Source organism: Shewanella sp. SM101 (assembly GCF_025654465.1).
Taxonomy (GTDB): Bacteria; Pseudomonadota; Gammaproteobacteria; order Enterobacterales; family Shewanellaceae; genus Shewanella; species Shewanella oncorhynchi.
Genome location: NZ_JAKKRH010000007.1, coordinates 1 through 57,671, shown reverse-complemented (window position 1 = coordinate 57,671; position 57,671 = coordinate 1). Strand labels below are relative to the sequence as shown.

The window sequence follows — 57,671 nt, the reverse complement described above, 5'->3', positions numbered from 1 at the left end:
GTGACTCTTGAACTTTGCGCGCTAAAGGGCTCCAATCACTGCGCACTTGCTCCATACCTTTAAAGGTAAGCTCAAGTTCATCGCTCGCATTACGCCACGCGCCAACATAACGTTTTTTACTGCCTTCTAACGACCCTCTTAAGGTCGGCATAAAAAACTGCTCATAGTGGCGTTCAAACTGTAACTCGAGAAAACTCTCAACTTGATGATCTTCACCGATCTTAGCCTGCCACTTAGCATTAATTTCCCGCGCCAGAGTGTTACCTAAGGCGTTAATGTCTGAGAGATCAGGCTCGCTGCCAAGCCAGACAAAGGTCGAATCCGTATCGCCGTAAATCACTTGATAGCCCATCTCTTCTATCCATGCGCGGGTTTGTTTCATGATTTGATGGCCGCGCATAGTGATCGAACTTGCTAACTTAGCATCATGGAAAACACAACCTTGAGAACCTAAAACCCCATACAACGAGTTCATGATAATTTTTATCGCTTGGGATAAAGGCGCATTGTGCTCACGTTTGGCCTTTTCGCGCTGCTCAGATAATGTTTGGATAAGCTTAGGTAAAATGGGCTGTTGCCGACTGAAACGGCCACCGAGAAACCCCGCAACACAGTCAGACTCGGGCAATTGCAAACCTTCAATTAATCCCTTAGGGTCAATCAAAAAGGTACGAATAATGGAGGGATATAGACTTTTAAAATCGAACACTAAAATATGCTTATAAAGTCCCGGCACAGAATCCATCACATAGCCACCGGGGCTTTCGATCCCATCACTCGCAGGAGCATCGGGTGCGACGTAACCTGCTCGATGTAAATGTGGTAAATACAAATGATTAAATGCCGCCACCGAAGCCCCTACCCGCCCCAGTTCTAAACCTGTCAGTTCGGCACGCGCGAGGGCAAAATCCCACAATTGAGTGTGAGTAAAAATATCCCACACTAGGCGGCTATCGGTAAGATTGTAATGCGCTAAGGCTTGTTTATCGGTCTTAAACAGCTGATCAATTTCTTCAACGCGATTATCCACGTTATGAATGGCCTTGCCTTCACCCAATAATTTCCGTGACACAAATTCTAACGAGAACCGCTCAAAATGATAGAAAGCGGCTTTGAGCCAATCAATACCATCAAGCACCACTCGGCCCGGTAAAACTAAGGTTTCTGGCCGAAATTTATTGTCAACTTTCCACTCAAGCTTTGCCCCTCCGCGGCCAATGGTGAGCGGAATACGGTGTAATAATGCCCGGCGTGACAAGAGTGCGAGGTCAAAACTCACCACTGACCAACCTATGACAAAGTCAGGATCAAACTCATGGAACCACGCGATTAATCGATGAATGAGTGCAGCCTCATCGGCCACCCATTCAATATATTCGGGAGAGTTTGATTCAGCCTCACCCACCATAATCACTTTTTCATAAGTCTGCTTGAGACTGTCTTGCTCTTCGTCTCGGCCACTGTATTGACCATATAGTGCAACTGAATAGAGTAAACCTTCAAAGCTGCATTCAAAATCCAGTGAAATACAGCGCAAATGTACAGCCGTTAAAGGGGCAATACTCTTAGCCCGCTCGGCGATAAACACGGGCAGCGAGTTAGCCTCAAGACTGTCGCTAGTCGGCGCGTGTATGTTACTCGTCGCAGAGAAATGCCCTAAAAATGCCACATCCAGCGCCACAAACCGCTCGATTAAATAACGCTGTTCGGGGCGAATGTCGGCTTCAAATAAAGGGATGTCGGCATCTTTAGCGATGCGCTGTAAGGTACGTAAACTATTGCTAGATTTAGCATAAACACCACTAACCGCACCGCCTTTAAAGCTTTTGAGTGCTAACGGTACAAACCGCAATGCTTGACCCGGCGTTTGCAACTGCAAAGCCGTGACATCAGTTTGATGACAAAAACAAATGTGTTCAGTGCCTTGCACTTCCACCAGCACAGGGCCTTGGGCGGTAGCCAGATAATACTGCAACACTAAACTCCCATGACGATGAATCGCATGGCGTGTTAAGACTCGACCTTGTACACTAACGGCCGCGGTAGCCTCTGACTTCATCGCATGGGTTCCCAAATCGCATAGCTAGTCAATTTAGATGGTTCCTCAATTTAAATGCCGCCAAATGGCAGAAAAGTTTCTTAGGCTATGCAATCACTGTTATTATGTACAGCATTAATTCGATAAAGTAGTGACGCATGTTACCTGACAATGTAAAAACCCAGATCCGCGCCATCTATAAGGATATTGCTACCGCCTTGCCTAATTTTAGACCGCGCCGCGAACAAAACTATATGGTGGCGGAAATCTCTAAGACCCTCGCCGGCGACTATGATAAAGATAGGCGCATCATAGTGGTCGAAGCAGGCACTGGGATCGGTAAATCATTGTCTTATATCCTCGGTACCATTCCACTGGCATTAGCGAGCAAGAAAAAGGTCTGCATCGCTACCGCAACCGTCGCTTTGCAGGAGCAATTACTGCATAAAGACTTGCCCTTCTTCCTTGAGCAATCCGGCTTAAATTTCCGCTTTGGCTTAGTTAAAGGTCGACAACGTTATGTGTGTCTATCGAAACTGGCGATGCTCATCGGTGACGACAACAGTACACAAATGGCCATGTGGCAAACTAAACCAGACAATAGCCAAGTGGCTATGATGCACGGCCTATTAAAAGACTATAACGAAGGTCGCTGGAACGGCGAAATCGACACCTTAGCCGTGCCGCTGCCCGATCACCTGTGGCAACAAATCGCCTGCGACAAACACAGCTGTCATCGCCAAGTCGCCAGCCACAGAAATTGCCCGTTCCATAAAGCCCGCGAAGATGTCGATACTTGGGACGTGCTCATAGCCAACCACAGCTTGTTATTCGCCGATTTAGAATTAGGCGGCGGCGTGATTTTGCCCGATCCCGAAGACGTGTTTTATGTTATCGATGAGGCACATCACTTACCGATTGTGGCGCGGGATTTCTCCAGTGCACAGGCCACGCTGAGGGGCGCCTGCGACTGGCTCGAAAAAATTGGTAAAACCTGCGCTAAGTTACAAAACCAAATAAAGAGCAACAATATCATTGCCCCCGCGCAGGCGATGCAAGATCATTTAGGCGATCTTATCAGCCAGCTCAATCAAGTGGCCCACTACTGCGATACCCAGACCAAACACTTTGCCAATCCTGAAAACCGTCTGCGTTTTGAGCACGGCAAACTGCCGGACTCATTACTCATTCTCGCCGAAAACCTCGCTGTTACCTCTAATCTAGCCCTCAAACAGTTTAATAAAATGCTGTCACTGCTGGCCGAGGCGATTAAAGATGGCGATATTCCTAAACATCAATCCGAAGCGCTATTGGCCGAAACCGGATTTATGCTGCAAAGGCTCGAAAACCTGCAGAAATTGTGGAGGATGATGGCCAAGGAAGATAAACATAAAGGTGCACCTATGGCGCGCTGGGTTGAGCTCATCACAGGTAAACAAGTGGATTATCTGTTTAGCGCCTCACCTATCGAAGTCGGCTTTATGCTGGAATCCATGCTGTGGCAAAAGGCCGCAGGCGTAGTCTTATGTAGCGCCACGCTGCGCGCACTCAATAACTTCGACCATTTCGTACATCAGGTGGGGTTATCACTCAACGATGGCAGTCGTTATTTAGCCTTACAATCGCCCTTCGATTACCCCAATAATGCGACTCTTTATTTACCCAAAATGCGCACTGAGCCGACGGATGATGCCTATACGGCTGAACTTGCCGAACAAATCATCACCCTTATTGAAGGCGAAATGGCAACCTTAGTGCTATTCGCCTCCTACTGGCAGATGGAAAAAGTGGTTGAATTACTTGAAGGTAAACTCACCACTGAACTACTTATTCAAGGCAATGCGCCACGGCAACAATTATTAGAAAATCATAAAGCTAAATGCGATAAGGGCGAACCAAGCATCTTGTTTGGCACCGGCAGTTTTTCTGAAGGTCTCGACTTGCCCGGCGATTATCTGACTAACTTGATCGTCACTAAACTGCCCTTTGCCGTACCAACCTCGCCCGTTGAGCAAGCGCATGCAGAATATGTCAAAGTCAAAGGCGGTAATCCCTTCTTACAACTAACGATTCCAGATGCTTCACGTAAGCTTATTCAAAGTTGTGGTAGATTACTGCGTAAAGAGCAAGATTATGGCCGAGTGACCATTTTAGATAGGCGGTTAGTTACTAAACGCTATGGCAAGTCCTTACTGGACGCCTTACCGCCCTTTAGACGTGTTATAGAGTAGGATTAAAATTTGGAGTTGTTACTCGAGCCCAGTCATTGGGCCCTGTTGGCAGTCATAGGTCTTATCGCTGGATTCATTGATGCCGTCGTGGGTGGCGGTGGCCTATTGTCAATCCCCGCACTGTTAACCTTAGGCATTGCGCCGCATACCGTATTAGGCACCAATAAGTTAGCCGCAAGCTTTGGCTCTTTTATGGCGGCTTGGACCTATTATCGCAAGCACCTCTTTAAACCCTCGTTTTGGTACATGGCTTTTATCGCCACCTTTATCGGCGCGGTATTGGGCAGTTTCTTAGTCTATTTAGTCGATACTCAATGGCTCGAAAAGGTCCTACCCTTGCTGATCATTGGCATCGCCATTTACAGTTTAGTCAGCCCCAATGCGATGTCAGACGTTAACTGCCAAGCACCAACCAGCAAGCCGCCAGCCAAGCAACAATGGCTACAGGGACTGGCTTTAGGCACTTATGATGGTTTTGCAGGCCCAGGCATTGGTGCATTTTGGACCGTCACATCAGGCTCTTTGTATAAACTGCCTTTACTGCACAGTTGTGGCCTTGCCCGTGCGATGACTTTTACCAGCAACTTGACCGCATTGACTATCTTTGGCTGGCTTGGGCAGGTAGAGTGGCAAATAGGTTTGTGGATGGGATTGTGCATGATGTTAGGCTCATTTATCGGCGCCCGCTGTGCGATTAAATTTGGCATGCCCTTTATCCGCCCACTGTTTATTTTGATCGTGCTAATGATTGCAGCGAATTTGGCATGGAGCGCATGGTTGTGAACACCCAACAATTAATGGTGATGCTGAAGAATCAGCTTAAAGCCTTAGAACAAGAAGTGCTGCAACACGATAATCGACTCGCGCCGCCGCAGCGCAAACTCCTGCAAGAAACGGAGCGTTTTAATCACTCGCTGTTTGTCCAACACGGCGCCCAACTCGGCCCCTGTATTGAACAAATTCGTAGCAGTATTATGCAGCTCGAAAAACAAATTAAGCTTAAACTCGCCCCCCAGACCATTGCCCTGAGCTGTGAGCGGATCCAAGATAGATTTACCGCAGTCAAACGAGCCTTGCTGACCACTTCTATCGACATTAAGTCTAAAACTCAGCAGCGCGCCAGTAGCCGTGCCCGTTTTGCACAGCGCCAGAATCAGTCTCACCAAGCCAGTGGTTTCGATTGGATCGCCAATAACGTGATGCAAAATAGTCATGAGATCTACGAAGAATTGAACAAACATCTTAATTGGGCGAAAAAATTTGAACAAAAAATTGAAGAAATGGAATCAAAACTTGAAAACTGTCATAGTGCTGACAAAATAAAATTGCAAAATGACATCCTTTTGATGCATCGTCGTCTAGGGAAATGCAGGCAAGCTATTAGTTATATAGAAGATCGCATTCAAATATTCGAACGCCCGTATCAGAGTAATAACCGTTAAGGAGTAACAATGAAATCACTTTTGCCAATTAGCAGCCTGCTAGTATTACTCGGATCTGCCTCAGCCTTCGCTGCAGATCTGAACATTCCTATGTCATTTGAGTACCTTGCTCTTGATGGTAGAAAAGTCGAGTCAAGCGTATTCAACCATAAAAGCAGCTTAGAATTGGCCCCCGGCACTCACAAAATCGCCATTCGTTATCATGAAATGGTAGAGGATGATTTTAGTGACAGCCAAACCTTTGTTAAGTCAGCACCTTTCATCGTTACTTTAGATGTTGATGGCGACCATCAATATTACCTGCAAGCGGCCGAAGGTGAAGTCGTTAAAAAGCCTAAAGTTTACGCGCAAAACCCACAAATCAAATTAACCCGTAGTGACAAAGGCAGCGTCAATTACCAAGTGGTGAATACCAATTTAGAAGAAGAAAGCTTCGTCTCTCGCCTTTTCAGTGGTAATCAAGCCGTTGACGTATCCGGTACTGCCGCAGCAGCAACCGGTGCCGCAGGTGCAGTAGTAGCCGTTGCACCAGCACCCGTGGCAACAACATCGGCGACCGTTAGCGCGACGTCACTCACTGCCCCCGTAGACACCTCTAAAGCGACAGCCGCTAATCCACAACAAATGTTGCAATACTGGTGGCTACAAGCGGATGAGAAAACACGTAAAGAATTTATGAGCTGGGCAATTTCACAGCTGTAACGACTTGAGATAACGAGGTTTAGTCAATATTGACTCTGATCCCACTGGTTTATCACGCCAGCTATTCCAAGCTGGCGCTTCCTCCCCATCACAGATTTCCCACCACTAAATACGCACATTTACGGCAGTACTTACTCGATAACCACATTGCCACGACTGCACAATTCCACGCACCAACGGCCATGAATGCAGAAGATGTAATACAAGTGCATCAACGCGAATATGTAGAGCAATTTATCGCGGGAACCTTGCCAACAGCGGCGCTAAGACGGATTGGTTTCCCGTGGAGTGAAGCCTTAGTTGAGCGTACCTTGCATTCTGTAGCAGGCACCACACTCACAGCTTCATTAGCCATAAATCAGGGTATTGCCCTGCATCTCACGGGTGGCTACCATCACGCCCATTACAATTTTGGCAGCGGCTATTGTATTTTCAACGACCTTATCCTCGCGGCCAGAAATGCCATCGCGAGCCAGCAAGTACACAAGGTACTGATTTTTGATTGCGATGTGCATCAAGGTGACGGCAGTGCAACCCTTAGCCACCAACATCAAGGGATCATCAGTTGCTCGATTCACTGCAAAGAGAATTTCCCGAGTCGTAAGCAGTATTCCCACCATGATATTGAACTAACCAAAGGCAGCGATGACAATCTGTATCTCGAAACCGTGGAGCAGACACTCGCCCTCCTTATCCGAATCCATCAACCAGATCTGATTCTTTATGATGCTGGGGTCGATATTCATCAAAATGACGATCTTGGCTTGCTCAATATCAGTCAAGAAGGACTGTTCAGACGGGATTTAACTGTGTTATCAATGGCACAATCGGAAAATATTCCAATTGCAGCCGTGATAGGCGGCGGCTACAGCAGAGACGCACTACAATTAAGCCAAAGACACAGCCAACTTTTTATTGCGGCAAATCATTTGTGGTAGCAAACTCAATGAAAACCGTCATGGAGCATAACAATGCAACTCGAAATCCGTAATTACTACGAAGTTCTTTTAATGGAAATATTGTCAGATGAAGGACTTATGGACGAGCTTCCTGAAGACTATCTCGCCGACTTATGTTGCGTGACCTTAAATCAACTGCCAGTCCGCTACATACGCCACCTTGTCGATACTTACTTCTTTGAAGACTATAACGAGCTGCAGGAATTAAAGCGTGAGATCCAAACCGCACTCGAAAAGTCCCGCGCCTTTCTTAAACAAAATCTGCAAAAAAGATTACAGGAAGAAGCCGAAGCAAATCGCTAATCTTGCTAAGAGTTACTATTGAGAGCATTTTTAGCCGTTGCAGTGGCAAGAACAGAGGCAGGTAATGGATTATCTCATTGTGCAGAAATATTAATGCTATAAATGATTAACGGCAGAAAACGGAAATAGCCTGTAAGCTAATATATTGAATAATATAAATTGAGTAGATATAGAGAAGTACAACGGAAATAAACAGAGGGAAAGTTGAATTGGAGGTTCCCCTAGAGCCGACACCCCGGCACACGAGTCGCTTGCTGCGGTTGCTCCCTTCCGGGCCTGGCCGAGTTCACAAGTTATCATTGCGGGGGGACCCTAGGGTCACCATAACTTCGAGCATTGCTTTGAAAGATATAAACCAAAGTGCTTGCTTGAACGCCGAGGATTATCCCCCATGCCTCCTATGGGATCAAGCGCTAATCGACAAGATCTCTTAATATCCCGCCTAACTGCACAATCTATAAGCAAGTGAAGTGATTGAAATGATAAAAGCCTGCAAATGCAGACTTTTATATATGTTTTATTGGATCTCTTATCATAAAAATCAGCAGGCTACAGCGCAATCATCGCCAAAGGTGGTTACAACTTGATCAAATGGCGATTTTGCTCAATTATCTTAGCCCCAACACCAGAGACATTGGCTAAGTCATCTATAGCATTGAACTTACCATTTTTAGTGCGATAGTCGACAATCGCTTGAGCCTTTGCGGCACCAATCCCTTTGAGCACGAGTAACTGCTCGGCTGAAGCGGTATTGATGTTGACTTGAGCGGCATCTGGCATAGCTTTCTTCACATCCGATGCCATTTCACCTGCTTCAGTTTTAGCCTGTACTTTCACGGCGGCCTTGGTTGGGGTTTCTGTTGCGATTGCTAGGCTTGCCAAAAAAGCCGTTAATGCTATAGCACTCATAAAAGCAGGTATACGATTTGTGGTTTTCATAACAATTCCTCTATTCCATGATTTGCGGCCTTTCGTCCTACTTCCGTGGCCTCAAATCAAAAATAGTCTAAGCTGTCCCGAAATACCAAATCGGCGTCATAAATATTCACTATCGCTAAACTTCTGTCTTCAGCTCAATGAGCCAGTGCTTGACTATGATAAAAAGATGCAAAAAGCATCCTTTTATCATTCAAATAGCTAACGGTCTTTAAAATAACAACATTCATTAAGCTAATCGAGCTAGCGCTTGGTTCAAGTCGGCGATGATGTCGTCACAATCTTCTAAACCAATAGAGATCCGCAGCAAATTATCACCAATCCCAGCGGCAGCCCTTGCCTCTGGCGTATAAGGTGAATGCGTCATCGATGCAGGATGTTGAATCAGGGATTCAGCATCACCTAGACTCACCGCAATTGAGAACAACTTTAGATATCCGACAAAGGCCATGGCTTCTTCTAAATTTGCCGCCAGTTCAAACGCGATCACCCCGCCGGCACGTTTCATCTGCTGACCAATAAATTTATGCCCTGGGTGAGAGGCAAGTCCGGGATAATACACCCGGTTAATACTGGGATGTTCGGCCAAAAACTCGGCCACTCGCTGGGCACTATCGCAATGGCGCTGTAAACGTACATCTAAGGTTTTAAGGCCGCGCAAGATCAGCCAAGCATCATGTGGCGATATCACAGCGCCAATATCTTTTAAGATTTCATACTTCACTTTATGGAGCTGTTCTTCGCTGCCACACACTATCCCCGCAATCACATCGCCATGACCATTCAGATATTTAGTCGCACTGTGGATCACCAAATCGATACCAAAATCCAGCGGTCTCTGCAGTAATGGCGTCATAAAAGTGTTATCGATAATACTGACCAACTGATGACGTTTGGCAATAGTCGCAATTGCTGCCAAATCAAACACCTGTAAATGGGGATTCACTGGGGTTTCACAGAAAATGACCTTAGTATTGGATTTAATCGCCGCTTCTATTTCTGCTACCGATGAAAAGTCCACTAGGGACACTTCAATACCAAAGCGAGCGAACTGAGTCGTCATTAGCGCATAAGTACAACCGTATACGGCATTGGATGCCACTAAGTGATCGCCCATCTGCAAGTTAGCCAGTAATGCGGCGGATACTGCGCCCATACCAGATGCGGTTGCAGCGGCGGCCTCTGCACCTTCTAAAATCGCCATTTTACGTTCAAGCTCGGCGGTTGTCGGATTACCTAAGCGCGTGTAAATATACCCCGGCTCATTACCCGCAAATCGCTCACCACCTTGCTGTGCGGACTCAAACACAAAAGTCGCACTTTGATATAGCGGCGTCACTAAGGCGCCAAAGGCCTCACGCTCATGGCCGCCATGAATAACCTGTGTTGCCGCTTTCCACATCTTGCCTGACTCATCTTGCATACCTAGCTCCTTGTAATTGGCATTGAACTGATCCCTTCTTGATTGATTGTTCGTTTGGGATGCTCAATACCTGCGTTATGGACTATTCAATGGATAACACTAGCCCTATCGAATAAGCCCTACCATAACGCGGCCAAGCACTTAAGCCAGTAGTGTGGCGAAAATAGCAGCGCGCAAAGTGTAATTAACTTGTTACATAGCACTTTTCAGCCGCACTTGGTCATACTCGGTACCTGCAAAAAATCATAAAAAAATGCGCTAAGGAACAAGTCCATTAGCGCATCTACTTTCGCCCGATTTAAATCGGTTAATTGTTTGATATTAAATAATATCTACTCTTTAGATTTATCTTTAGCTGACAGAGGTACTTTGTCATCAACATCGGCGAACTGGCCTTTTAATGCGTCGCGGCCTTCCTTGGTAAACAGCTTGCCTGAAAACTGCTTCAGTTCGATCAACAATTCCTGATGCACTTTAGACAATTTAGGCCTTTGCTCTTCCCTAAACACAATCGGCCGACACAGCGCCATGGCTTGATATCCAAGGCGCGCCGTTAACATGCCGCCCCCTAAACCTTGCGCCAAACGAGCAGACAATTTACCTGTCATTTCAACCGATAACAGCTGTGTTCCTAAATCGGTAACTAACTCACTGGTACCCGCATAAATAATATTGATGATGATACTGCGGATAAGTTTAATTCGGCTCCAGTAACCCAGTTCTATGCCATAACAGCGGGCGACATCACGCAACATACGTTGATTACGCCAGAGGATAATCGCCATATCGAGCACTGCTAACGGACTCGCCGCCAGTAGCACTGCCGACTCAGCCGCATAGCGTCGCACGACTTTTTTGGCCAGTTCATCTCGCTCCGTCAGCACTAAGTCCTCGAATAACAAGACTTTCTCGGCATCATTATGTTCATCTTTTAATGAGCTGCGAAGTTGCTGCAAACCTTGGCTGTCTTCATAGTGGCAAACGATATTATCGATAAAGCTGTCTGCTTCACCCATTTGCATGCTCTGCGCTAGCCTTGCACCTGTTTCTTGAGTATCGGCGACCTGTTTGAGTCGCTTGAGCTTACGGTATTCACTGACTGCGCCCGCCAATGCCCACGCACTGACCACCCCAAGCACAACACCATAAAAACTAAACAACCAAGGGTTCTCAAGCCAAGCATCCCTCAATCCTAATCCCGTTTGAACTACCACGAGCAGCAATAAACTCACAGCTGCTAGACGAGCGAGCCAAGACCAACGGCGTGATTTTACAAGTTGAGGCGATACCGATTTAGCATCGATCATTTTTGGATGGGATGACAGCGTTTCATCCATCAATTCCTCAATATCAGCAGCCACTTCTTGCACTGGCGTATGCGGATCAAAGGCTTTCGCCCCTTTGAGCTCCTCTTTGCTGGGTTTGAGCTCCACGACTTCTGGGTCAAACAGCTGCTGCTTTTTCAGCGCCTTATGCTCAAAGGAGTGTACAGAGGAATTAGAGGCCTGCTCATTTGGATTATCAGATAGCTTTAACGTCATTCCAACTTATCTCCCAGTAAGTACTGCAGCAGATGATCGAGACGAATATGGTCAAAATGCACTTGAGAAGGGTCAACATTAACATTGCTCGGCGGCGCGAACCCAACAAAATTAAACCCTTGTTCACGCCAAAAATGCGCGTCAGGTAAGCGAGTGGGCACTTCGCCGGGAAACAAGGTCAGGGCTTTACCATTGAGTCCCATCCCCTGCACGACTTCGACCTCACCGTCTTGAGTTGTCACCATGCCATGGCGAGTCGCCTTGATGGCGCTAATCGCCATCGTCTCCACTTTACAACCATCGAAACTGGCAAAATGCTGGCTGTGTTTCAACATATCGGTCAGCAGGGACAAAACATGGCTCTGCTGATCGCGAGTCACATGGTCAACCTTGCTCGCGGCAAACAACAAACGGTCGATGCGGGGGGCAAATAAACGCCGTAAATAACTCGATTGGCCAAACTGAAAGCTTTCCATAATGGCATTGAGCGCCGCGCCCATATCCTCAAATTGCTTTTTACCGCGATTCAACGCACTAAAACAGTCAACGAGTACTAACTGCCGATCAAAACCGGCAAAGTGGTTTTTATAGAAAGGCTTAACCACTTTAGCCACGTATTCTTGATAACGTTTTTCAAGTACATGGAATCCACTGTGTTTATCGCTTTGCGAAAGCTCAGCAAACTTTTCATCATTAACCAATAACAGGGGGAAAAAAGCCAATAAGGGAGCACCCTGCCATTCACCTGGCAATAACATACGCCCAGGTTGCGCTTGGTAATAACCTTGCACGTGCACTAAATCATTGAGTAATAGCTGATATTGATCGGCAATCTGCTTTAATTGCTGCTCATCGGCGCTGGCGGCTAAATCCAATAAAATCAAAGATTGTTCAAACTCAGCATACAAGGGTGAGCTTTTAAGATTCTCGATGCGAACTTGTTGAGCGCGACACCAGGTTACAAAGTCTTGGCGCAACATAGGTAAATCGAGTAACCATTCGCCAGGATAATCGACTATGTCTAAATACAAGGTGGCGGTATCAGAAAACTTTGCCAGTAAGCCCTTCTTAGGTTGGTATTTAATCGCCAATCGTAACTCAGAAATAGTACGAGTGGAGGCAGGCCAGGTCGCAGGTTCGGAAGTGAGCGCTAACATGGCGCCTTGATAATCAAAACTGGCGATTTCAAGATCCGGCTGCATGGCACGCTTAACACCGAGTAAACGCTGATCGCGGCTCACCTGCCACAGTGGCAAAGCACTGTTGTTGCGGGCATGGGGTAACGTTGAGACAGGTCCAGAATTGAGTAACTGATTGACTAACCCCGTAATAAACGCTGTTTTTCCTGCACCAGAAAGCCCAGTCACGGCCAAACGTAAATGCCGGTCCGCGGTGCGATGTAACAGGGATTGGCCCTTTTGGGTTAATTTATGGAGCGAGGCATCAAGCATTCCCATAGAGACTTCCCTTATGTCGAATGATGTTAACTTATGTCAAGTGATGTTGACTATACACTGGAATGGAGCAGAGATTAAGCAACAAGGGCGGACATGGCCGCCCTTTAAAAGGGTTACAAACTATTGATTTGTCTTTTTAAATCAAAGTTGTCAGAGGTGACATGGCGTTCTAAATTTTGTAGCCTGACTTCCAGACTTCGAAATTGACGACTCACGTCGCTTAGCGCTTGCTTTGCGGGTTCTCCCGACTGCCACGGCTTCTTCTTCACCTCGATATCGTCTCTATCGTAATGCTTTTGCGGCTTGATGTCTAAAATCACCCACAAAGCGACATAGATGATAAATACCACACCTGAGCCGCCGAGTAAGAAGATAGACACAGTCAGCACTCGCACTAACCAAGTTTCAATCGCAAAGTACTCGGCAATCCCTGCACATACACCTGCTATTTTGCCTGACTGGGGAATGCGGTACAAAGAACGGCCATTAGATCCTCTCATGTTTCCCCCTCCATTCGGGCGATTCTGTATCCAGAATGGCCTCTAAGGTCTCGATACGCGCCGCCATTTTATCGGCCTTGGATATCAAATCATTGAGTTGTGAAAACTCTTCCTCAGTGAGTCCCTGGCTCACTTGTCGCTTACTGCGATAATGAAGAACTAACCATATTGGCGCGACTATCACCATGAAAATAATAATCGGCGCCATTAGCACGTCCATATCCATAACTCACCTCTGAATTGTTATTCTTTTGACTTAGTTGGCGCTTTACCTTTTACCTTGGCTTTGAGCGCTGCCAGTTCTGCATTCACAGAATCTTCCGCTTCTAGCGCCGCAAACTCATCGGCTAAGGTCTTCTTGCTGCCAAGATCGTAAGATTCAACTTGGGCTTCTAAGCCTTCGACACGGCGCTCATATTGCTCAAACTTGAGCATAGCATTGTCGATCTTGCTTGAATCTAGCTGCTTTTTCACTTCTAAGCGTGATGACGCTGTTTGAGTGCGCAAAATAATGGTCTTTTGACGCGCTTTTGCATCGAGCAGCTTTTCTTGCAACATGCCCACTTCATCTTTCAAGCGTGCGATATGTTCATCGATGACGGCTAACTCTTGATTCAGCGTATCTGCTAAACCGGTCGCTTTTTGTTTTTCAACTAAAGCGGCTTTCGCTAAGTCTTCACGGTCTTTCGACAGTGCCAGTTCAGCCTTATCTTGCCAATCTTGCACTTGCTCTAACACGCGGTTGATACGACGTTGCAGCTCTTTCTTTTCAGCTAACACTTTAGCTGAGGTAGAACGCACTTCAACGAGTGTGTCTTCCATTTCTTGGATAATCAGTCGAACCATTTTTTCTGGGTCTTCGGCTTTATCCAGCAATGCGCTGATATTAGAGTTAATGATATCGGCGAAACGAGAGAAAATTCCCATAATCCTATCCTCAAATTGATGTTGGTCTCGTACAAGGTAATACACTAACCGTGCCAACTTTTACTTCTTATTTAAATACAGCAACTTAAACAAAATATTAACTTTTACTTCCTTTTACGCTTCAAGCCACTTATTATCATTTTCACCAAATTTTAGCGCGAAAGACTAAAAAATATCGTGGATAATAAATTTCAGCAAGACAACCTTATCGGTCAATCTAACGCCCTACTCGAAGTGTTAGAACATGTGTCGCAAATAGCGCCTCTGTCTAAACCCGTACTGATTATTGGTGAACGTGGCACTGGTAAAGAGCTTATTGCCGAACGCTTACATTATCTGTCTAAGCGCTGGGATCAAAGTTTTATTAAGCTAAACTGTTCATCTTTGAGTGAAAATTTACTCGAGAGTGAGTTATTTGGCCATGAGTCAGGAGCCTTTACTGGCGCCAAAGGCAAACACGAAGGCCGCTTTGAGCGCGCCGACGGCGGCACCTTATTCCTCGACGAATTAGCCAACACCTCAGGACTTATCCAAGAAAAGCTTCTGCGTGTCATTGAATATGGCGAATTTGAGCGGGTCGGCGGCAGCAAAACGGTGCAGGCTGATGTTCGTTTAATCTGCGCCGCCAACGAAGATTTACCATCACTTGCTGACGCAGGCGAATTTCGTGCCGACTTGCTCGATAGACTCGCCTTCGATGTAATTACTCTGCCACCACTGCGTTGCCGCCCAGAAGACATAATGACGCTGGCGGAATATTTCGCCGTTGGCATGGCGCGCCAATTAAAGCTGCAGCTATTCAGCGGTTTCAGCGCCCATGCGGTCGAGCAATTAATGACCCACGACTGGCCGGGTAATATCCGTGAACTTAAAAACGTAGTCGAGCGCAGCGTTTACCGTAATGGTGGTGAAAATAGACCCATCGATCATATTACCCTCGATCCCTTTGCTTCACCGTATCGGCCCCAAACGCGGATCAAGACTCGCGAACGCCAAATCACCTCAGTCGCGCCAACAACTGTTGCCAGTACGTCACAATCTGCGCCGATACTTGAGGCTGAAGTACAAGTCAATACTGAGTATTCAACGAATTGCTTTAATTTTCCGCTGGATTTTAAAGAGCAAACTGAGAAGTACGAAATGGATCTGATCCAGCAGGCACTTTCAAACAGCCAATATAACCAAAAGAAAACCGCCGACATGCTCGGATTAAGCTACCACCAACTGCGTGGCATCCTTAAAAAGTACAATTTACTTGATAAAGCATAAGCAGATTGCCCACGGGGGAGATGCACTGCTAAAATAGCCGTTCATAGTCGATAAAATAATGATTTATAAATGAGTGTGCTAATTAGACGCCTGTGCCTAACAACTGCAGTTTCTTGCATGAGTTGGTTGTTGGTCGCGTGTGGCCCCCAACGACTCCCTTCTGGTTTGGTGTATTGCTCCGAAGGGAACCCTGAGTCTTTTAATCCACAATTGGTGACATCTGGCACGACAATCGATGCCACCTCACATCAAATTTATAGTCGCCTAGTGGATTATGACACCCAGTCAGGCAAGCTTGTCCCTGCCTTGGCGACGAGTTGGGCCATGTCTGATGATGGCTTAAGCTATCGCTTCACTCTCAGGGAAAACGTGCAGTTCCAGCATTCAAAGCGTTTTTACCCAACTCGCCCCTTTAATGCCGACGATGTGTTGCTCTCCTTTAATCGTATTATCGATACCCAACATCCTTATCATTTTGTCTCCCGCACGGGTTATCCCTTCTTCCAAAGTATTGGCTTTTCTCAGCAAGTTAAAGGGATAGAGAAGATAAACGATCATGAAGTGGTCTTTTACTTAACCCGCAAAGACGCTTCTTTTCTGTCGAATTTAGCCACCGACTTTGCGGTGATCTTATCCAACGAATACGCGCAGCAGCAGTTAGCTTTAGGTCATCCTGAAAACGTCGACCACTTTGCCATTGGTACAGGACCGTTCACCTTAGTGCAATACGCTAAAAACGAATATATCCGCTATCGCCGTAATCCCGATTTTTGGGGAGAGCCAGCAAAAATCGATATGCTGGTATTTGATATCACGCCCAAAAGTACAGTTAGGCTCGCTAAGCTTATCGCGGGGGATTGCAGCGTTTCTGCGCTGCCCAAAGCAGGTGAACTGCCTGTTATCAAACAGCATCAAGAATTAAACATCGAATCACAACCAGGTCTTAACGTAGCATTTTGGGCCTTTAATACACAAAAGCCACCGTTAGATGATGTTCGCGTACGTCGTGCACTTGCCTATGCTGTTGATAAACAAAATATCCTGCGAGCGGTTTATCAAAATACTGCCATTGAAGCCACCGGCGTTCTGCCACCAGCATCATGGGCCTACGAAAATAACAAAGGACTTGTCGATTACAATCCGCAAAAAGCACGCGACCTATTAAAAGAAGCTGGTATAAAAAATCTCAGCATCAATATTTGGGCCATACCGGTTGCCCGCGCTTATAACCCCAATTCGTTGAAAACGGCCGAATTAATTCAATCCGATTTAGCAAACATCGGCGTAAAAGTGAATATCGTCAGTTACGATTGGAGCGTATTTAATCAGAGACTGAGCCGCGACGACTATGATTCTGTGCTGATTGGCTGGAATGCTGATAACAGCGATCCCGATAACTTTTTTAATCCGCTGCTGAGCTGCGCAGCAATGCAATCAAACAACAATCGTTCTCGCTGGTGTAACCCTGAGTTTGATGCCATCTTAAACAGCGCAAGGGAAGTATCAGATCAAGCGGAACGTAAAGTGATTTATCAACAAGCAGAAGCCTTTTTAGCTGAACAAGTACCTATGCTGAGTCTGGCCCATGCCAAACGTGTGGCATTAACTCGCAGTGATATCAAGGATATGCAGCTTACGCCTTTTGGTGGGATTTCCTTCACCCATACTAGCCAAGCACCACAGGAGGCGAATTAATGTTTACATACCTACTGCGTCGCCTCAATTTATTTCTTGCTACTTCGTTAGTCATGGTGGGTGTCTTATTTTACGCTACAGGCTTGTTTCCAGTTGAGCGCACCTATGCACTCACTGGCATACATACACCGACGGCGCCCCAACTGGTTCAAATAGAACAAGACTACAAATTAGATAAAAACCAAGCGTGGCAATTTATCGCTTACCTACAACAAAGGCTTAGCGGTAATTTAGGGATTTCAGTCACGTCACATCAAGAAGTCGCCGAAGAACTCAGTGCCGTCCTGCCCGCCTCCTTCGAACTTGCTGTGATGGCGGGCATTATCGCAATTTGCTTGGGCGTGCCCTTAGGCGTGCTCGCCTCCCAGAGTCAACATAAGCTCACCCAAAATACCATTATGGCGATTACCCTAACGGGCTACTCTGTACCCGTATTCTGGTTAGGCCTTTATCTTTCGCTTTGGTTTGGCGTCGATCTTGGTTGGTTACCAATTTCGGGACAGATCAATTTGCTCTATGAAATCAAGCCTGTCACAGGCTTTATGCTAGTGGATACCTTGTTGTCAGAGTCTGAATACGGCATGTCGGCATTTAAAGATGCCCTGCTGCATATCATTTTGCCTGCCACAACACTGGCCGTATTACCTTTTACTGTAGTGGTTCGTAGCACCCGTTCGGCAATGGTGAATGTGATGAATCAAACCTTCATTCGCGCCGCCGAAGCCAGAGGCATGCATACTGGCACGATTATACTACGCCACGCCCTGCCCAATGCGCTGATCCCCGTACTTAAACATTTAGGGCTAATGCTTGGCTCATTTGCCAGTTATGCCATAGTGGTTGAAATGATTTTCTCTTGGCCTGGTGTAGGATCTTGGCTGGTTTCAGGGATTTACCAACGGGACTATACTGTTATCCAAGGTGGGATTTTGGCCGTTGCCCTATTGATTATCTTCCTAAGTATCTTGATTGAAGTGCTGCACACAGCCTTTAATCCACTGAGCAGAAAAGACCTTTATGCCACCAGTTAAAATTTATCAAGAAGATCAAATTGCCTCTCCGACTATGCGGGTTTGGCTTAACTTTTCGGCTAATCCTTTCGCCTTAGCGGGTCTATGGACGATTGCATTTCTGCTCTTGCTAACCCTGTTTGGCCCTATGATTGCGCCCTTCCCACCAGAGGCACAAGATCCAAGAGCCTTGCTGTTGCCACCCTCTTGGGACCCTTCAGGCACAGTGGCGCACTTTTTAGGGACTGACGATCTCGGCCGCGATATTTTCAGCCGATTATTACACGGCGCGCACTTGACCTTTGGCATGGCGCTACTGATCGTCGTTACCGCATTATTCACAGGCTTTATCATAGGGTCATTGTCGGGCATGATGCGGGGCTTAAAATCCAGTATTCTTGGTCATTTGCTCGATGCGCTGTTATCTATTCCCTCGCTATTAATGGCGATTTTAGTGGTTGCTGTTATGGGACCAGGGCTTGAAAATGTGTTCTGGGCCGTCGGGATAGCCTTAACCCCACAATTTGTGCGCTCCATACACCAGTCAGTGCATGAAGAATTACAAAAAGAATATGTCACAGCCGCGCGTTTAGACGGCGCTAACTCGATGCAAATTTTTTGGTATGTCATTATGCCAAACGTGTGGGAAGTGGTGATTATTCAAACCACACTTGCCATTTCAGCAGCTATTTTAGATATCGCTGCCCTGGGTTTTTTAAGCTTGGGCGCGCAGGCGCCGAGTCCAGAATGGGGCGCAATGGTCGCCCAAGGGATGGATAATTTACTAACCGCGCCTTGGGCCGTGACTATCCCAGGCTTAGCGATTCTTTTCAGTGTGCTTTCCATTAACTTGGTTGGCGATGGCCTACGGTCGGCGCTTGCGCCCATCAGAAACTAACTTATGCCCTTACTCGACGTACGAAATCTAACGATTGAACTCGATACGCCCCACGGTAGAGTGCGGGCGCTAGAAAAAGTCAGCTTAACGCTCAATGCGGGCGAAATTCATGGGCTAGTCGGTGAATCTGGCTCAGGACGAAGTTTGTTAGCCAGAGCGATTTTAGGCATCCCCGGACCCAACTGGACTATTACTGCAGACCGCATGATGTGGGATGGCAATAACTTGATGGCCATGAGCTCAAAAGAGCGCCGTAATCTGATGGGGTCAGACATGGCGATGATCTTCCAAGATCCGTCTGGCAGCTTAGATCCAGCACAAACCGTCGGCAGTCAGTTAATGCAAGCTATGCCTAAAAATCCTAGCGCCTATTTTTGGCAACGGCGCAGGCATGCAAGACTTACAGCACAGAAATGGCTGCATAAAGTCGGGATCAAGAATCCGCGGCAGGTGATGTCTAGCTACGCATGGGAATTATCCGAAGGCGAATGCCAAAAGGTGATGATTGCGATGGCGGTTGCTAACCAGCCTCGCCTATTGATTGCAGACGAACCCACAAGCTCGATGGAGCTCAGCACTCAGGCGCAAATTTTCAGATTATTATCCCAATTAAATCAATTACAAAACGTATCGATTCTATTGATCAGCCACGAGCTGGAAACCTTAGCCCAATGGTGTGATCACTTATCCGTGCTCTATTGCGGTCAAGTCATGGAATCTGGGCCGACGGACGAAGTGATTAAGCAGCCTTATCATCCTTACACTAAGGCGTTACTCGAAAATATGCCCGACTATTCAGGCTCAGGTGGTCACAAGGCGATTATGCCTACCCTACCGGGTTCTGCGCCCGCCTTACAGCATTTGCCAATTGGTTGTCGTTTAGGGCCACGCTGCCCTGAAGCACAAAAAAAATGCGTTAATCAGCCAAATTTGAGTCATATCAAAGACCGCTATTTTGCCTGTCATTTCCCTTATCACGGCGAAACCCATAATGACGACCCCACTGCTTAAAGTTAATGACCTTTATAAAAGATATGATACTGGTTATAAGGGCTTTTCCCGCCAATATAACGATGCATTAGCGCCCGTATCCTTTGAACTCGAACGCGGTGAAACCTTAGCGATAGTGGGTGAAGCGGGTTCAGGTAAAAGTACCCTCGCCCGCATTTTAGTCGGTGCAGAGCCCCGCAGCGGTGGTGAGATTTTTTTCGAAGGTGAAGCCTTAGATAGCCGCAATGTGAAGCAAAGATGCCGCTTAATTCGGATGATTTTCCAAGATCCGAATACTTCACTGAACCCGCGCCTAACGATTGGTCAATTGCTCGATGAGCCGCTGCGTTTCAACACCCAAATGTCAGCGCAATCGAGGCACACCCAAGTGGTCGATACCTTACGAAAAGTAGGTTTATTACCCGAGCATGCGGAGTTTTATCCGCACATGATTTCCGAAGGGCAAAAACAACGAGTCGCAGTAGCACGAGCCTTAATGCTCAATCCTAAAATTATCATTGCCGATGAAGCCTTAACCGCTCTGGACCTTTCGGTGCGTTCGCAAATTCTTAATTTGCTGTTAAAACTGCAAAAAGATCTCGGCTTGTCTTATATCTTCGTGTCCCATAATCTCAATATTATTCGCCATGTCAGCGATAAAATTATGGTACTGCACAAAGGTGTAATGGTTGAAAAAGCTGATACAGAACAAATATTTAACTCACCAAAACATGAATACACCCAGAGGTTGGTCCAAGAGCAGAGTCTGTTTGTTCATAAACGCTAAACTGCTCCAACCACTTAAATAATCTGGTGAATTGGCTAAAAATAGGTGCCATTTACCCGCCGAAATATTTATCCTATTGGTCATTTTGATAGAAGAAGCTTAAATATGATTATCAAACCAAAAATTCGTGGATTCATTTGTACCACTACACACCCCGTCGGTTGTGAAGTAAACGTTCAAGAACAAATCACCTTAACTAAAGCAAAAGGCAAGATTGCTAACGGCCCGAAAAAGGTATTAGTGGTCGGTTCATCAAGTGGTTATGGTCTGTCTTCACGTATCGCAGCCGCTTTTGGTAGCGATGCCGCAACGATTGGCGTGTTCTTCGAAAAGCCAGGTACTGAAGCGAAACCAGGTACTGCAGGTTGGTACAACTCTGCCGCTTTCGACAAATTTGCTAAAGCGGAAGGTTTATATTCTAAAAGCATTAACGGCGATGCCTTTAGCCATGAAGCTAAACAAAAAGTCATCGAGCTTATCAAGCAAGATCTTGGTGAAATTGACATGGTTGTTTACTCACTGGCATCACCAGTGCGCAAACTCCCTGATTCAGGTGAGCTTATCCGATCAGCTTTAAAACCCATTGGCGAAACTTACACAGCGACTGCCGTTGATACCAATAAAGACTGCATCATTGAAGCCACCGTTGAGCCAGCAACTGAGCAAGAAATTGCCGATACTGTCACTGTTATGGGCGGCGAAGATTGGGAACTATGGATCAAAGCCTTATCTGAAGCCGGTGTATTAGCCGATAACTGCAAAACCGTAGCCTATAGCTATATAGGTACAGAACTGACGTGGCCAATTTACTGGCACGGCGCCCTTGGCAAGGCCAAGATGGATCTGGACCGCGCAGCAAAAGCCTTAAATGAACAACTGTCAGCCACTGGCGGCAGCGCAAATGTTGCAGTGCTAAAGAGCGTTGTGACTCAAGCGAGTTCGGCCATTCCTGTCATGCCTTTATATATCGCTATGGTATTCAAGAAAATGCGTCAGGAAGGTCTCCATGAAGGTTGTATGGAGCAAATCTATCGCTTATTCAGTGAGCGCCTATTCCGTGCCGATGGTTCAAAACCTGAGACCGACAGTGATAATCGCTTACGTTTAGATGACTGGGAACTGCGTGAAGATATTCAGCAACACTGCCGTAATTTGTGGCCACAAGTGACCACAGAAAACTTATCAGAATTGACTGATTACCGTGAATACAAAGCTGAATTTATTAAGTTATTTGGTTTTGGTATCGAAGGCATTGATTACGATGCCGACGTTAACCCATACGTTGAATTTGACGTTATCGAACTCTAATCGACTCGATAGCGAATCACTGCTTATCACAAACGTTAAACGCCACTTTTTAGTGGCGTTTTTATTTATAACTCCCAGATTAAGATGCGCTACACTAGCTGCAGTTGACCCCTAATAATCCCTCAATAAGGAAAATCAATGAAAATTAGCGCAAGAAACACCCTCAGCGGTACAATCAAATCCATAGAAATGGGCGCTGTAAACAATGAAGTGACAATAGAACTTGCACCCGGTGTCGTACTGACCTCTGTGGTGACTAAAGCTTCCTGTGAGCGCCTAGGGCTCAAAGTGGGTGATTCGGCTTATGCCCTCATCAAAGCCAGCAGCGTAATGATTGGCGTTGATGATTAACCATTCAATTCAGTAACGTGGCGATTGAAGTAATGGAATATGGAGTCTGACAGTGTTGCGATAGTGGATATCCTTCGAACTTCATTGGTAAACTTTATCGAATTAAAAAACAAAAAGGCCAAGTGAACTCACTTGGCCATTTCTATTTAATCAGTCGGATAGTAAATTTAATAACTCACTATCCTCACTGAAATTATTCTTCTACAGGGTAAAGCACCTTGGCATTGGCTTTAAGCGAATCGATCAAGCCACGGTAGTCTGCTTCACTGTATTGTGCGTTCAGACGTTGTTTAAGTGCATTAACTAGCTCATCACTCACACCTTCTGCAGCGTTGACTTTATCCAGTGCAACCACAGCATAACCGTTTGCTAAACCAACGGTATCAACAACAGGAGTTGTACTTGGTGTTGGCATTTGGAACGCTTTGCCTACAATCGCAGCATCAACGTCTTGCGCGCCACGGCCTAGTTTCGCTTTAGACACTAAACCAAGATCAGTTGCACCCGCTTTAACTTGTGCCATCAGTTCCTGTGCTTTTGCACGGGCGGCTTCGTTTGCTTGATCTTGCTTCAAGCGCTCAGTGATGTTGGCTTTCACTTCAGCTAAGGCCAAAGTACCCGCATCGTGATGTTCTTTCACTCGGATAACAACCACATGGTTAGGTTCAAGCTCAATCACTTCACTGTTTAAACCTTTCAGCATCACAGTTTCAGAGAACGCTGCTTTAACTAAGTCAGGCTTGTTTAGCTCAGCAGGTGCGTTATCGCGAGAAAACAGTGCTGTAGTCTTAACATCAACGCCAACAGCTTTTGCGGTCTCAGATAGTGTATCTGGCACTTCATAGCTGGTATCCGCTAATTTACTTTGTAAGCTATAGAACTGGTCAACCGCTTTCTTATCTTGCAATTGAGCCACTATCTTAGCTTTCACATCAGCAAACGGTACAGTCGCGCCAGATTGCACATCTAATAGCTTGATAATGTGGAAACCAAAGTCTGTTTTAACCACCGCAGAATGTTGGCCTTTATTTAATGCAAATAAAGCGGCATCAAATGCGGGGTCCATAACACCAGGTTCAAACCAATCCAGTTTACCGCCCTGCTCTGCACTCAAAGTATCATCAGAGTTAGCTTTAGCCAGATCAGCAAAATCGGCACCGCTATCTAATTGCTTAGCGAGATCTTCAGCCTTTGCTTTTGCTGCAGCTTCATCATTACCTGGCATAACCAAAATATGCGCGGCAAGACGCTTCTCGTTAGAAACATATTGTGCTTTATGTTCTTCGTAATACGTTTGTGCTTCTTCATCAGAAACTGGATTATTTTTAGCAAAATCAGCAGCATTCAGTTCAACATATTCTAAGCTCACCATCTCAGGACTCATAAACTGCCCTTGGTTTGCGTCGTAATAGTTTTTCACTTGCTCGTCAGTCACAACCGCTGTCGCTAAGAATGGTGCAGAATCGACAATAACATAGCGCACATCACGGGTTTGGCCTTGTAACTCAGCCAATTGCTTAGCTTCGCCAGGTAACACGAATTCAGTACCCACAAGGGCTGCAGTTAACTGACGACGGGTCATATCGACACGCATCATGTCTCTGAAAGTCTGTGGCTGATAACCTAACTGACGCAGAATCGCCTGATAACGATCGTTATCAAATTTGCCATCTGTTTGAAATGCCGGTTCAGCTCTCATTGCAGCAACAATTTGCTCGTCAGATACACGTAGACCCATAGCCTTAGCAGCTTGATCTATCAACTTGTCAGCCACTAAGCGTTCTAATACGCTCTGCTTAATGCTTTGTAAGTATTTTTCGTCAGCAGATAACGCAGCAAACATTTCACCTAGCTGTTGCTCCATGCGAGAGCGCTCGCTCTGGTACGCCTGCTCTAGCTCGGCTTTAGTGATCTTGTCACCGTTCACTTCTGCCGCAGGCACATCAGTTGTTGAACCTAAGTAACTACTGACTCCTGCAAATGCAAAAGATAAAATCACAAGTACGAGAATGCCTTTAGCAATCACGCCTTGCGAACCATCGCGGATCTTTTCTAACATCAGATTTCTCGCTTGTTGCGATTAACAAAATAAAAAGGCGCATCAGGTTGAGATGCGCCTTTCTGTAATTTATGGGGAATATTCAGACGCTACCACTGGTAAATTCTAAAACCCCGAGTAATGGTAGAAATTAAGCTTCATATTCCATTACTTTCAATTCGTAAAAAGCACTGATAAACAGTGCTTGTCATTACGAACGCCTTACAAAGGCTACGATATTAATGATTAATTAACAGCGTCTTTCAGTGCTTTACCAGCTTTGAATGCAGGAATTTTAGCTGCTGCGATTTTGATTTCTTCACCCGTTTGTGGGTTGCGACCAGTACGCTCAGCGCGTTCACGCACTTCAAAAGTACCAAAACCAACAAGAGAAATTTTATCACCTTCTTTCAGACCTTCGGTCACAGCAGCGATAAAAGAATCCAGTGCTCGGCCAGCAGCGGCTTTAGAAATGTCAGCACCAGATGCGATTTTCTCGATTAGTTCAGATTTGTTCATGTCATCCCCTTGAATGTAATTTTTTTGCGCCGCAACCAAATCCGTCTCTAGAGCGGTCTGCGGAGGCTTTTATAACAAGCTTGAATTCAAAGTTCAAGCTGAGTTCGAAAACCAAAGAATTAAAACTGGATACAGCTCAAAGCCAGTTGCGCCAAGGGCTTGGAGCAGCTGGCTCTCCACAGACCTAGGCTACCACAGGTCTGCGCTTTGTTAAGCCCCTTTTTTCATTTTTTTTAACGTGATAGCGCAATTTCTTGCGTTATGCCAAGTTTTTAACCACTTCGAAGCCTTCCACCGGCCTTTCTAGTGCCAGTTTTAACACTTCATCGACCCAACGCACGGGACGAATTTCTAAATCGGCAATCACATTGGCAGGAATTTCTTCCAAATCACGCTCGTTTTCTTTTGGAATAAGCACCAATTTTATGCCGCCGCGGTGTGCTGCTAGCAGTTTTTCTTTCAAACCACCGATAGGTAACACTTCACCACGTAAGGTTATTTCACCTGTCATGGCCACATCAGCACGCACGGGGTTACCCGTTAAGCTTGATACTAACGCGGTACACATAGCCGCACCGGCAGATGGACCATCTTTGGGTGTCGCACCTTCTGGCACATGCACGTGGATATCACGCTTCTCGTAGAAATCCGCATTGATACCTAATTGTTCCGCACGGGCGCGAACAACTGTCATCGCTGCTTGAATCGACTCTTGCATCACGTCGCCAAGGGAACCGGTATAGGTTAACTTCCCTTTACCTGGCACTGAGGTTGCTTCAATCGTCAGTAAGTCACCGCCCACCTGAGTCCAAGCTAAGCCAGTCACTTGACCGATTTGGTTCTTAGACTCGGCTTTGCCGTAATCAAAGCGCTGCACGCCAAGGAAAGACTTAAGATTCTCTTGGTTGACAGTCACAGACTTTACCGACTTGTCGAGCAAAATCATTTTCACGACTTTACGGCAAATCTTAGACAATTCACGCTCGAGTGAACGCACACCCGCTTCACGGGTGTAATAACGGATAATGCCAACGATAGCACTATCATCTACTTTAATTTCAGTGGCTTTTAAACCATTGCGCTCGATTTGCTTATTCAGCAAATGTTGCTTAGCAATATTCAGCTTCTCGTCTTCGGTGTAACCCGATAAACGAATGACTTCCATACGGTCAAGTAGTGGCCCAGGAATATCCATAGAGTTTGACGTTGCAACAAACATCACATCGGATAGGTCGTAATCGACTTCGAGGTAATGATCGTTAAAGGTCGCATTTTGCTCAGGATCTAACACTTCTAATAAAGCAGAAGCCGGATCGCCGCGCATATCAGAACTCATCTTGTCGATTTCATCAAGCAAGAATAACGGGTTTTTCACGCCGACTTTAGCCATCTTTTGAATGACTTTACCTGGCATAGACCCAATGTAAGTACGGCGATGACCACGGATTTCCGCTTCATCACGCACGCCACCGAGGGCAACACGCACATACTTACGACCGGTCGCCTTAGCGATCGATTGACCTAGCGAGGTTTTACCCACACCTGGTGGCCCCACTAAACACAGGATTGGCCCTTTAAGCTGACGCACTCGGCTTTGGACTGCCAAATATTCCAAGATACGTTCTTTGACTTTTTCAAGGCCAAAATGATCGGTGTCGAGTACTTCTTGGGCTTTGGCTAAATCACGTTTGATTTTAGAGCGTTGGCTCCAAGGCACCGCTGTCATCCAATCGACATAACTGCGAACCACCGTCGCTTCAGCCGACATTGGTGACATCATGCGTAACTTGTTAAGCTCGGCGAGGGCTTTCTCTTTCGCCTCAGCGGGCATATTAGCCTCTTCAATCTTACGATTTAAGGCTTCAAATTCGTCATGGCCTTCATCTAAGTCACCCAGTTCTTTCTGGATGGCTTTCATCTGTTCGTTCAGATAGTACTCACGCTGACTCTTTTCCATCTGTTTTTTAACGCGAGTCCGGATACGTTTCTCAACCTGCAATAGGTCGATCTCCGATTCCATCATCGCCATTAGATATTCCAGACGTTCGCCGACGTTGACCATCTCAAGCACAGATTGCTTATCTTCAAGCTTAAGTGGCATGTGTGCGGCCATAGTATCGGCCAGACGCGCCGCTTCATCGATACCCGATAAAGAGGTCAAGACTTCTGGCGGGATCTTTTTGTTCAGCTTGATATAACCTTCAAACTGACCAATAGCACTGCGCACTAACACTTCTTCTTCTTTGTCTTCCAGCGGTTCTGATTCCAGATACTCAGCCTTAGCCACAAAAAATTCTGTTTCTTGGGTATAACGGGTAATACGGGCGCGACGACCGCCTTCAACCAGCACTTTGACTGTACCGTCTGGCAGCTTAAGTAACTGTAAAATAGAGGCAACCGTACCCACTTCGAAGATGTCATCTTTTGATGGTTCATCGAGCTCGGCATCACGCTGCGCCACTAAAATAATTTGCTTATCCTGCGCCATTGCCGTTTCGAGACATCGAATAGATTTTTCTCGTCCGACAAATAACGGAATTACCATATGGGGATAGACCACCACATCTCGCAGTGGCAGCACGGGGAGTTCGATATGCGCTTCACGCTCTTGGGTCATAGTTCGATTCCGTTTTGGTGAAATGGATTAATACTGGAGTATATTGGGACGCTTTATGGAGTTTCAATGGCTAATACGAAAAAAGGAGTCCATTGGACTCCTTGTTTTTCAGTTTATTAGCGATCAGTACAATTATTGTTCGCCTGATGCCACTTGGGCCTCATTGTGCTCGTAAATCAAGATTGGGGCAGATTCCCCTTTCACTACTGATTCATCCACAACGGCCTTCACCACACCGTCAACGGATGGGATATCGTACATAGTATCCAGCAGAATACTTTCAACGATGGAGCGTAGGCCACGGGCACCAGTCTTGCGAGACATGGCTTTGTGAGCAATCGCTTTAAGCGCATCTTCGCGGAACTCAAGCTCAACCCCTTCCATCTCAAATAACGCACTGTATTGCTTAGTTAGGGCATTTTTAGGTTGAGATAGAATTTGTACTAAAGCTTCTTCATCCAGCTCAGTCAGAGTCGCAACCACTGGCAGACGACCAATAAACTCAGGGATTAAACCGTATTTGACTAAATCGCCAGGTTCTACTTGTGATAACGTTTCAGAGATCGTCGCTTTCTCTTTCTCGCCTTTCACCTGTGCACCAAAACCAATACCCGAGCCAACGTGCGCACGTTGCTCAATCACTTTCTCAAGCCCTGCAAACGCACCACCACAGATAAACAGGATCTTAGAAGTATCGACTTGTAAGAATTCTTGCTGTGGATGCTTACGGCCACCTTGTGGTGGAACCGCGGCAACAGTACCTTCAATCAGCTTAAGCAGCGCTTGCTGTACACCCTCACCCGATACGTCACGGGTGATTGATGGATTGTCTGACTTACGGCTAATTTTATCGATTTCATCGATATAAACGATACCACGCTGCGCTTTCTCAACATCGTAGTCGCACTTTTGCAGCAACTTTTGAATGATGTTTTCAACGTCTTCACCCACATAACCCGCTTCAGTCAGCGTAGTAGCATCTGCCATAGTGAAAGGCACATTGAGTGAGCGCGCAAGGGTTTCAGCCAGTAGGGTTTTACCGCTACCCGTTGGACCGATAAGCAAAATATTACTCTTGCCCAGCTCGATACCATCTTTAGGCGATGCATTTTTTAAACGCTTATAGTGGTTATACACTGCCACAGAAAGCACTTTTTTCGCTCTGTCTTGGCCAATAACATAATCGTCTAAATGTGCACGCAACTCATGTGGTGTCGGTAATTTATCGCTATCACGCTTTGGAGAGATTTCTTTAATCTCTTCACGAATGATGTCGTTACATAACTCAACACATTCGTCGCATACATACACTGATGGGCCAGCAATGAGTTTTCTGACTTCATGCTGGCTCTTTCCGCAAAAAGAGCAGTACAGCAATTTACCGCTGTCACCATTATTTTTGTTGTCGCCCATTAATTACCTCATTTGCAGTCTGCTCTACTGCCTGTCTTAAATTTGCTTAACTTTTACAAAGCATAGCTCAGTCAAAAGCAAAAATCAGCCGCGTTTCGTCATCACAGAGTCAACTAAGCCATATTCGACGGCTTGAGTTGCACTCATGAAGTTGTCACGATCGGTATCGCGTTCAATCACTTCGAGCGGTTGACCTGTGTGTTCAGCGAGCATTAGGTTAAGCTTATTTTTAATGCCTAAGATTTCTTTGGCATGAATAGCAATATCTGATGCTTGACCTTGGAAACCACCCAGCGGTTGATGGATCATCACGCGAGAGTTTGGTAAACAGTGACGCTTACCCTTCTCACCACCAGCTAACAAGAAAGCGCCCATACTGGCGGCTTGGCCGATACAGACAGTGCTAACATTCGGTTTGATAAACTGCATGGTATCATAAATCGCCATGCCTGCGGTGACAGAGCCACCTGGGGAGTTAATGTATAAAAAGATATCTTTATCTGGGCTTTCTGATTCTAAGAATAATAGTTGCGCCACGATAAGGTTTGCCATGTGTTCTTCAACTTGACCTACCAAAAAGATAATCCGCTCTTTCAACAAACGAGAATAAATATCGTATGAGCGTTCACCCTTAGCAGTCTGTTCGATCACCATAGGCACTAAAGCACTTTGTATGTCTGACGCATTATGCATTATTCACTTCCCTAAATAAAAATGGCTCGCATGAGGAGCCTCATACGAGCCATTATAAATGGCGAACAGCTAATCAAGTCAAGCTTAGCTTATGCGCGACCGGTAGCCTTGTTCATAAATTCTTCAAAAGCGACTTGTTTTTCGGTCACTTTGGCAGATTTCAACAGTGCTTCAACCGCTTGCTCTTCTAAAGCAACGTTGCGCATGTTTTGCATCAGCTCTTTGTTGCTGTTGTAATAAGCAACTACTTCACTTGGATCTTCGTAGGCTGAAGCCATAGAAGCGATCAAGCCTTGTACGCGTTCATCTTCCGCTTTCAGTTCGTTAGTCTTGATGACTTCGCCTAATAGCAGACCGATTTTAACACGACGTGCAGCTTGTTCAGTGAACAATTCAGCTGGCAGTTCTGGCATGTTAGCCGATTGGCCGCCAAAACGTTGCATGGCTTGTTGACGCAGAACGTTAACTTCGCCATCGATCAATGCTTTTGGCAAAGTGATATCGTTGTTAGCTAACAGACCATTGATCACTTGCTCTTTCACGTTAGCTTTTAACGCTTGCTCAAGTTCACGGTTCATGTTTTTACGGATTTCAGTTTTAAGGGCTTCTAAGCCACCTTCGCTGATACCAAACAAAGCAGCAAACTCATCGTTTACTTCTGGCAGGTTAGCCGCTTGCACTTCAGTCAGCGTAATCGCGAACTTAGCCGCTTTACCTTTCAGGTTTTCAGCGTGATATTCTTCAGGGAAGTTCACGTCGATAACAAATTCTTCGCCCGCTTTGTGACCTAAGATACCCGCTTCAAAACCAGGAATCATACGGCCGCTACCTAATTGCAGTTCGAAATCATCAGCTTTGCCGCCTTCAAATTCTTCACCGTCAACTGAGCCAACAAAGTTCATTTTCACTTTGTCGCCATCAGCAGCTTCACGCTCAACAGCAGCGAAAGTCGCGTGTTGTTTACGTAAGGTTTCAATCATAGTGTCAACGTCAGCGTCAGTCACTTCAGCTTTTGGCTGTTCTACTTCGATTGCATCTAAGCCTTTCAGCTCAACTTCTGGATAGATTTCAAAGGTAGCGATAAATTCGAATTTTTCGCCATCAGTAGAACCAGGAACAAAAGTCGGTGCACCCGCTGGGTTTAACTTCTCAGCAATAATTGCTTCGATGAAGTTACGTTGCATCACTTCACCCATGATGTCTTGACGAATCGCTGCGCCGTAACGTTTGTTTATAACAGTAACAGGCACTTTACCAGGACGGAAACCTGGGATACGAGCACGCTTAGCTTCACGTTGTAAACTGTCTTTAACCAGCTTTTCAATTTGTTCAGCAGGAACAGAAATGGTCAGGCGACGCTCTAGGCCTTGGGTTGCTTCAACAGAAACTTGCATTGTTTTACCTCGAAATTTGTCTAACGTCCTTTGTAATAGCCGATTCATCAACTATTCAGGTATTCGTTTCTTGATCATTAAATTTGACTACAATGCCCACCACAACTGGCTTTAGGCACAGGTCGCTCATAGTTGATATCTATCAAGACGCGACATTATAGCCACCGTTTTCTGCAGAGTCGAGCCTCAACAGCCGAATCTGGGGTATAAAAAAAGCGACACAAGGTCGCTTTTTTTAATTTGTACTCAAAGTACTAAAAATGGGGTGACTGATGGGGCTCGAACCCACGACAACCGGAATCACAATCCGGGACTCTACCAACTGAGCTACAATCACCACTGAAACTGGTACGCCCGGCAGGATTCGAACCTGCGACCACCCGCTTAGAAGGCGGGTGCTCTATCCAACTGAGCTACGGGCGCATGGTTTACAGAACTTTCTGTATCCTAACCGATTTGGAAAGCATTTATGCTAACCCTATCACTCGCCTATTTGAGTCCAAATTATCTTTGAATTCATTGAAGCAAATGATAATAAAGTGGTCGGTGATAGAGGATTCGAACCTCTGACCCTCTGGTCCCAAACCAGATGCGCTACCGGACTGCGCTAATCACCGAAGATCTTACATTTTTTGGTATCAACTCAGAGGGTTCCCTCTGGTCCGCTCTCATCCAAAAACTGGATACACTAACGGACGCGCTAATCACCGAAGGTCTTACATAACATTTTCAGTGCAAGATGAACACATCTGCCTGAGAACGGAGCGCATCTTATCCCCTCACTTTACACCCGTCAACGATTTTTTTATCGTTCGACTCTAGGTGCTGAATTATCAGGCTAATCTGGTTTTTTTTATCCACTTGGCAACGGCTTTAACCATGACACAGTAGCTGTGCCCTGTTAAAATAGCCACGATTGCCAATCTCTGTGTTAACTACTGTTTTCACCATCGCCCATATAAAGGATATCCTACACCCATGACAGCCCAAATAATCGACGGCAAGGCGATTGCTCAATCCATCCGCACTAAGCTCAGCGAAAAAGTCACCACCCGCAAAGAGGCTGGACAACGCGTACCGGGTTTAGCCGTAATATTAGTGGGAGCCGATCCGGCATCACAAGTTTATGTTGGGAGTAAACGTAAGGCTTGTGAAGAAGTTGGATTTATTTCTCGTTCATACGATTTAGAAACAAACTGCACTGAAGATGAATTACTCAACCTGATTGATAGTCTTAATGATGATCCGACAATTGATGGCATCTTAGTGCAACTGCCATTACCCGCACATATCGAAGACTCAAAAGTCATCGAGCGTATCCGCCCAGATAAAGACGTCGATGGATTTCACCCGTACAACGTCGGCCGTTTAGCCCAGCGTATTCCGGTGCTGCGCTCTTGCACCCCAATGGGCATAATGACACTCATCAAATCCACCGGCGTTGATACCTATGGTTTAGATGCTGTTGTGGTTGGCGCATCGAATATTGTCGGCCGCCCAATGACCTTAGAGTTGCTGCTGGCTGGCTGCACCACCACTACTTGCCACCGCTTCACTAAGAATCTCGAGCAAAAAATCCGTCAGGCAGATCTCGTAGTCGTTGCTGTGGGTAAACCTGGCTTTATTCCTGGCGAGTGGATCAAGCCCGGCGCGATTGTAATAGATGTGGGAATTAACCGTTTAGATAACGGCACCTTAGTCGGCGATGTGCAATATGACATTGCTGCGCAAAATGCCAGCTTTATCACTCCAGTCCCCGGCGGTGTTGGCCCGATGACGATTGCAAGCCTATTAGAAAACACCTTATATGCCGCCGAGCAGTATCATGACTAGGTTCTAGGTTCTAGGTTCTAGGTTCTAGGTTCTAGGTTCTAGGTTCTAGGTTCTAGGTTCTAGGTTCTAGGTTCTAGCAAGCATAAAAAAACCTGCATGATGCAGGTTTTTATTTACTGAAGATTTTCTTGAATTAAAAATATAGCGAATAAGCTTATTTCTTACGCCAAGTGGTGCCACTTGGACCATCTTCAAGCACAACGCCCAAAATATCTAAACGATTACGCGCCACATCCGCAGCAGCCCAATCCTTTTCGGTACGAGCACGGTTACGCTCAACGATTAAGGCTTCGATTTCGGCCACTTCATCGTCACTACCGCCGCCTTGAAAGAAGGCCTCTGGCTCTTGGCTTAATAGACCTAACACATCCGCTAATTGCTTCAAGGTGACCGCTAATGCCGATGCCTGTGCCATATCGGTCAGTTTTAAACGATTGATTTCACGCACCATATCAAATAGAACGGAATAGGCTTCAGGTGTATTAAAGTCATCATCCATCGCCGCTTTAAACTTAGCAATAAACTCTTCTGCAGGCGCTGCAACGACAGTTAAGTCGACATCTTTAATCGCGGTATACAAACGCTCTAAGGCTGAGCGAGCTTGTTTCAAGTTATCTTCTGAATAGTTCAGTTGGCTACGATAATGACCAGATAATAAGAAATAACGCACAGTTTCAGCATCATAGTGACCAAGTACATCGCGAATAGTGAAGAAGTTGCCTAAGGACTTAGACATCTTTTCACGGTCAACCATCACCATGCCTGTGTGCATCCAATAGTTGACGTATGGTGTGTCATGGGCACAGCAAGACTGGGCGATTTCATTCTCATGATGTGGGAACTGTAAGTCAGAGCCGCCGCCATGGATATCAAAATGCAAACCTAAATGTTTACTGTTCATTGCCGAACATTCGATATGCCAGCCAGGACGACCCGGTCCCCATGGGGATTCCCACGTTGGTTCACCAGGTTTCGACATTTTCCACAACACAAAATCCATTGGATTTTGCTTGGTTTCGTCCACTTCAACCCGAGCACCGGCTTGCAGTTGATCTAAATTCTGGCCCGATAAACGGCCATAATCAGGATATGAGGCCACGCTGAAAAGCACATCACCATCGCTCGCCACATAGGCATGGCCACGGGCGAGTAATAACTCAACCATGTCGATGATTTCAGCAATATGAAGGGTCGCGCGCGGTTCAAAATCGGGGCGCAACATATTTAGGGCATCGAAGTCTTGGTGCATTTCACCAATAAGACGCTCGGTTAAGGCTTCACAGCTTTCGTTATTCTCGTTAGCGCGCTTGATGATTTTGTCATCAACATCAGTAATATTGCGCTGAAAATTCACTTCATAACCCGCGTAACGCAGGTAGCGCACTATCATGTCGAAGGAAACAAAAGTACGGCCATGACCAATATGACAGAGATCGTATATGGTCACACCACACACGTACATCCCAATTTTCCCGGGATTAATTGGCTTAAATTCCTGTTTTTGGCGGGTAATACTGTTGTAAATCTTCAACATCGATATTCTCTTCAATGATACATTCAGGTGTAAAATCAAGGAGTCAGTCTATCACGGCCTGACAGGTTTTGAATACTGCACTTTGCGCGCAATCCGAGATAAGTTAGAATCGCGCCACTATTTACACAGAGTATGAAAACATGATCACATTACACACTAATTTGGGCGACATTAAACTGCAGCTGAACGCTGAAAAAGCGCCGTTAACAGTAGCAAACTTCATGAAATATGTTGACGAAGGTTTCTTCGACGGCACTATCTTCCACCGTGTGATAGACGGTTTCATGATCCAAGGTGGTGGCTTCAACGAAGACATGAGCCAAAAGCGTTGTAACGAGCCAGTGAAGAACGAAGCCAATAACGGTTTATCAAACCGTACTGGTACTGTCGCTATGGCGCGTACTTCAGATCCACATTCAGCTACTGCGCAGTTCTTCATTAACGTGAACGATAACACTTTCCTCGATTTTAAATCAGAAACCTCACAGGGCTGGGGCTACTGCGTATTCGGCGAAATCGTTGAAGGCATGGATGTTATCGAAAAAATCAAAGCTGTTAGCACTCGTAACCGTGGTATGCATCAAGATGTGCCATTAGAAGCTATTGTGATTGAAAAAGTCAGCGTCGCGGCATAATACGGCGAATGCGAACTCTATTTATAGGCGATCTGCACCTGAGTGCAGATCGCCTTGATATCACCCAGGCGTTCACTCGCTTTCTCGACACTGAACTCGATGATGCCGACGCCCTTTATATCCTAGGCGATTTGTTTGAAGTCTGGGTTGGTGATGATATTGCCTTGCCTTTTGCCCTCGACATCGCCGAAAAACTCAAGCAAGTATCACAAAAGTTGCCCGTGTATTTTATCCATGGCAACCGTGACTTCATGCTAGGCAAACAATTTGCGCGCGCCGCAGGCATGCAAATTTTACCCGAAGTCACTCGCCTCAATTTATACGGTGTCGACACTGTAATTTTGCACGGCGACAGCTTATGTACTTTAGATAAGGCCTACCAACGCTTTCGAAAACTGCGCAGTTTATCGCTGTCTCGTTGGCTGTATGGTTGTTTATCCAAGAAAACCCGTCAGGGCATTGCTGATAAAATTCGCAGCAAGAGCAAGAACAGCAATAAGCAAAAAAGCTACACTATCATGGATGTAGAGCCCAATGCAGTCGATGTGTTATTTGCCAAGACACACACTAAGCATATGATCCACGGTCATACCCACAGACCGGCCATTCATCAACTTGCCAATGGCTGTAAGCGTATAGTGGTTGGCGATTGGTATGAGCAAGGCAGTGTGCTCAGTGTAAGCGCTGAAGGGATTAATTTACAGTCCTTACCCTTCGACCCGACGATGACCTAAAGGCATAGGCTTAAGTAGGCCTCATTTAGCGTTACTTAAGCTTAAATTTTTAGCTTTAATAGCTTGAAAATACTGTGATTAACGGTTTTTCGAACCGTTAATCGTTTCTGCTATATGGACTTAACTCTACTCGTTTGGGGAAGCAAAGCCGTTCAAATTAATTTAATAGAGGCGACCCACTGTGGAAACGAAACTCATCATCCTGCGCTAAAATCAACTCCGCTTCTAACTCGCCAAAGTACTTCACTCGCTCGCTAATATCCTCAGGTGAAACCAACTGAGCTAACGCAAGATAATCTTGATAATGTCGCGCTTCAGAGCGCAGCAGTGACACATAAAACTTACTCAGCTCACCGTCTAAATAGGGCGCCAACTTAGCAAAACGCTCGCACGAACGCGCCTCAATATACGCCCCCACAATCAGCTTATCCCGCAGGATATCTTTCTCATGGGTGGTCACATAGCTCATCATGCCTTTGGCATAACGGCCTGCGCGAATATTACGATACTCAATACTGCGCTTGTGCATTAAATCCAATACTTGTTCAAAATGATGAAACTCTTCTTTAATCAAGCGGATTAAAGGTGAAACTAAATTCGCAGCAAACTTAAAGTTGGGCTTAGGTATAAGGTCAGTTACCAACTCATTCTTTTTCACATCACGGGCTAAAAAACTTTCCACATCATGTTCTTGCGAATAAATAAACTCTTCATAGGGTTTCGCCCACGCCAACAGGGTTCGACCACTGTCTTTATCTAACGCATATTTTCGTAGCAAAAAAATCGCTGTCTGAGCGGCTTTTAACTCACTTTAAGCATAGGTGTGCATACATTAACAAGTGACTGATTAACAAGTAAATAATAATTAAATTTAATTTATTGGCTTCCCGCTATGAAATTTGAAGTCTTGGTCTGGTGACAGAATAAGCTCCGCTTCAATATCTGCAAAAAATGATACCCTTGCGCAAATATCTTTGTCTGAAATCATTTCAGCGAGGTCAAGATAATCCTGATAATGACGGGCTTCTGAACGTAATAGAGAAACATAAAACTTCCCTAGTTCTGCATCTAAATGTGGAGCAAGCTTAGCAAAACGTTCACATGATCGAGCTTCAATAAATGCCCCTATAATCAATTTATCAACTAATGCATCAGGTTCGAATGGCTTAACATGCTTAAGCAAGCCTTTAGCGTATCGACCTGCATCAATCAATTCGTATTGAATATCTTTTTGCTCCATTTGCTCAATCACTTGATAAAAGTGATGTAACTCTTCCTTTATAAGTAACATCATTCTATCAACTAATTCTTGCCCATAATCTGAATCCTCACGAACAGTTACCTGCTTGATTACATTATTTTTTACCCTAAGTGACTCAATCCCTCCAATTTTTTTATAAGCATAGTCAGCATATGGTCTAACCCAGTCAGATAAGCGAATAGCACTTTCTTTATCAACGGCATATTTTCTCATGAGAGTTACTGCACTCTGAGCTGCTTTTAACTCACATATTGTAAATTAGTGCATATATGTTTTAGCCAAAAAAATATAAGGCTGGAAAATTTCATCAAGATGATTAGTACTAAATATCAGGAAAAGCTCAAACCCTACAAAAATTTTTTCGTTCAAAACGAATTTTGGCGATCAAAGTGGATATATTCCTGTACCGAGGAGCACAGGGTGTGCTGCGCGGTCTCACTTAGGAGTAATGACCATGTTCCACAATATACGCAATTTGCTGGCCAAACTATCCACCTCAATTTCACCTGTAGGCTCCGAGGTAACTGTGTCCAACGACGTTCTGCATACTGGGAAATGGCCCACACCAGAACCATTCAATACAGAACTTACTCCGGTACTTCCGTTCAGCGCTGATTTACTACCCGAACCACTGGGCCGCCACGTACTGTCGTACGCAAAACGTCTTGACCACGCACCAGTGGAATATGCCGCCATCAGTGTTCTCACCACTACATGCTCCCTGATTGGCAACAGTATCAACATCCAGCCTAAGCAATTTGATACGTCTTGGAGGGTGCCAGCAGTGCTCTGGTCCATAGCAGTGGGTTCACCCTCAATGATGAAATCTCCGTCACTAAACTGTGGCATGTCGCTGCTTGAGCATGTGCAGAATTCAGTGATTAAACAGCAGAATGATAAATCCAAAATTGAAGCTAAAGCCGAATTACGAATTCGCACTCTTCGCCAGAGGACCATTGATCGGCAGGTCTTACAGGCCCTAAATACCGATGACGCAGACCTTGCGAAAAAAATGCTAATTGATTCTATGTCAACGGAACGACCAGAGGGCCCCAGCGAAAGACGAGTTTTAGTTGCAGATTCTACCCTGGCAGCATTGCAACGTTGCCTAGCAGATAACTCTAATGGCCTGCTGTTATTTAACGACGAGCTTAGCCGACTTCTTGCTGCTCTATCACGACCACAGGGGGATGAAATGCGGTCATTTTTGCTACAATGTTTTGACGCATCGGGCTCATATCCGATTGATCGGGTCAAATTTGGTTATTACACAATTCATAATCCCAATTTGTCCATTCTAGGAGGACTACAACCCTGCATGCTGAGAAAAATATTGAGTGAGCGGAACTCAAATTTTCTGAACGATGGATTTTTTGAAAGATTTCAGATTGGCGTGATGCCGGAGTTTAACGGTAAATATGTCGATATAGCGCCCGATGAAAAACTGAACCAAGCGGTCAAAGAGCTCTATGAAAATCTGGCTAACCTAGCAATCCTAGACCAACCCATTACATTAATCTTCGAGCCATCAGCCCAGGAAATCTGGAATAAATGGGCGTACGAATTAAAACAAAAACAAAAATGCGCCAGCGAGCTGGAGCAAGCCATACTGGGAAAACAATCCAGCCTATGTGCAAAAATTGCCATGGTGCTGCATGTACTAAAGAGTGCGGCGGCCCACAAAACTGGCCAAGTTTTTCGCCCTACTAATATAGTAGAGCAAGAAACCCTTGAACAGTCCATACGCTGGGTTAATTTACTACATTCGCACAACGTACGAATTCAGAACTATTTCCTTAATGAAAGTGCAGTCTCTGATGCTGAGTTACTGCTGAAGAAACTTACCGTTTTTCGAGGGGCTTTCGCGCTCCGAGATATTCAAAGAAGAGGGTGGGGAAAACTCTCAACATCAGGTGCTTGCAAGGTAGTTTTAGAACGTTTGATTTCTATGAATCACGTCCTAGAGATAACTGAAACAGGCGCGAACGGACGAGTCTCAAAGCGTTATATACTCAATCCACTCTCCAGCAGTGCCGCTGTAAATAATTAATGAAATAAGTCAGGCTACTACATACTGACAACCGACAAAACCGACAATTGTCAGTTTTGTCGGTTGTCAGCTATGACTAAAATGTAATTTTTATACCTCAAGTGCTTCAGTAATTGTATCTCATTCCTTTTCCACATACTCAGACTTCTGATATTACCTCCGAGATTAGTACTGAATCTCAATTGGCGCCAGTGTATTGTCAATCTAGCCAAGTGCTCGATGATACAGCAAGTCTTGGTTTTAAAAGCAATATTGACCGTTTTTGCGCGTTTGCTGATGCAAGTGTAATGTGGACACATTAGTGGAATGCCACCCAATTTAAACACCGAGTTAATGAAGCCTTGCAGTAGCATAGAGAAAACACGTTTAACCATCAGCGCAGTGGTAATAGCTAAGTCACTAAACACGCGAGGGCGACTTTTCCTAGGTTGCTCTGCATTGGCCTTCCTCTGGGCAATAGCGCCCTCATAAATCCAGAAGGTAAGTGAGCCACGATTGATTAAAGCTTGATTGTATTGCTTCCTATTGGTTATTTTATAGCGAGATATTGGTACGGTTGATGGGTTAATTGATAGGCTATGTTGTTCTATATCGTTAATCGCTAAAGTGTGTGATTCATAGAGATCGTTTCAATCTTCTCAGCTCCAATTCAAGCCTGTAGTTTTGCTCTTGAAGGGGTTCTTTTGCTGGTTCATAAAGCTCCTGAACCTCTTCAGAATAAGGCGTTTGCTCAGCCATTTCGAAGTATCGCTCCATGGGTGTTTTCCCATGGTGTGCGCTATGAGGCCTCTCCCAGTTGTAGTAATGCTGCCACTCAGCAAGCAGGTTATTTAAATCGTCTGATGCTAAGTCTACCGTTGCATAAAACTCAGTTTTATCCGTTTTCTGCAAGCGCTCTACTTTGCCATTTAGGTAAGGTGAAGCAGGTTTATTTGGTCTGAATTTGATTCCATGGGTCTTCAATTTCTCTTGGACTTTAAAGGCAAAGAACTCGCGGCCACGATCTGTTTGAATACGCTGAATTGGAAATGGCATTTCATCAATAACACAATCAATGAAATCCAGTGTGTTAGCAGCAGTTCTGCGGCTATACAGCCTTAAAACCCTATAGCGGGTGCAATCGTCAATCGAGGTGTATTGATAGAGATTCGGCACTATCTTGCAGGTATCCACTTGTATTCTATCGCCAGAAACTGGGCGAACATACCTGATATAATCTGGTTTCCTACGATAGGTAACAACATGCTTTACCTCATTCCGCGTCAAGATCTTATGAATAGTAGCAATTCCAAGAGAGAGCCCATGTAGGCGGCCAAGTTCACTTGGAATACACCTAGCTCCAAGGTTTCGAGAGCATCGCAAAGATAAAATTAACTGCTCTTCAGTCTCACCAACCTTGGTTGAAGGTGAACTCTTAGGACGTCAGCTTTGGCTGACCAGACCATTTACACCGTCTTTCTGATAACGCTGCCACCATTTTCTTAACGTAGGTCTGGATATGCCACAACGACGACAGACCAAGCCCGCATCACTGGTCTCTTCGTATAGCTTAATCCACTGTAAACGCTGTTGTATTTCTCTGTTCATAGACACTCATTATATTGAAATGATGTCTATGAATCACACAGATTAAGTTATACGGAGCAACTGGACAAAAACGATACAGGGAGTTATTTTGTTCTCTACTTCTCACGCTTATCAGGCATTGCATGCTGCTAAGTTTATTGCTTTTCTCTCTTGGAGGTAGTACAATCCAACAGCAAGAAAATAATGCTATTATTGACTTTAGTTTGATGATTTTCACTCACCAATACTAAGCCTTAAAGAATTGTGATTTTTGGCATACTAATGATTCTTACAATGATTAATCCAGCAGTCTACAACCTCTTTGTCGACTTCATAGTCATCCATTACCTCACTAAATCTTTTAAAACCTGATAATATTGATATATAAATCTCTTCTTGCAAAATAGCCCCTATCGGGCTAAATTTTCCACGAACACTTTCTTCCCAAGAGATGGGAATAAGCAAAAAGTCTAGACAATAATCCTTCAAATATCTTAACCACGTACCATCGCCATATTCTATCCTTGGCAATGAAGAAAAATACAATTTTGTGGTGTCCATCGGTCTAATCGACCCTGGAGATAGTTCCTCCAAACTATAAGATCGAAATCCACTTCTGAACCGCTCCGTATTAAAGGAGAAAGAAGCGTATTCAAAATCGTTAATCATACTTTCCAAGCCATAAACCCTCAGTAGCGCTCTATCCAGCTCAGCATACTTCTTTCTTTCCTTTAAACACCTAACGACCATAAAGGATTTATTAAAAGGCAAGCTGCAGACTTTTGAATTTCCAGTCCTGATATCTAAACAAACATGGCGAAAAAAATAAACATGTGTAGCTCTCATTCTGTGTCCCGCTGCGATAAGCACATGAGCTTCATGTGTCTGCCACCCTGAAAGGAAACAAGCAATTCTTATCTTGCCAGTATGACCCCTCACTAATGCATCACAGCTACACTCCATCTTACTTCCTATTGAGCCATGTGATTTCAGGTATATAGAGGAAGGGGCAATTGATTTATATCCTACGCAAATGCTACTACGCTCAAACCCACTCATCTCTAGCTCTTTCAGCAATTCATAAATATAAAATCGCTCTTGTCGACCCATAAACTGCTGTTCGCTTAATGTCCCTAAGAAATAAAGACCATATAGCCTATTTAATAAAAACGGGTCAATAAATGTTATCTTGTCATTTTCCAGCCTAGAAACAATACCTTGATTAACTTTTAACTCAGAAGCTATTGTTTTTTGATCTATCCTCCATTTAGATCGTATTTGTCTCAAAATTGATGAAACGGGCTCTACAATAATACTAGAAAAATTTTCAGCACAGTGTCTACAGACTGATACAGGAATACTAAATGAAGCATCTTCCAATGCTCTCAATGCGCCAAATTTTTTTTTGCATTGAGTTGTGAGATACAAAATTCTACAGCTATTTAAGTTAAGATCTGCTAATTTAACTTCTTGTATGGATGTGCTAAACCCAGCATCATGCGTTTCTTTTATCTCATCCAAACTATATTCGCGTTCAATATGCAAGTCAAATGGAGATGAAAAATTGTTATTGTCAGCAAATGCATCAGTCGAAGGCTCACAAAAATCACAATGTTTTCTCGAATAAGAACACTCGCGAAACAGCTTAATAAAATCAGATTCTTTTTTTATTCTTGTATAAAAATCATTTATAGAACAAAATTTATTTATTTTGTCAATAAAATCTCTTTTCTGTCCTTCTATACTTTCCCAGTGTTCTTGCTCAATTTGTGCTTTTTCAAAATTTAGCACACCCACTGGAATGTCCCTCTTTAATTTGCACTGTAAAACATCTGTATTTAACCTTTCTACCTCAACAAAGAAGCTTTGCTCAATTTCATGTTTCAATGTACGAGCATCATCTATATCTAAGTGACGTTGCAATCTAGTTTCACCATCTAACAATGCTAACCTGATGATATTTTCAACATCACAGTCACTTCGTAACGCTTTCAATTTATTAGATAGTTTTACGCCAACTAAATTAATGATTTTTTGCAACTCAAATAACCATTTTCTAGCGATATGGGTTTCCAGCGATGGAATATGCTTTCGTAGCAGAGCTATCTTATCATCCTCCCTATCTATAATTGTTTTAATTATCTGGCCTAATGAGCTAGATAACCTGATCTTAGCTAGTCGCATTAGAGTTTTAATAGTTGATGGATAACCATAATTCCCGAGCACTTGGCTTAGATTATCTTCAGTATTCCTGTGTAAACTGAGAAAGTATTCTTCCGAATTTTTTAACTTCTTTATGGTTAATTCGCTAAGTCCTGTAATTTCAGGAAGAACCTCATAAGTATACTGTTTATCTCGTACCCTCCGCTCAATCCATTCTTTCACACTCTCCCCAACGATCCATTCAGAATCGCGATTGCCTGTGTTTGGTTGCAACTCTTGGCCCATGGTTAGCCATAGATTTTTTAACACGAGGTCAATCTGCTCCCAAAGTACATCAACGCTAGCTTCAGGCGTTATTTCTATGCCCATTTTCCTAATGTCAGTAGTAATAACCTGCTCACAGTAGATATCCATTTCGGTCAGAAGATTTCTTTGTAATGTGTTGATCTTATCCATCCTAATATCCATCACGTAAGCCGTAGTAAAGAAATGTGTATATACGACTTATACAGGTTTAAATATCTAATTTCAACGCCTAAGATGATGCCATCAACGTGAGATAACGAGCGAAAATAGCCATCATGTAATCAAGGACAGAATCAATCATTTTTGTTCTAAAGCATGCGCTCTGACGGTACTTTTACTGTGACAACTACTTAGCTGAAAACCTTCTGCTAACCGCCTTGGGGTCTATGTGTGCAGTCACGCTGACATCGGGGGATATTCTGAAGATTTGGTAATTAGACTGCGAAGTGCTGTTTGGGGAGCAGATACAGGAACTAGAGGCTTAACTTTGTTCTACTTATCCGCTTTGCACTCTCAATAATGAGAGCGCCATGAACCAACCTGAGTGCAGAAGTTTAATTGAATATTAAGAACTATCTAAGTAAGTCGCGGTGCCCATACTCGAATCGGTGATGATTCTAAATATCCAAAAAGTTAACAATAATCGCGATAGATAGCTGATTCTTCGCATTGGACTTTAATTACATCTTGTCAGGCGCATCAATTATTCGCTGTGTCTGGCATTGCATAGCCAGCAGGAGTAACTCATGAACAATAATCATCCACTTCTATTTTTAACCGCTGTTTCGTTGTTTGCGCTATCAGCCTGTGGTGGCGGTGACGACGCAGCTACTGCACCACCTGCTTCGGGTGTCGGAAACGGCTCGAATGGGGGAGGAACGAGTATACCGGCATTGTCATTGAGTACGGTGAATGCATTGCCCGACGTCATCCTGGAAAACGACCAAGCACAGTATGTACTTGCGGTTTCTAACGCTCAGCAAGGGTTTTCAGTAGATACATCGTCCTCGGTAGCTGGTGGTACTGCAACAGTTCAGTATGTCACTGATGGCGACAAAGTCATACTGACCGTCACTGCCGGCGCAGTGGATTACGCCAGTGCAGCAATCACCACTACAGTGACAGTTACTGATGGCACCAATCGCAAGGTAACTCATACCAGCAAGGCTGTGCTGAAAGATAACACTGCAGGACTCATCATAGCGAAAATCAGCGGTACTGCAGCAGAGATGACAAAGTTTTCGGAGCGTACCCAGTCACTGGCCTTGGTGAACAAACTTTCAGAAATCGCCATGGTAATGGGGGAAACCATTGACCGCGATTATGGCACGGAGTTTCAGGCTGAAGTGAATGGCAGCGATGTAAAAGCGCTGCTTGATGCGTGGATTACCAGTGGCCCAGCGCTTATTGCCTCCTACAACGCAGGTCAGGTGGGGGAGACTGCCCTGAACACAGCCATGAATGACATCCTCACCAAGGCTCAGATCCACTCAGAAGCTGGCGTACAAGTGTTGGCCGAGGTTGCTGCACTTGCCCGCATCGCCACTGGCTATTTCACAGTGACGGGGGTGTATCTGGATGAAGTGGATTACGGACTGTCGATGTTCGAAGGTAATCCAGCGCTGGGCTCTTATCAAAACGGCGTATGGCAATACGCAGCACCAGTGTCCTTCCTGGCTGCCATTGTCGGTACTGATGCCAACATGTGCTCAGCAAACTAATTGAATTCTGAATGGGAATGATAACATGAAAAACGTCACTTATAAGCTGTCTACTCTAACCCTGGCTCTGGTAGCCTCCTTCGCCGCCATAGCCAATGACACCGTGCGAGTGGTGATAACCAAAGGCCAGACCACTGAAATCCAAAGCACTAGTCGTCAACAGAACCGAGCCCCTGTTGCCCTAGGTGAAACCTGCGTGGCGACCCCTCACGGTGAAGCGCAATGGTGCTTCAGCGGCAATGACGCCTCCCAGATGCGCTCGCAGTCTACCGTGTCCAGTGGTAGCCCTATGCAAGTTGTGACACTGCCAAGCTACGGTTATTCAGCTACCGAAGTGGCCAGACACCTGAATGCTAAAGGCGTGTTCGGTCATGTCGAAGCTGACCTAGAAGTATCCAGTCGTGACAGTATGCCCAATAGTGCTGGTGATGTGAGCAGCAGTGCCACCAACGATCCAGCATACAGCTATGCCCAGCGTTTCTACTTTGAGAATGCCGAAATTAGCCCTTCTGGCTCTGATATCGTGGGTATGTGGGATGCCGCTGGTATGAGCAAGATCACCAACCAGGCCGGTGACGCCCCAGATGTACTGGTGATTGACTCTGAGTTTGTGGCAAACGACGAAGTGTCTTACTACAGTGGACGCAACTTCTCCACCACAGCCCTTGTTCAGGGAGGACCTGAACAGAAGCGCAGTGACGACTACACCCCACCCGCGGAACTGGCTGGTATGTGTCAGAGTCATGGTTTGAACGTCAGCAGCATCATCGCTGCCAAGATGGGTAATGGCACCGGCATGGCTGGTGTAACCAATAACGTCAGACTCCACGCTATCAAAGCCCTGACGTGCGGTAACGGTTGGCTGAGTGATGCTGCCGATGCGCTGTGGTGGGCGACCGGCCGTTCATTCGATGGTGTAACTCCGTATGCCGGCAAGCCTGGCTCTATCAACATGAGTATCTCCGCAGCGATTGCGACAACGGACGCCTGTCCAGCGTATTTGCAGGAAGCGATTGATGCCGCTACCGCCGCAGGTTGGACCATCGTGGTTGCCGCAGGTAACTACAACGCGAATACTGCCGGTTATGTTCCAGCCAAGTGCGACAACGTCATCACCGTAGCCGCGGTAGACCGCTCTGGCGGTAGGGCTGGGTTCAGCAACTATGGTGAACACGTCGACATCGTCGCCCAAGGCGAAGACATGGCGATTATGTGTAATGACACCACCACTGCCTGTTATGGTCAGGGCACCTCTTACGCCGCACCACTGGTAACTGCCGCACTGACAGTCACCAAGTACGTGGCCAAAGCGACCCCAGCACAGCTGAACGAAGCCCTGTCATTCACTGCCCGTACTGACACTGTGGGTTCAACCTGTGGTTCTGGCGTGTGTGGTGATGGTTTGATGGACGCGACCAAGCTGTTCAATCTGACCAACGCGATCACTGCTGGCACCGCCAACCGCCTGGAACACGTCCTGTCAGGCAAAGATACCTGTGAGCAAGAATGGTATCTTGACCACTTCGGCAATGCGGCTCGTCTGTGTGAAATGTACAAGCTAACTATGATGGATGGTATCACTAGAGAGGACATAAGCTATCGCTTGTACTCCGTTTCTTCAGGTGAAGTCATGAGCTCAAATGCTCAATTTGAAGGTGAATTTACCTCTGGTAGTGTTGTGCTGCATAGCTTGACTCCAGCCACCCGAGATTACGCAATCAAGGTATGCCAGAATGATGATTGCGGTACCTGGTTTCCTGTAGATGTCACTCTGGCTCTTAAGCCTGCATCATGTAGCTAAAATGGAAGGAGGATCAGCCTCCTTTTTCCTACGTCAATTTTCAGGTAATGACATTAATAGTATTTCGATTGCCCAGAAACAGCATAGTTCTCATAAAACTAGAAATAAAAACAGATAAGAGATAAAGCATCTGTTTTGCGATAAAAGCAACCAGGCAAATCGGCCTACTAAAAATAAATAATGCGAAAAGATTGAGTGAGTTTAAGACTAGCTTGACAGCTGCAAAAGATGCTTGTCAGCCAAAAGCAGGAAGTCGAGACAATCAGAGGTAGACTGCCTATAAGCGCAGTTACACCAGTGAGTAACAGTTTTAGGCTACCATTTTAGGTGGCCAGTGTCTCAGCGAGCAATAGGTCAGTATGTGGTGCTGATGAACCAAACTGGTCTACATGATGGATATCAAAATCTTCATTGTTTGCTCGAGACTAAGACTTGCATCAAAGTCTTGGTTGAATTTATCGATTCAATAAAAAAGGAATGGTTACCAGTATGGTAAAAAACACAAGAAATTGACTTAGCGGGATTTTTCGTACAATTTCCAGCAATATTTAATCAACCTTGATCCAAGAACTTAAGATCATATAGCTGATTCTTAGGGATAGTGACTATGGAAGAAGATTATTCAAAGAGTAAGGTCGAATAATTGATATTATGCAGTAAGCGGTAAATAAATAGTGATAATGCTGCAAAATTTATTGACAATTTTTAAACTCAACAAGGCTACATGAGATAACTGTCTCTGTTCCTTATAACAGGCCTAGGTAAGATAAGAACTGCCCCCCTTGAGCAACCTCCATTTAGACGCAAAATAGTTCCCTGATCTGTATGTTCCTATTGGAGATAAAGAGCAAACAATATAGGCTGAAATCCCTAAAAGAGAGTTTAGTTGCAATAACAGGAAATGCTAACATGCCATCTAGAACAACATTTTTAGATAATTTTAATACGTGTATTCTTTGTAAAGTAGGAAGTGCTCGTGTGGGCTCAAAAAGTTGCACTTGTGACAATTATATAGGTGAAGCAGAGGTCTTAACACTTGCATTGTCTTCAAATGGATTCTGCTTATCAGACTTATATAAACATATCACAGGATCCAAAGATTTTATGGAAGTGTTTGACTATAGATTCGATTATAATGAATTTTTTGATCCTTACGTTGCAGCCGCAGATTTTATAATTAACGCCGGAAAATATTACAAGGATATAGATAGAGTGTTAGTCTATTCAAAAAAATCACCCCCAGTTCGGCACATTAAGATGCTCCCAGTTTTATTCGAGTACTTAAGGGATATGATTCAGAACGGAGGCAAAAAGGTGTACTTTATTACAGAGTCTGGAGCTAAAATATTACAGAATATAGTTATTCTAACTCTGGAAACAGACATTACGAAATTTGAGCATACTGCAAAGTCTGTAAAAGATGTCAATTTTCAAACATATAATATTGCCATTCATATAAGAGATAGTATTTATGGCACAAAAAATGGTTTTTTATCCGCTGAGACTTTCAAAAACTCTTTTGTTGAAATAATATCAAAAGTAAAGTGTAATGACTTTAGTTTGCCAGTAAAAAATGCGCAAGCTATGGCAGATATGTTCTGTTACACGCGAGGACTATTAAGAGGAAAGAAACCTTTGAGCTATGAGTCGATAAAGTTAATTGAGGATTACTCCGAAAATTATAATCATTACAATACAAATCGTGAAAAAGTATTTAACCCGAAAATTAGAGATGAAGCAGAGTATGGTGTGCTAGCTGAAATATAAAGCAGAAATATTTGAACTCCCTCCCGTTTTCAACCAGCTCTTGATAGTGATAGAAAGTATCACGGGAAAGCCCCATGACTTTACAAGCTCGAGACACGTTTCCCAATTCTTCAGCGAGATTGAGTAAACCAGCTTTGTGTTTAATGATGGGATTGTTAGTATGAAGCATGAGAGTTACCTTTTTGCTTTGATTAAGTTTCGACACCTTTATCAAAACGGGTAACTCTCATCTTTTCAAGATGATGTGTCAGATCTAGTCTGAACTAATACAACCAAAGCAGTAGTCGCTGATCTGTTCGACATAACTTAATCCACTGTAATCAGAGCTGTATTTCTCTATTGATAGACACCAATTATATTGAAATGATGTCTATCAATCACACAATTTAGGCAACAACGCAATCCAACTCAAACAAAATATCGCTACATTTTGCACTCGTTCAGCTTGAGTTCTGCTTAGAAAAATTATCTACAACAGCCTTTTATGAGTTTCAGATAACTTTTGCATAATCCAATTCAGTGCTGCGCTCATCTATCCACTTCTAAATTTACTATAATATCCAAAGGCTTATCTGTTATTTCATAGATTTTGTGATGCGTTTTATAGCCTTTTGCAGATACTGCAATATCATATTTCCCGGGATTAACATGCATACCATGACGATATTTATCCTTAATATTTATTACTTGAACTACGGCATCAACACCATAACTCGCACGTACCCGGATATATAAAGGATCATACTGATAAGTTGGATTTTCTTGCTCCGTCGGAGTCATTTTCTTTAATGTAATGAGTTTTTCAAACAATCCTGCTTTTACATCGTAAATTTCATAATGTGTGAAATAGCCCTCTTTTTCGATACGGACTTCATACATTCCTGGGGGAATGTCATAACGTTCATCTGCATTCACTATTTGAACATTTGCTGCCGGACGTGACGTGATTTTCAGCCTAGCCAAATTGCGGGCTTTAAGTCCATTATCAATTTGCTTTTTCGTAGATTCTTTTTCGCTATTTACTCCAATTAGCTTTTTCACAGAAATAATACCATCTGCCAATAAATACTCGACAGACTCCGCATAATAAGCAATCCAATTTTTCGGGCCTTCAATATTGCCTGTCATCCATCTAGCAGGCTCCCAACGGTATTTATCAAAAGAACCTTTGTTAAAGTTGATTACTTTCCCGTCAAATTTTACAGGCTTATATCGATCATGGTAATCATTCATATAGATACTAAATGAAATGATTAGCGAAAAAAATAGAATAATATTAATTAGGTTAATTAATTTATTCCAACCTTCTTGACGACGGTAATAATGAAAAATGGAAATAATTCCAACAATAATTGGACCAATAAACGCGAAAAATATAAAGACAGATATCGGTAGGAAGAAAAACAGAAAACCCCACCCCTTACTTGAGACAACGCCTATTTTTGAAAATTCAGAAGTCAAATAAAAAGAAAGTACTCCGCCAAGTGCGAGAAAAACAATAGCTGGCCATGATTTCTGTTCTTTGTTTTGTGAGAGATAAACTTCAATACATTCCTTATCTAAAGCTGCAAACGTCCCAGGAAGACAAAAAGACATTAGTATTATCAATGGGCTAGCTATCAATAAGCTAGATACTTTGAGCACCATAAAGCCAAGCATCATTAGCCAAGCAAGAATAAAGAAAAAAACTATGGCAGGGAATAGTGAGCCTCTTTTTGTTGTCGTGTAAGTCGAACCGTTACTACGACGATAGGTGGTCTCATAAATTGTATTATAATCTGCCTCCGCATATTTCCCCCAGATCTTGAGTGTAGAATAGGCCGGCAAACCAAGCGCCATTAATCCACCGACAACGGGTAAGCTCATATATGGAAATTCTTTAATGTACCTTAAAAACATTACTCATCCCTCTTTCTAGCAAGAATTAGTGCCAATTATTAATATCACTCAAGGAAGGTGCGGTTAGCAGTTCGCTTCTCCCTACATGACGCCCATTCCATCTTTATCGACGTCAACTGGGGCTTTGTTTCCTTGATAGCGAAAACACTAAGACAAAAAATCAGGATAATACCTTATCAAATCGCAAACAATCAACGACAGTTCAAGAGCTTCAAGCTTGATTTTTTGTGTTAAAAATTAACTGTATAGTTGTTTATCCTTTTAGGAATCCACGCCAATGTGTGCTTTCATGGCGGAATACCACTGATTACTTTTCTTGGCTTTATGCATGACTTTGTCGTTGCTGTTGTCTTTGTTTTGTATTTGGTGGAGCTGGGGCTTGAATTATCGTTCCATCCACCAATGTGCCCAAGGTCATCACAACACCACACTCGGCCAGTAATTGATTAAGGGTACTGAGGATTTTGTGGTACAGCTTATGCTCCAGCAAGAACAGGAAATTCATAATGGTGGCACGGTCTGGAATGGCTTTATCCAGTGATAGATGGGCAAACTGGCGCATGGAGGTGATTTCGTAGAGGGCATCTTCCTTGTAGGTCTGGCGGCGTTTACTGGAAAACTCACTATCGGCAAAAGTCAGTTGCTGGCTCATTAGCTTATCTCTTCGCTGGTTCAGTCCACGAAACAAAGATCTCACATTCGGGACTTATTCACCTTCCCGAATCGGAAGCATATCACGTATTCCTACACTTTTTTGTGAGATAAAATTAAATTTGTTACTCAAAGTGAGCCTTTGACTATTATGAGTTAACTTTTTAACGATGTTTTGTTGCTAATGGACGTTTAATAAAAGTATTGTGACTATAGAGGCTTTCAGGTGTTTCTTGTTACGGGTCCCTCATGAAAAGCAGTCTGAATTTCAGGAAACTTAATCCAATCTATGCTGCAAAGGCGTCGGTCTTGCTTCCAAATTTTACGTTAGACTGTAACTTCTGGCTGTGTAGCTTGTCGCTTAACCTTCGGTTACATAACTTTGCTTTAGTAGATGTAAAAACCTATTTTTTATATCTCATACCTTTACTAAGTGATAAATCGAGTCTGAATTTATTAATAGCACACAATGCTTTTCTTTTTATTAGTTCAGTCAATTCTGAGGCATAACTTTTTAACTTATCTATCTCGCAAAGCCATTTAGAAATCTCCATCTTACAATCAGCGATCTCTGACTCAAGTGAGTCCTTTTTCTTTTCTGAAATTTTAATTTCTTGCTTAAGATTTCGGGATTTTAGCTCTAACTCGCCTGATAAGATTGTTAAATTATTAAGTTTTTCCTTTACAAAAATTTCTTTACGACAATGGTTAATATTGGTAATGCTTTTTGACTCTCCACGAATAAAACCAAGATTTCTGAAACTATCTGATACCAAGTCTTGCATTTTTTCGAAATTAGGATTTAGCTTCAGCGTTCTACCGGAATCATTTTTACCTTTAACCATTAAATGTCGTAATGGAGCTACTTTTTTCTGAAAGTCATAATTGAAAAAGGTTATATGCGCATGAACGTTCCGAATGAACTTTCCAGATAGATCGTAATGCCCTTCATCAAGGTGCAGATCTATTGAAAGAGGCTCAAATCCAAATTCTATTTTTATGGACTTGGCATATCTCTTGAGGCCATTCAGAACTCGTATTCTTGTTTTTTCTTGTCCAATCTTTTCTTCAATTAACGAATATTGACTTTCGGACAGTACAACCACATGTTCGAATAACGCATTAAAATCGGAACGGATTTTTTTCCCGGTGACAGTTTTATAGCGTTCGCATGCACGCTCAAATGCTGAGATGCCATCTGTACAGCCATAAGCGTACAGACCCACATTGTTATGGATGTATTCTGGCTGCACATTAGGTGAGCGAGTAGCTCCCTGCCGCAGTGCGTGGACATGGTCCAGCAACGCAACAGCGTTGCTGGACTTCATGTACTGAGTTCTAACGGAAGCAAATCGGCGATGCTGCATATATCATTCGCCTATGTCTACACGCTGAAAACGATTGCAGCTATGTGCGATAGCCATAGTCATATTCCCAATCACGTCGCACTGCATGAATTTGTCATTTTGATATACGCCATTGATACAAATTTCACACGTAAACAATTTACGATTTTTCGTTAGTGAATCGAGCAATTCACGTTCAGACAATTTTGCAACAGAAATTTCAAAACTTGCATCTATCATGCAATCAAGAATCAAGCTTTTCAATTCATCCTCAATATCTAGCAATGAAACTAAATTAACCAGAGTTTGATTTCGAGATTCGAGCCTTCCCCCCTTAAACTCTATGAAATCAGCTTTATTTGTTATCTGCATTTCAGTCAAATACACATAAATTTTATTCAGTGGATCTGTATTAACAAGTTCAGGTAGTCGCCGCTCTATCGACAACACTAGATTGTCATATAATCGAATTTTTTCAAGACGAACTCTTTCACGCAACGAACTAATTGAAATATTAGAAATCATTGTAGAACTCCTTGTGTTACACCCATAACTATATTATCACAATATTTTTTAAAGTTAGTTTTGACGTCGTTTTTTTGCGTCAGCAAACCCACCGCGAAGCGACCTATGAACATAGGTTTTAGTGGGTTAAAACCTATTTAAAGATATAAGATATAACCAGCGGTGTAGCAGGAGATTTTTTAAGAGAGATGAAAGATAAGGATACCATTGGCAAAACAGACTCACACTTATAAGTTTATTATACGCTACAGATCGTAAACAAAAATGTACAAGTTACATATGCAACAGCACTATAATTTTTTTAAAATTTAATTGGGTATATCTTAATCGTTAAAAAACTTATGTTCTAATAAAGTAAATAAGGGGATTTTGAATTGAAAGTGGAAATTCTATTCATTTAAAATTAATTGAATTAGTGCTAGACAGCCCATTTTTAGAATCAAGTTTAGAAATAGGCTGTCTCGCGAAAGCTTTACATTAAAGTGAAAGAGATAACTTGCTCACAACAGGTCGGCCACTATGAAACTTGAAATCATTATCATCGTTTGAAATAAGCTCTGCCTCAATAATACCAAAATAATTGACACGTTTTGATATATCATACCCGGCAATATCCTCAGCCAGTGAAAGATAATCTTGATAATGGCGAGCCTCGGAACGCAACAAAGAGACATAGAAGTCTCCTAATCGCGTATCAACATGAGGAGCTAGTTTAGCAAAGCGCTCGCAAGAGCGAGCCTCGATATAGGCACCACAAATCAATTTATCAATCAGAGTATCAGGCTCATGATTAGTTACGTGAGACAACAAATTCTTGGCGTATCGGCTAGATGTAATATTCCGATACTCAATATTGTACTCTGACATAATTTCTAAAACTTGATAGAAATGATGTAATTCCTCTTTGATCAGCAGTACCATTTTATCAATAAGATTTTGCCCATATGCAGTACCTGACCGAGGTATCATTGATCTAGTTAAACGATTGTGAGTTGCCAAGTTTTTCCAGTCACCAACTTTACGATAAGCAAAATTTTCATAAGGCTTTAACCAGTCTAATAATGCATCTCCACTAAGCTTATCTACCGCATATTTACGAATCAGAAACATAGCTGATTGCGCTGCTTTTAATTCACAAATTAGATGATCCAGCAGGATAATCGGGAGATTATCAGACTTTTTTGCTTCATTAACCCATTCTATTGGAGTCTCACATTTAAGAAACTCATTGATTGGTTTTAGTAACTCATTGTAATTTTCAAAGTTCATCAGAAAAACCATCTATTTCAAATTTAAAAGAAGTTCCGCTATCTTTCTCAATATTTAGCGAATGAACCATTGCGGCTAGGTCAATCGGTCCCATTTTATTATTAGACCTTGGATAGAGTAACTTATCTATAGTCCAATCTTTAGAACGAACTTCGCCATTGAATATCTCAGAATTATAAAAATCTCTTTTGCCATTGAAAGTATAAATATAGCTGAGTCGACTTCTATCATATAATATATAATGTAGCGAGGCCATTTCTTCATTAGTATCAGGATTGCTAAAAGTAAGAACTCTGTCTTTCAATAAAATTTTACAACCTGTTTTATTCAGTTCCAAATTATATTGACTTGGGCTGCTTATTGAAAGATCGTATATTTCATTTGAAATACTTTTTAACGATTTCTGTGCTAAAATCTTCCCCCGTATACCTCTAACTTTAATTTCTAAAAGATCTATATTTTCTTGTAAGTCATCCATTACTGATAATGTAGCATTCGCAGCTTTTCCCGCATTAACACGTGATTTGTATTGCGAGCTTGCATCAGCCAAAGCAACACGAAGTTTCGTAATTTCCTGCTGAGTTTTTACCTGTTCTAATTCTAGGCTATTCATTCGTTTATAGTCCGTCATCATTGCAAGTATCACAGGCTCTACATAGTAGATAAAAAAATGATAAGCAACGACATAGGGAAACGTAGTTGATGATGGGCAAGATTCGCCTCCGGAACGCTGTTTTTTAGAACATCTAAGCAAAGGCATAGTACTATTGGTTTGTTGAATGCTCATCCCGCTGCCGCAATGACCGCATCTCACCATTCCATGCAAAGGCCATTTTCGGTCCTCACGGACACTAGTAAACAATTTACCGGCATGAATTCGTTGAGCGTTATAAAATGTTACGTCATCTACGGCAGCCTCATATAGTTTTTCGCCATAAACCCTGCCAATGCATTTTTCATTTTTTAAAATACGGATAATCTTAGTAGGATTCACATTTTCTAAAGGTTTAATATCACCATATAGTTTCCGCAATTCACGTTCTATTAAAACCTGTCCTTTCCCGGTCGCGTGCAATTTAAATAGATCTCTAACTACAGGAGCAAACTCATTCAGGGTACCATCACTGTTTAACCAAAAGGGCATTCTCATTTTAGGAGAGATTTTTTGTTCCCTAGCAAGCTTTTCTCGACGATCCCACGAACCCTTAACCTTTTTGGCGCGCCACTTCGACTCCTCGTGAGCTTTTTCAATTTCAATTATAAGTGAAATTCGCAGTTTAGAATCATTCACAGCTTCTGGTGGGTAGTAATTACTACCTCTGGCAGTGACAATCGATACCCCATGTTTCCAAATTTTTTTAATCAACTCCTCAGATTGATCAATATCCATTCGAGTCAAACGTGAAAAATGTTCTACTAGAATAATTGACCCTTTTGCTACCAAACCAGATTCGATCGCTTTCACTAGTCGACCTAAAGAACCGTGGTCAACATGCCTCCCCTTATACGCTGATAAGCCTGCGTCTATAAGTGGCCTATCATCCAATTCAACTACTACGCAGTTTGGATGCCTACTCAGCCATTCCCGCTGTGCCTCGCCCTGACGAAAGAGCGAGCTGTTCCCCTCTTGCCCTGAAGAACTAAAACGCTGGTAAAGATAAACATTTCCAGAAAGATTGCTTGTGTCCATTACGTACTCCGATGAGCAACACTACCGATTCTATCACTATATGCACATATTATCATTTAGCTCGCAAACTAGATGATCACGTAAAATCGTAGATAAATTTTCAGGTTTAATTGCCTCTGTAACCCACTCATCGGGTGTTTTACATTTCAAAAAAGAAAGGATTGGTTCTAATAGGGCTTGTTCATACATCGCGGACATCCATTAAATCAAAAATTTGCATGTACTGTATTGTATAAGAACTAGCATCGCTATTCGACAACCATCTCTTTTGTTCTATTTAGACACATTCAACCACAATGCTAACAAACCTTTGTTATTGAACGAATTATTTTAATTTTCCCATCAATTTCACATCTATGATCAATATGTTCAAAACTGTGGATCATACCTAGTTCCTGAAGCTCTTTCAGTCCTCGCTTAAACAACTTTATATTATTACGGTTGTAAGTTAACTCTGCCTTTTCATTACTGCAATTGACTACTTTTGAGCCTTTCTTACTTAGCTTCTCATCAAGGTCTTTCAACTCTTTATCAGTAAGCAACAATTCTTTACCAAAAGATTTCAAAATCGTAGCAACGCTGAGGGTAAACTCATTCACTGATGCTTTTTTATTGTTCGTTTTCCAATTGTTAGAAACGTAAGTTAAGTAAGCGAACCGTCCTGCTTGTGAGTTAATAGATAAAAAAGTTGTCAAACTAGACTTTTGCTTTTTAGCAAGTTGCGCAAGAACTTGTAATTTTGGCGATACATGTATGGTGCAATTATCACTCTGAGAGTCATAGTGAAAATCAGAAATGAGAGTCATTGCTCCCCAACTATCGTCATTTAGTCTATAGCTAATTTGGCATTTATTGAGCTTTAGAAGTACATCTCTAAGCTCATTCCTGAATGACTGGCGCATCTTGACAGGTGTGTCGTTAACTTTATGCCTTGGCCAGCAGGCTTTGATGAGTTTAGATGCAGAAAAACTTAACTTACCGCTATGCTCACTAAAACTGTCAATTTGAGAAAATATGTAATGAAAAACAGGGTAATCTCGTAACAGATTCAACTGTGGACCACTAATTGTCATCGTTTCTAAGCCGTTAGAAAGGGAAACATCATGCTCAACATCCTGATATCTCCTTTCATCATCACTATAGCCAATCCCAATTTGATCCTTTTTCTTTCTACTTTCGGGTAAAAAAAGCGGTGTCTCCAAAAATAGCTGCGGGATCTCAAACTCACCATGTAGTGGCACACTGAATTTGGCCACCTAATAAGAAATGTTATGATCTCATTCATAGCGAATTTAGGTGACAAAATGAATAAAAGTAAACGTGCACGATATAGCGCAGCGATTAAGCTCGAAACTGCCCAATTAGTCATTGACCAGGGCTATACACAAGAAGCGGCAGCCAAAGCCATGAACGTAGGTAAATCAACGGTCAGTAAGTGGGTAACGCAGCTTCAGGTCGAGCGCAAAGGGCTTGCTCCTA

The 57,671-nt window shown here is 43.8% G+C and carries 45 protein-coding genes, 3 tRNA genes, 1 other RNA gene and 6 pseudogenes (1 of these 55 running past the window's edge); 22 read left to right on the top strand and 33 right to left on the bottom strand.

What is annotated here, in order from left to right; translation table 11 throughout:
• A protein-coding gene (locus L5M38_RS05705; RefSeq protein WP_263178544.1) for a DNA polymerase II crosses the window boundary here: on the bottom strand, nt 1–2,059 show its 5' portion. Its footprint begins 389 nt before the window's first position; only the first 2,059 of its 2,448 coding nucleotides appear in the window; its start codon is at nt 2,057–2,059; its stop codon lies off the left edge, out of view.
• 137 nt (nt 2,060–2,196) lie between these two features.
• On the opposite strand from L5M38_RS05705, the gene dinG reads away from it, so the two are divergent.
• Genes dinG through L5M38_RS05675 form a run of 6 tightly spaced genes read left to right on the top strand, consistent with a single transcriptional unit; the run spans nt 2,197 to nt 7,675 of the window.
• Nucleotides 2,197–4,269, top strand: a complete 2,073-nt coding sequence (dinG, locus tag L5M38_RS05700; RefSeq protein WP_106650158.1) for an ATP-dependent DNA helicase DinG — start codon at nt 2,197–2,199, stop codon at nt 4,267–4,269.
• Nucleotides 4,270–4,278: 9 nt separating this feature from the next.
• Nucleotides 4,279–5,052: a sulfite exporter TauE/SafE family protein gene (locus L5M38_RS05695; RefSeq protein ID WP_028760448.1), complete on the top strand. Its 774-nt coding sequence runs from the start codon at nt 4,279–4,281 to the stop codon at nt 5,050–5,052.
• Nucleotides 5,043–5,711, top strand: coding sequence for a primosomal replication protein (locus L5M38_RS05690; RefSeq protein ID WP_206765984.1), 669 nt, complete (start codon nt 5,043–5,045; stop codon nt 5,709–5,711). The genes L5M38_RS05695 and L5M38_RS05690 overlap by 10 nt, the downstream gene beginning before the upstream one ends.
• 9 nt (nt 5,712–5,720) lie before the next feature.
• On the top strand, nt 5,721–6,413 hold the full coding sequence (locus tag L5M38_RS05685; protein WP_263178543.1) for a DUF2057 domain-containing protein: 693 nt from the start codon (nt 5,721–5,723) through the stop codon (nt 6,411–6,413).
• A 29-nt stretch (nt 6,414–6,442) separates the two neighbouring features.
• Nucleotides 6,443–7,351 carry a histone deacetylase gene (locus L5M38_RS05680; protein ID WP_263178542.1) on the top strand — a complete coding sequence of 303 codons (909 nt, stop codon included), beginning with the start codon at nt 6,443–6,445 and terminating at the stop codon, nt 7,349–7,351.
• 33 nt (nt 7,352–7,384) lie between these two features.
• Nucleotides 7,385–7,675 (top strand): late competence development ComFB family protein, encoded by a 291-nt coding sequence (locus L5M38_RS05675; RefSeq protein WP_028760452.1) that lies wholly within the window; start codon nt 7,385–7,387, stop codon nt 7,673–7,675.
• Nucleotides 7,676–7,893: 218 nt separating this feature from the next.
• Here L5M38_RS05675 and ffs read toward each other — a convergent pair.
• The 8 genes from ffs to pspA form a co-directional block, all read right to left on the bottom strand.
• Nucleotides 7,894–7,991: signal recognition particle sRNA small type (gene ffs / locus L5M38_RS05670), an RNA gene on the bottom strand.
• A gap of 260 nt (nt 7,992–8,251) precedes the next feature.
• Nucleotides 8,252–8,614, bottom strand: coding sequence for a ComEA family DNA-binding protein (locus L5M38_RS05665; protein WP_263178541.1), 363 nt, complete (start codon nt 8,612–8,614; stop codon nt 8,252–8,254).
• A 226-nt stretch (nt 8,615–8,840) separates the two neighbouring features.
• On the bottom strand, nt 8,841–10,034 hold the full coding sequence (megL, locus tag L5M38_RS05660; RefSeq protein ID WP_263178540.1) for a methionine gamma-lyase: 1,194 nt from the start codon (nt 10,032–10,034) through the stop codon (nt 8,841–8,843).
• Between the two features lie 332 nt (nt 10,035–10,366).
• Entirely contained in the window at nt 10,367–11,575 is a 1,209-nt protein-coding gene (locus L5M38_RS05655) for a YcjF family protein (RefSeq protein ID WP_263178539.1), read from the bottom strand.
• Nucleotides 11,572–13,032: a YcjX family protein gene (locus tag L5M38_RS05650; protein ID WP_263178538.1), complete on the bottom strand. Its 1,461-nt coding sequence runs from the start codon at nt 13,030–13,032 to the stop codon at nt 11,572–11,574. Before L5M38_RS05650 ends, L5M38_RS05655 begins: the two co-directional genes overlap by 4 nt.
• A 113-nt stretch (nt 13,033–13,145) precedes the next feature.
• On the bottom strand, nt 13,146–13,532 hold the full coding sequence (gene pspC, locus L5M38_RS05645; protein WP_263171057.1) for an envelope stress response membrane protein PspC: 387 nt from the start codon (nt 13,530–13,532) through the stop codon (nt 13,146–13,148).
• Nucleotides 13,519–13,758 (bottom strand): envelope stress response membrane protein PspB, encoded by a 240-nt coding sequence (gene pspB, locus L5M38_RS05640; RefSeq protein ID WP_006081138.1) that lies wholly within the window; start codon nt 13,756–13,758, stop codon nt 13,519–13,521. The genes pspC and pspB overlap by 14 nt, the downstream gene beginning before the upstream one ends.
• A 17-nt stretch (nt 13,759–13,775) precedes the next feature.
• Entirely contained in the window at nt 13,776–14,459 is a 684-nt protein-coding gene (gene pspA / locus L5M38_RS05635) for a phage shock protein PspA (protein ID WP_006081137.1), read from the bottom strand.
• Nucleotides 14,460–14,636: 177 nt separating this feature from the next.
• On the opposite strand from pspA, the gene pspF reads away from it, so the two are divergent.
• From pspF to L5M38_RS05595, 8 genes are all read left to right on the top strand, one after another.
• On the top strand, nt 14,637–15,728 hold the full coding sequence (pspF, locus tag L5M38_RS05630; protein ID WP_263178537.1) for a phage shock protein operon transcriptional activator: 1,092 nt from the start codon (nt 14,637–14,639) through the stop codon (nt 15,726–15,728).
• Nucleotides 15,729–15,797: 69 nt separating this feature from the next.
• Nucleotides 15,798–17,423 carry an ABC transporter substrate-binding protein gene (locus L5M38_RS05625; protein WP_263144427.1) on the top strand — a complete coding sequence of 542 codons (1,626 nt, stop codon included), beginning with the start codon at nt 15,798–15,800 and terminating at the stop codon, nt 17,421–17,423.
• Nucleotides 17,423–18,454, top strand: a complete 1,032-nt coding sequence (locus L5M38_RS05620) for an ABC transporter permease (protein ID WP_263178536.1) — start codon at nt 17,423–17,425, stop codon at nt 18,452–18,454. Before L5M38_RS05625 ends, L5M38_RS05620 begins: the two co-directional genes overlap by 1 nt.
• Nucleotides 18,441–19,331: an ABC transporter permease subunit gene (locus L5M38_RS05615; protein ID WP_006081133.1), complete on the top strand. Its 891-nt coding sequence runs from the start codon at nt 18,441–18,443 to the stop codon at nt 19,329–19,331. The genes L5M38_RS05620 and L5M38_RS05615 overlap by 14 nt, the downstream gene beginning before the upstream one ends.
• A 3-nt stretch (nt 19,332–19,334) precedes the next feature.
• Nucleotides 19,335–20,342, top strand: a complete 1,008-nt coding sequence (locus tag L5M38_RS05610) for an oligopeptide/dipeptide ABC transporter ATP-binding protein (RefSeq protein ID WP_028760462.1) — start codon at nt 19,335–19,337, stop codon at nt 20,340–20,342.
• Nucleotides 20,323–21,108: an ATP-binding cassette domain-containing protein gene (locus L5M38_RS05605; RefSeq protein WP_105252932.1), complete on the top strand. Its 786-nt coding sequence runs from the start codon at nt 20,323–20,325 to the stop codon at nt 21,106–21,108. Before L5M38_RS05610 ends, L5M38_RS05605 begins: the two co-directional genes overlap by 20 nt.
• Nucleotides 21,109–21,213: 105 nt before the next feature.
• Nucleotides 21,214–22,416, top strand: a complete 1,203-nt coding sequence (gene fabV, locus L5M38_RS05600) for an enoyl-ACP reductase FabV (RefSeq protein ID WP_263178535.1) — start codon at nt 21,214–21,216, stop codon at nt 22,414–22,416.
• Nucleotides 22,417–22,554: 138 nt separating this feature from the next.
• The gene (locus L5M38_RS05595) at nt 22,555–22,767 is read left to right on the top strand and encodes a molybdopterin-binding protein (RefSeq protein WP_006085368.1); all 213 of its coding nucleotides are present in this window, start codon (nt 22,555–22,557) and stop codon (nt 22,765–22,767) included.
• A gap of 193 nt (nt 22,768–22,960) precedes the next feature.
• Here L5M38_RS05595 and L5M38_RS05590 read toward each other — a convergent pair whose 3' ends face one another.
• From L5M38_RS05590 to L5M38_RS05550, 9 genes are all read right to left on the bottom strand, one after another.
• On the bottom strand, nt 22,961–24,826 hold the full coding sequence (locus L5M38_RS05590; RefSeq protein ID WP_028760465.1) for a SurA N-terminal domain-containing protein: 1,866 nt from the start codon (nt 24,824–24,826) through the stop codon (nt 22,961–22,963).
• Nucleotides 24,827–25,051: 225 nt separating this feature from the next.
• Nucleotides 25,052–25,324, bottom strand: a complete 273-nt coding sequence (hupB, locus tag L5M38_RS05585; RefSeq protein WP_006081127.1) for a nucleoid-associated protein HU-beta — start codon at nt 25,322–25,324, stop codon at nt 25,052–25,054.
• 259 nt (nt 25,325–25,583) lie between these two features.
• A complete protein-coding gene (gene lon, locus L5M38_RS05580) occupies nt 25,584–27,941 on the bottom strand; it encodes an endopeptidase La (RefSeq protein WP_105252934.1) in 2,358 nt (785 codons plus the stop codon).
• 132 nt (nt 27,942–28,073) lie between these two features.
• Complete coding sequence (clpX, locus tag L5M38_RS05575; protein ID WP_028760467.1) at nt 28,074–29,354, bottom strand: ATP-dependent protease ATP-binding subunit ClpX; 1,281 nt, start codon at nt 29,352–29,354, stop codon at nt 28,074–28,076.
• Between the two features lie 84 nt (nt 29,355–29,438).
• Nucleotides 29,439–30,047, bottom strand: coding sequence for an ATP-dependent Clp endopeptidase proteolytic subunit ClpP (clpP, locus tag L5M38_RS05570; protein WP_063883148.1), 609 nt, complete (start codon nt 30,045–30,047; stop codon nt 29,439–29,441).
• An 89-nt stretch (nt 30,048–30,136) separates the two neighbouring features.
• A complete protein-coding gene (gene tig / locus L5M38_RS05565) occupies nt 30,137–31,441 on the bottom strand; it encodes a trigger factor (RefSeq protein ID WP_028760469.1) in 1,305 nt (434 codons plus the stop codon).
• A gap of 261 nt (nt 31,442–31,702) precedes the next feature.
• Nucleotides 31,703–31,778 (bottom strand) — tRNA-His (locus L5M38_RS05560).
• Nucleotides 31,779–31,787: 9 nt separating this feature from the next.
• A tRNA-Arg gene (locus tag L5M38_RS05555) sits at nt 31,788–31,864 on the bottom strand.
• A 117-nt stretch (nt 31,865–31,981) separates the two neighbouring features.
• Nucleotides 31,982–32,058 (bottom strand) — tRNA-Pro (locus tag L5M38_RS05550).
• Between the two features lie 361 nt (nt 32,059–32,419).
• Between L5M38_RS05550 and folD the strand changes: the two genes are divergently transcribed.
• Nucleotides 32,420–33,274: a bifunctional methylenetetrahydrofolate dehydrogenase/methenyltetrahydrofolate cyclohydrolase FolD gene (folD, locus tag L5M38_RS05545; RefSeq protein ID WP_263178534.1), complete on the top strand. Its 855-nt coding sequence runs from the start codon at nt 32,420–32,422 to the stop codon at nt 33,272–33,274.
• A gap of 154 nt (nt 33,275–33,428) precedes the next feature.
• Here the strand turns inward: folD and cysS are convergent, their stop codons facing one another.
• Complete coding sequence (gene cysS / locus L5M38_RS05540; protein ID WP_105252936.1) at nt 33,429–34,808, bottom strand: cysteine--tRNA ligase; 1,380 nt, start codon at nt 34,806–34,808, stop codon at nt 33,429–33,431.
• A 140-nt stretch (nt 34,809–34,948) separates the two neighbouring features.
• Here cysS and L5M38_RS05535 point away from each other — a divergent pair, with 140 nt between their 5' ends.
• Nucleotides 34,949–35,443, top strand: coding sequence for a peptidylprolyl isomerase (locus L5M38_RS05535; protein WP_263178533.1), 495 nt, complete (start codon nt 34,949–34,951; stop codon nt 35,441–35,443).
• Between the two features lie 8 nt (nt 35,444–35,451).
• Nucleotides 35,452–36,177 (top strand): UDP-2,3-diacylglucosamine diphosphatase, encoded by a 726-nt coding sequence (locus tag L5M38_RS05530; RefSeq protein ID WP_198572191.1) that lies wholly within the window; start codon nt 35,452–35,454, stop codon nt 36,175–36,177.
• A gap of 157 nt (nt 36,178–36,334) precedes the next feature.
• Here the strand turns inward: L5M38_RS05530 and miaE (L5M38_RS05525) are convergent.
• Both miaE (L5M38_RS05525) and miaE (L5M38_RS05520) read right to left on the bottom strand, forming a co-directional pair.
• Nucleotides 36,335–36,985, bottom strand: a pseudogene (miaE, locus tag L5M38_RS05525) (tRNA isopentenyl-2-thiomethyl-A-37 hydroxylase MiaE); the annotation flags it as partial.
• Nucleotides 36,986–37,048: 63 nt separating this feature from the next.
• A pseudogene (gene miaE / locus L5M38_RS05520) lies at nt 37,049–37,690 on the bottom strand (tRNA isopentenyl-2-thiomethyl-A-37 hydroxylase MiaE); the annotation flags it as partial.
• A 202-nt stretch (nt 37,691–37,892) separates the two neighbouring features.
• Here miaE (L5M38_RS05520) and L5M38_RS05515 point away from each other — a divergent pair.
• Nucleotides 37,893–39,488: a YfjI family protein gene (locus tag L5M38_RS05515; RefSeq protein WP_263178532.1), complete on the top strand. Its 1,596-nt coding sequence runs from the start codon at nt 37,893–37,895 to the stop codon at nt 39,486–39,488.
• A gap of 206 nt (nt 39,489–39,694) precedes the next feature.
• Here L5M38_RS05515 and L5M38_RS05510 read toward each other — a convergent pair.
• The 3 genes and pseudogenes from L5M38_RS05510 to L5M38_RS05500 form a co-directional block, all read right to left on the bottom strand.
• Nucleotides 39,695–40,057 (bottom strand): annotated as a pseudogene (locus tag L5M38_RS05510) (transposase); the annotation flags it as partial.
• 46 nt (nt 40,058–40,103) lie between these two features.
• A pseudogene (locus tag L5M38_RS05505) lies at nt 40,104–41,075 on the bottom strand (IS481 family transposase).
• A gap of 258 nt (nt 41,076–41,333) precedes the next feature.
• On the bottom strand, nt 41,334–43,673 hold the full coding sequence (locus tag L5M38_RS05500; protein WP_263178531.1) for a hypothetical protein: 2,340 nt from the start codon (nt 43,671–43,673) through the stop codon (nt 41,334–41,336).
• 767 nt (nt 43,674–44,440) lie between these two features.
• On the opposite strand from L5M38_RS05500, the gene L5M38_RS05495 reads away from it, so the two are divergent.
• The 3 genes from L5M38_RS05495 (at nt 44,441) to L5M38_RS05485 (ending at nt 48,812) form a co-directional block, all read left to right on the top strand.
• Nucleotides 44,441–45,244, top strand: a complete 804-nt coding sequence (locus tag L5M38_RS05495; RefSeq protein WP_263178530.1) for a hypothetical protein — start codon at nt 44,441–44,443, stop codon at nt 45,242–45,244.
• Between the two features lie 25 nt (nt 45,245–45,269).
• Nucleotides 45,270–47,045: a S8 family serine peptidase gene (locus tag L5M38_RS05490; protein ID WP_263178529.1), complete on the top strand. Its 1,776-nt coding sequence runs from the start codon at nt 45,270–45,272 to the stop codon at nt 47,043–47,045.
• 909 nt (nt 47,046–47,954) lie between these two features.
• On the top strand, nt 47,955–48,812 hold the full coding sequence (locus L5M38_RS05485; RefSeq protein WP_263178528.1) for a hypothetical protein: 858 nt from the start codon (nt 47,955–47,957) through the stop codon (nt 48,810–48,812).
• Between the two features lie 22 nt (nt 48,813–48,834).
• Here the strand turns inward: L5M38_RS05485 and L5M38_RS05480 are convergent.
• The 9 genes and pseudogenes from L5M38_RS05480 to L5M38_RS05440 form a co-directional block, all read right to left on the bottom strand.
• Nucleotides 48,835–48,981, bottom strand: a pseudogene (locus L5M38_RS05480) (helix-turn-helix domain-containing protein); the annotation flags it as partial.
• A 359-nt stretch (nt 48,982–49,340) separates the two neighbouring features.
• Nucleotides 49,341–50,678, bottom strand: coding sequence for a hypothetical protein (locus L5M38_RS05475; protein WP_263178527.1), 1,338 nt, complete (start codon nt 50,676–50,678; stop codon nt 49,341–49,343).
• Between the two features lie 297 nt (nt 50,679–50,975).
• A pseudogene (locus L5M38_RS05470) lies at nt 50,976–51,363 on the bottom strand (hypothetical protein); the annotation flags it as partial.
• Between the two features lie 403 nt (nt 51,364–51,766).
• Nucleotides 51,767–52,729 carry a plasmid recombination protein gene (locus L5M38_RS05465; RefSeq protein ID WP_263178526.1) on the bottom strand — a complete coding sequence of 321 codons (963 nt, stop codon included), beginning with the start codon at nt 52,727–52,729 and terminating at the stop codon, nt 51,767–51,769.
• 3 nt (nt 52,730–52,732) lie between these two features.
• A complete protein-coding gene (locus tag L5M38_RS05460; protein WP_263178525.1) occupies nt 52,733–53,233 on the bottom strand; it encodes a hypothetical protein in 501 nt (166 codons plus the stop codon).
• A gap of 477 nt (nt 53,234–53,710) precedes the next feature.
• Entirely contained in the window at nt 53,711–54,502 is a 792-nt protein-coding gene (gene miaE, locus L5M38_RS05455) for a tRNA isopentenyl-2-thiomethyl-A-37 hydroxylase MiaE (protein ID WP_263178524.1), read from the bottom strand.
• Nucleotides 54,492–56,192 (bottom strand): recombinase family protein, encoded by a 1,701-nt coding sequence (locus L5M38_RS05450; RefSeq protein ID WP_263178523.1) that lies wholly within the window; start codon nt 56,190–56,192, stop codon nt 54,492–54,494. The genes miaE (L5M38_RS05455) and L5M38_RS05450 overlap by 11 nt, the downstream gene beginning before the upstream one ends.
• A gap of 36 nt (nt 56,193–56,228) precedes the next feature.
• Nucleotides 56,229–56,381, bottom strand: a complete 153-nt coding sequence (gene miaE, locus L5M38_RS05445; protein WP_411569300.1) for a tRNA isopentenyl-2-thiomethyl-A-37 hydroxylase MiaE — start codon at nt 56,379–56,381, stop codon at nt 56,229–56,231.
• A gap of 110 nt (nt 56,382–56,491) precedes the next feature.
• A complete protein-coding gene (locus tag L5M38_RS05440; RefSeq protein ID WP_263178522.1) occupies nt 56,492–57,433 on the bottom strand; it encodes a hypothetical protein in 942 nt (313 codons plus the stop codon).
• Nucleotides 57,434–57,496: 63 nt separating this feature from the next.
• Between L5M38_RS05440 and L5M38_RS05435 the strand changes: the two genes are divergently transcribed.
• On the top strand, nt 57,497–57,671 hold a 175-nt coding region (locus tag L5M38_RS05435), incomplete at its 3' end, for a transposase (RefSeq protein ID WP_263178571.1).

Bases quoted from the DNA above. Each gene is read 5' to 3' on its own strand.
- dinG (WP_106650158.1), top strand. From the start codon at position 2,197: ATGTTACCTGACAATGTAAAAACCCAGATCCGCGCCATCTATAAGGAT.
- L5M38_RS05690 (WP_206765984.1), top strand. From the start codon at position 5,043: ATGGTTGTGAACACCCAACAATTAATGGTGATGCTGAAGAATCAGCTT.
- L5M38_RS05685 (WP_263178543.1), top strand. From the start codon at position 5,721: ATGAAATCACTTTTGCCAATTAGCAGCCTGCTAGTATTACTCGGATCT.
- L5M38_RS05675 (WP_028760452.1), top strand. From the start codon at position 7,385: ATGCAACTCGAAATCCGTAATTACTACGAAGTTCTTTTAATGGAAATA.
- L5M38_RS05665 (WP_263178541.1), bottom strand. From the start codon at position 8,614: ATGAAAACCACAAATCGTATACCTGCTTTTATGAGTGCTATAGCATTA.
- megL (WP_263178540.1), bottom strand. From the start codon at position 10,034: ATGCAAGATGAGTCAGGCAAGATGTGGAAAGCGGCAACACAGGTTATT.
- L5M38_RS05655 (WP_263178539.1), bottom strand. From the start codon at position 11,575: ATGACGTTAAAGCTATCTGATAATCCAAATGAGCAGGCCTCTAATTCC.
- L5M38_RS05650 (WP_263178538.1), bottom strand. From the start codon at position 13,032: ATGGGAATGCTTGATGCCTCGCTCCATAAATTAACCCAAAAGGGCCAA.
- pspC (WP_263171057.1), bottom strand. From the start codon at position 13,532: ATGAGAGGATCTAATGGCCGTTCTTTGTACCGCATTCCCCAGTCAGGC.
- pspB (WP_006081138.1), bottom strand. From the start codon at position 13,758: ATGGATATGGACGTGCTAATGGCGCCGATTATTATTTTCATGGTGATA.
- pspA (WP_006081137.1), bottom strand. From the start codon at position 14,459: ATGGGAATTTTCTCTCGTTTCGCCGATATCATTAACTCTAATATCAGC.
- L5M38_RS05625 (WP_263144427.1), top strand. From the start codon at position 15,798: ATGAGTGTGCTAATTAGACGCCTGTGCCTAACAACTGCAGTTTCTTGC.
- L5M38_RS05620 (WP_263178536.1), top strand. From the start codon at position 17,423: ATGTTTACATACCTACTGCGTCGCCTCAATTTATTTCTTGCTACTTCG.
- L5M38_RS05615 (WP_006081133.1), top strand. From the start codon at position 18,441: ATGCCACCAGTTAAAATTTATCAAGAAGATCAAATTGCCTCTCCGACT.
- L5M38_RS05610 (WP_028760462.1), top strand. From the start codon at position 19,335: ATGCCCTTACTCGACGTACGAAATCTAACGATTGAACTCGATACGCCC.
- L5M38_RS05605 (WP_105252932.1), top strand. From the start codon at position 20,323: ATGACGACCCCACTGCTTAAAGTTAATGACCTTTATAAAAGATATGAT.
- fabV (WP_263178535.1), top strand. From the start codon at position 21,214: ATGATTATCAAACCAAAAATTCGTGGATTCATTTGTACCACTACACAC.
- L5M38_RS05595 (WP_006085368.1), top strand. From the start codon at position 22,555: ATGAAAATTAGCGCAAGAAACACCCTCAGCGGTACAATCAAATCCATA.
- L5M38_RS05590 (WP_028760465.1), bottom strand. From the start codon at position 24,826: ATGTTAGAAAAGATCCGCGATGGTTCGCAAGGCGTGATTGCTAAAGGC.
- hupB (WP_006081127.1), bottom strand. From the start codon at position 25,324: ATGAACAAATCTGAACTAATCGAGAAAATCGCATCTGGTGCTGACATT.
- lon (WP_105252934.1), bottom strand. From the start codon at position 27,941: ATGACCCAAGAGCGTGAAGCGCATATCGAACTCCCCGTGCTGCCACTG.
- clpX (WP_028760467.1), bottom strand. From the start codon at position 29,354: ATGGGCGACAACAAAAATAATGGTGACAGCGGTAAATTGCTGTACTGC.
- clpP (WP_063883148.1), bottom strand. From the start codon at position 30,047: ATGCATAATGCGTCAGACATACAAAGTGCTTTAGTGCCTATGGTGATC.
- tig (WP_028760469.1), bottom strand. From the start codon at position 31,441: ATGCAAGTTTCTGTTGAAGCAACCCAAGGCCTAGAGCGTCGCCTGACC.
- folD (WP_263178534.1), top strand. From the start codon at position 32,420: ATGACAGCCCAAATAATCGACGGCAAGGCGATTGCTCAATCCATCCGC.
- cysS (WP_105252936.1), bottom strand. From the start codon at position 34,808: ATGTTGAAGATTTACAACAGTATTACCCGCCAAAAACAGGAATTTAAG.
- L5M38_RS05535 (WP_263178533.1), top strand. From the start codon at position 34,949: ATGATCACATTACACACTAATTTGGGCGACATTAAACTGCAGCTGAAC.
- L5M38_RS05530 (WP_198572191.1), top strand. From the start codon at position 35,452: ATGCGAACTCTATTTATAGGCGATCTGCACCTGAGTGCAGATCGCCTT.
- L5M38_RS05515 (WP_263178532.1), top strand. From the start codon at position 37,893: ATGTTCCACAATATACGCAATTTGCTGGCCAAACTATCCACCTCAATT.
- L5M38_RS05500 (WP_263178531.1), bottom strand. From the start codon at position 43,673: ATGGATAAGATCAACACATTACAAAGAAATCTTCTGACCGAAATGGAT.
- L5M38_RS05490 (WP_263178529.1), top strand. From the start codon at position 45,270: ATGAAAAACGTCACTTATAAGCTGTCTACTCTAACCCTGGCTCTGGTA.
- L5M38_RS05485 (WP_263178528.1), top strand. From the start codon at position 47,955: ATGCCATCTAGAACAACATTTTTAGATAATTTTAATACGTGTATTCTT.
- L5M38_RS05475 (WP_263178527.1), bottom strand. From the start codon at position 50,678: ATGAGCTTACCCGTTGTCGGTGGATTAATGGCGCTTGGTTTGCCGGCC.
- L5M38_RS05465 (WP_263178526.1), bottom strand. From the start codon at position 52,729: ATGCAGCATCGCCGATTTGCTTCCGTTAGAACTCAGTACATGAAGTCC.
- L5M38_RS05460 (WP_263178525.1), bottom strand. From the start codon at position 53,233: ATGATTTCTAATATTTCAATTAGTTCGTTGCGTGAAAGAGTTCGTCTT.
- miaE (WP_263178524.1), bottom strand. From the start codon at position 54,502: ATGAACTTTGAAAATTACAATGAGTTACTAAAACCAATCAATGAGTTT.
- L5M38_RS05450 (WP_263178523.1), bottom strand. From the start codon at position 56,192: ATGGACACAAGCAATCTTTCTGGAAATGTTTATCTTTACCAGCGTTTT.
- miaE (WP_411569300.1), bottom strand. From the start codon at position 56,381: ATGTATGAACAAGCCCTATTAGAACCAATCCTTTCTTTTTTGAAATGT.